This is a genomic window from Anaerobacillus alkaliphilus, from assembly GCF_004116265.1.
Classification (GTDB): domain Bacteria; phylum Bacillota; class Bacilli; order Bacillales; family Anaerobacillaceae; genus Anaerobacillus; species Anaerobacillus alkaliphilus.
In genome coordinates this window covers 57,672-115,342 of sequence record NZ_QOUX01000023.1, presented here as the reverse complement: position 1 = coordinate 115,342, position 57,671 = coordinate 57,672, and the positions used below count along the sequence as shown (strand labels likewise).

The window sequence follows — 57,671 nt, the reverse complement described above, 5'->3', positions numbered from 1 at the left end:
ATTGAAGTTGTCGTGGCTTCTGATGTAGCAGCGCGGGGACTCGATGTAGATGATGTCACACATATCATCAATATTCATCCACCTGTAGACGAAGATGCCTATGTTCATCGTGCTGGTAGGACGGGAAGAATGGGAAAAAAAGGTGTTGTCATAACGCTCGTTACACACAAAGAATTTTTTATTATTGATAAATTTCAAAAAAAGTTAGGATTTACCTTTGTGGAAAAAGAATTAACTTACGGGAAACTTAACGATAAGAAATAATCAAAAAAGCTGATCACTCAAATAGTGACAGCTTTTTTGATTATAAAAGATTCTAGCGCAGAACGATAACTAAAAAAATTGCTGTTGGAACTATGTAGCGTATCAAGAAATACCACAGCTTGAAAATTGAAAACGTTATGCTAGACCCTTGTGACATTTCGTTGTATAACTCTTCCTTGGTTAATTTGTTCGCGATAAAGATCGCTACAAATAGTGCTCCAAGCGGCAGTAAAAAGTTACTAACAAGATAATCTAGAAGATCGAAGAAGGTTCTCCCGAAAAAAGAGAATTCTGCTAGAAGACCAAAGGATAGAGCTGATGGTATACCTAGAACAAAAATGAGAAGACCGGCAGTCCATGCTTTTTTCTGACGTAGATCATTTCGTCCTTTTGTAAGTGAAGCGACAATGATCTCTAATAAAGAAATGGATGATGTAAGTGTAGCGAATAGCAATAAAGCCAAGAAAAACACAATGAAAAGAGATCCAAATGCCATTTCATTAAAGACTGCTGGCAAGACAGTAAAAATAAGACTAGGTCCTTCAGTTGGTTCAAATCCAAAAGCAAAAACGGCAGGGAAAATGGCTAGACCTGCTAGTAGTGAAATTAAGATTGTTAACCCAACAACAGATGCTACTGATCGAGGAAGACTTTCACCTTTTGGTAAGTAGGAACTATAAGTTACCATTGTTGAGATACCTAGGCTTAGGGCAAAAAATGCTTGGCCTAAAGCAAATAGAAAAGTCTTTGATGTGACGTCTGAAAAGTTTGGCATTAAAATAAATCGGACCCCTTCTAATGCTCCTTCTAATGTCAACGACCTAAATACAAGAAATATAAATAAAACAAACAAGGTAGGCATCATCACTTTTGTTGCTCGTTCAATCCCCTTCTGAACTCCACCTTGGACGATAATAATCGTTAGAAAAATAAAAATTAAATGTGCAGCTACAGCTTGAGTGGGATTAGAAATAATCGTTCCAAACAATTGTTGGTACTCCTTCAATTCCAGACCACTTAAACTACCTGTGAGACTGCGTAAAAAATAATTAACGACCCACCCACCGACCACACTATAGAACGATAAAAGGATGATTGAAGTACAGACGCCTAATTTTCCAATCCAGTGCCAGTATGTATTTGGTGCAATACTTCTATAAGCAGAAATTGCTTCTTTTTGTGTTTTTCGACCAATAATAAACTCGGAAATTAGTAAAGGTGCTCCCAAGAAAATAATGAAAACTAAATAAATGAGAAAGAAAGCACCACCGCCATTTGTACCAGCTACGTAAGGAAGTTTCCAAATAGCACCTAGTCCTATGGCAGACCCGGCTGCGGCTAGGATAAAACCGAGCTTTGATGACCATTGATTTTTTGACATGATAAAACGCCCTTCAAAAAAAGTAATGTCAATTAATATAAGCTGATTTTATGTAATTGTCAAATTGAAAATTGTGATTGTATTTGAATTTCATCTACTATAATTGTTCATTTTTGTCGATGCTATGGCTGAAAAGCAAGAAATTTGCGTTCTAAAACTGGCAAGAAATTAGATTTTATATTATTATAAGTAGTTGATGGGTTTTAATGGGCGGAAAGGGAGTTTTCACTATGAAACGGAATCAAACCAAAAAAAATAAAATAAAAAAATCACCATTGATTGGTACTCAAGAGCGTTTAAGCTCTTTTCAAAAAAAATCACCTCATAAATTTAGACAAGTATTTGAGTACCACCAACATGGTCAGCGTAAGTTAACTGAGGGGAATGTTGGTGAAGCCAAAGGTAGCTTCGAGAATGCATTATCAATTTATCCTGAGTATATACCTGCTCAAAATTACCTAGCCGTTATTTATGGTATGCTTGGTAACTTTAAAGAAGCGTTTCAGTTTGTAAAAAAGGTTATAAAACTAGATGACCGTAATGTATTTGCTCTTATTCAAGGTGCAATATTCTTATTTAGACTTCAACGCGGAAAAGAAGCTGAAAGCTATGCCCAAACAGCACTTGCTTCTTATCAAGAGCGAGAAGGAATAGATCCATATCATGATTATGACATGTTACAGAAGCTTGTGGAAATGTTCTCGGTACTCCGCTTAGATAAAGAGATCTGTGAACTATACACAAAGCGGAAACAACAACTATCAGCCATTTCACTTTATCGCTCAGCTTTAGCCATAAGTAATGAAAAGAATTATGAAGAAGCGCTGTTAGCTTTACGAAGTATTAAGGGTGACCAAGCTCTTGCTGAAAAAAGTACCTATTTAGCACAGAGCATCGAGTTATTTATGGAAGAAAGTATTCGTGTACCTTTACTCTTTGCAGAAGAAGATAGTGGTTTTGAACAATTAATGGCAGTTTATCGCCTATTTGTTGGAGAAGAAAAGCAGAAACAAGTGAGCCTTGATTACTTAAATAGCCACTCAGATAAATGGACAGTGGAGAGTAGTAAAAAGCTTTTAGTATCTAGTCGTATTGAAGATTGGCTGAAAAAAGCAATTTTATCAAATTTAGCTGACATAGGCGAAACTGAAAAACCAGTAACCGTATTGCTAGGTGGAGTAATGCAAGAGATCTCTTTAACGCCAATTGAGCTAACGTTGGATGAAGAGATGTCAGATTTATTTAGAATAGCCAAAGAGAATGTAATTGAAGGTAATATACAAGAAGCAATTGAAAAATTCACAACGATCGAACAATCGTCGCCAACGTATGTACCGGTTTACGTGGAACTAGCAAATAGTTATTTAGTCTTGAACCAATTCGATGATGCAAAAAGAAATTTAGATAAAGCATTGGAAATTGCGCCAATAACAATCGTATTACTAGCGCTAAGTAAATACTATGTCGCTGTAGCTGAATATCAAAAGTCATTTGATCAACTTACTCGTTTTGATACAAGGGAACTAGAAAATAACTCTGATGTACATGAGGCAATAGAATTAAAAACAAGAGTTACGTTGGAACTATTTGGCCTAGAGAAGGCGAAAGAGTTATTCGAATTAGAAAAACAGAAATTCCAATTGGTATTAAACGATTGGGACTCTCTTCAAAATCGAATAGACGAGTTATTTAGTAGTCAAGAATTAGTAGCAGAGACTAGAAATAAAGAAGATATAAACGAACATCTAGAGAAGCTTAAAAAAGACGAACTAGTTGCGATAGTGAAAGAGTACAATATCCGAGGTTATTCGAAATTAAATAAAAGTGGTTTAATCGAATTAATTAAAACGCATATTTATGACAAAGGTTTATGGAATAAATAAAGGCTGGTTTCGCAAAGTTTGTTGCTTTCGTAAAAATCCCAAAAGCCCGATTTTTACACAAAATACAAAGAATTGACCACTAATTAAGTAAGTATTGCTCTTTTCTTACTTAATTTATTGGGTGATATCTTCATCAATGGGTATCCCTTCGATTATTTAAGAGTGAAAAAGCAACATTATTTACGAAAGCTGTTTTCGCAAAGTTTGTTGCTTTCGTAAAAATCCCAAAAACCGGATTTTTACACAAAACACTTAGAATTCACAACTAATTTAGTAAGTATTGCTCTTTTCTTACATAATTTATTGGATGATATTTCCATTCGGGGTATTTTTTCGATTGTTTTAGGGGGAAAAAGCCACAATGTTTACGAAAAGAACCTTACGAAAAGAGCCTAAATAAAAAAACACGCATTGATTTATGGAGAAAATCAATGCGTGTTTTTTGATGTTCAGCATAATTTAGCTATATTATTATTGTATATTGTACAAAATAAAATGAGTTTTCAATCGTATACGTAAATAGAAAGTCCTCGTCTTTGTTTATTATTACGTTTTGTGCTATACTTAATAAGTTAAAAAATAGTTAGGAGTTGTTTTTATGTCAGAGCATTTAGAAGTAGGAAGTGTAGTAGAAGGAAAGGTTACCGGGATCAAGCCTTTCGGAGCGTTTGTTTCTATTGATGAAGAAAAACAAGGGTTAGTTCATATTTCTCAAGTTGCACACGGATTTGTTAAAGATATTAACGATCATCTTTCAGTTGGTGACGAAGTTAAGGTAAAGGTGATGTCTGTTGATGAAACGACTGGGAAAATTTCTCTATCAATTCGTGAAACAGTAGCTGCTCCAGAAAAACCAGCAAGACCAGCTAAGCCTCGTACTGAAAGACCAAAAAAGGTCGAAGTAAGTCAAGAGAAGAGCCAAGGCTTCAACACGCTTGAAGAAAAATTAAAAGGTTGGTTAAAACAATCAAATGAAATTCAAGCAGATCTTAACAAACGTACAAAAAAATAAATAGTAAAACAGCAATCGAGCCTTCGGTTGCTTTTTTATTTTATATAAACGTGTCGAAATAGACAAATCAACAGTATCATTTCCATTATTATGACAAATTATTCCCTAGGAAATGAGAAAAGAGGCTGACAATGTAAAAGATCGTCGCCATTCGACTAAACCTCTTACACGTCAACCTCAGTAGAAAGAAAGCTTACCTTTCAGTTTGTGGGCTTCTTTCTAATTCTTCATCAGGTTTGAAAAGGATAGAAATACAATATAAACCTGCAAGTCCGACTAAAGCATAAATAAATCTTGAAAATCCAGCAGCTTGACCACCGAAGATGGCAGCAACTAAATCAAAGCGAAAGAACCCAATTAAGCCCCAGTTAATCGCACCAATAATTGCAAGTACTAAAGCAAAGCGTTGAATTCCGCTCATTCCTCTCACCTCCTTAAAGGGGGATTAGTAAGTAATAGAAGAACCTGTCAAAATAACTTAACAAGTTTTTCTTATACTACCCATAAGTGAAAAGATAGTACAAGAAGCTACCTTCTATATTTAGAATGGTTAAGTAAGCTAAAATTTATACATTTACAAAAATCTAATTATGAATTTTGACATATTAATCTGGGTAAAAGATGCTTACAGAATTACTTCTGTAACGAATGTTTAACAGGACAATATGATAATATTGAGTCTTATTACTTTACGAAAAAAAAGGAAATCGTACATAATAGTTATAGAAAGGATGGGGTGAATGATGGAGAATTTTATATTTCAAAATCCTACAAAATTAATCTTTGGAAAAGGTCAAATTGAACAGTTGCAAAAAGAAGTACCACAATACGGAAAAAGAGTTTTACTTGTATATGGTGGTGGAAGCATTAAACGCAATGGCCTTTATGAAGAGGTTTTGGAACAATTAAAGGTTTTAGGAGTGGAAGTGTTTGAATTAGCAGGTGTTGAGCCTAACCCGCGTTTAACAACAGTACATAAAGGTGTTGAAATTTGCAAAAACGAAAACATTGAATTTATTTTAGCTGTTGGTGGAGGAAGTGTTCTCGATTGTACAAAAGCAATTGCAGCAGGGGCCTTATATGAAGGAGATACTTGGGATATTGTTACTAGAAAGCATCTTCCAACAGAAGCACTTCCGTTTGGTACAGTTCTAACATTAGCAGCAACTGGTTCTGAAATGAATTCTGGTTCTGTTATTACAAATTGGGAAACAAAAGAGAAATACGGGTGGGGTAGCCCACTTGTTTTCCCGAAATTTTCAATCTTAGATCCAGTAAATACATTCTCTGTACCTAAAGATCATACGGTTTATGGTGTTGTTGATATGATGACTCATGTGTTTGAACAATATTTTCATCCAACAACGAATACACCACTACAGGAAAGAATGTGTGAAGCTGTTTTACTGACAGTTATTGAGGCAGCCCCAAGATTATTGGAGGACCTTGAGAATTATGAATTAAGAGAGACGATCCTTTATTCAGGAACGATTGCTTTGAATGGTTTTTTACAAATGGGGGCTAGAGGTGATTGGGCCTCTCACAATATTGAACATGCTGTTTCAGCTGTTTATGATATTCCACATGCAGGTGGTTTAGCGATTATTTATCCACAATGGCTTCGTCATGTAAAAGACATTGGCTTACGCAAACTTAATCAATTAGCGATCAGAGTTTGGAATGTAGATCCGACAAATAAAACAGAGGAAGAAATTGCCGAAGAGGGTATTGAGATACTTGAGCAATTTTGGCAAAGCTTAGGTGCGCCGAGTCGTTTGAAAGATTATCAAATTGACGATACAAATATTGACCTTATGGCTGAAAAGGCAATGGCAAGAGGAGTTTTTGGTAATTTTAAAAGTTTAGAAAAGCAAGATGTAGTCGAAATCTTAACTAAATCACTATAAATGAAGCGTTCGGGACTCACAAAGTCCCGATGTTTTTGTTTTTGACAAATATTTTTAGTTGGTGACGCTTTCATCCAAAACGAGTCTTGATTTGTTTGGTTTCTTTTAATAAAGTGAATGTGAGAGTTTTTCGAAGAACATAACTAGTTTTTTCTAAGCTAACATATACTAAGGTTATGTCTAAATTAGAAGTAAAACAGAGGAGGTAATTTTTAGATGAGTAAATTACATTTTGATTACTCTAAGGCTTTATCATTTGTTCAAGAGCACGAAGTTACATACTTACAAGACGCAGTGACAGCTGCACACACAGCACTACATAACAAAACTGGTGCAGGAAGTGACTATGTTGGTTGGGTTGATCTTCCTGAAAATTATGATCGTGAAGAATTTGCTCGAATAAAGAAAGCTGCAGAAAAAATTAAAACGGACTCTGATGTGTTACTAGTTGTTGGTATTGGTGGTTCTTACTTAGGGGCACGAGCAGCGATTGAAGCATTAAATCATTCGTTTTATAACATTCTATCAAAAGATGTTCGCAAAACTCCACAGGTTATTTTTGTTGGTCACAATATTAGTTCTACATATGTTCGCGACCTTTTTGATGTACTAGAAGGTAAAGATGTATCAGTAAATGTAATTTCAAAATCAGGAACAACAACTGAACCAGCGATAGCATTCCGTATTTTCCGAGATTACCTCGAGAAAAAATATGGTGTCGAAGAAGCGCGTACAAGAATTTTTGCTACAACTGACAAGGCTCGCGGAGCATTAAAAACACTAGCAACTGAAGAAGGTTTTGAAACGTTTGTAGTACCTGATGATGTTGGCGGACGTTACTCTGTCCTTACTGCAGTTGGCCTTCTGCCAATAGCTGTTAGTGGTGTTGATATCGATGAAATGATGCAAGGTGCTAACGATGCTCGTAAAGATCTAGAAAACCCAGATTTAAAAACAAACAATGCCTATCAATACGCTGCTGTTCGAAACGCCCTTTATAATAAAGGGAAAACAATTGAGCTAATGGTTAATTATGAGCCTTCCCTTCATTTCGTATCAGAATGGTGGAAGCAATTATTTGGAGAAAGTGAAGGGAAAGATCAAAAAGGAATTTTCCCTGCTTCAGTGGACTTCTCTACGGATCTTCACTCAATGGGACAATATGTCCAAGATGGTCGCCGTGACCTATTTGAGACAATCTTGCACGTTGAGAAGGTTGAAAAAGAAATCGTTATTGAAGAAGCTTCTTCTGATTTAGATGGTCTAAATTATTTAGCAGGTCAAACAATGGACTTCGTGAACAAAAAAGCATTCCAAGGAACAATGTTAGCTCACACTGATGGTGGAGTACCAAACTTAATTGTTTCCATTCCTGAACTTACTGCTTACCACTTTGGTTATATGGTTTACTTCTTTGAGAAAGCTTGTGCGATCAGTGGCTACTTATTAGGGGTAAATCCATTTGACCAACCAGGAGTAGAAGCATACAAAACCAACATGTTTGCTCTTCTAGGAAAGCCGGGATTTGAAGAAGAAAAAGCAAAGTTAGAAGCTCGTTTATAAAAGGCTGTTTTCGCAAAGTTTGTTGCTTTCGTAAAAATCCAAAGCCGGATTTTTACACAAATTACTAAGAGTTCACCACTAATTTGTTAAGTAATGCTCTTTGCTTTTAATGGCTGATATCTTCATCTAGGGTATTTTTCCGATAATTTAGGATAGAAAAACCACAATGTTTACGAAAAGAGCCTTATAAAAATAATGTTAGAAAACCAGTCCAACTTAAGGGCTGGTTTTCTTTTTCTCACATGAAAAAATTTATTTAGGATAACCTATAACTAGCAAAGTTGTCTTAAGGAGGCTGTCTAACATGATTGAAATGCCATCGCAAATTGAAAATCAACAATATAAACTGATTGATCTTGAGAAGAAATTAAAACCACTTGGCTATGACATTGGTGGTAACTGGGATTATGATCATGGTTACTTTGATTATAAAATGGATGATGAGGTAAGCTATCTGTTTTTACGCGTACCGTTTACAGCAGTTGAAGGCGAGCTTGATCAAAGAGGTGTAGTCGTGCAACTAGGAAGACCATTTTTATTATCACATGTATATCAAAGAGGACTAGACGATCATGTTCATGATCCGAACCCGTGGGTCAACCAATTCTCAGAACCTGTGGATAAGGATGGTCAATTCCCACAGAATTGGGTGCAAACAGGGAAGGATTTAGTGAAAGAATTAGAAGCGGTTTTATTATATTCATAAGTAAATGGGCTAACTAGGGAAACTTAGTTAGCTTTAACTATGTCGAAAAATAAATCAAAAAAATTTGATTAAACGTGTTGCTAAATATTGGTTAAGGGTGTAATATCTACTTAGATCAAAAAAAGTTGATGAAACAAACCCTTTAAATCAAAATATCTTGATAAAAAAACTGGAGGAATGTTACAATGTTTACTAACCAATACTTTTTACAGGCTGAAGCAAAGTACCGTTATGAAAATCTTAAACAATCAGTGAGACAAGTGAAAAAAGAAGAGGAAGAAATAACTTTACCAAATTTACTAAATGGTATGGCACAGCAAAAGCCTTGCTGTAACACAATTTGCTGTGCTCAATAAGAGAAGGTGATTTAGATCAGAGAAATAGAGCTTTTACAGTTGAATAACACGAAATCTTTCAAAGATTACGAGCTGAAATTCAAAGCACTGGCCGACGAAAAACGGCTACAAATTCTTCATGAACTAGTTGTAAGAGGAAAAATATGTGTGTGTGATTTATGTGAAATCGTTGATATGAAACAATCAAAGCTTTCCTATCATTTAAAGATACTATTAGATGCTGGCTTTATAAAAAAAGAGACAGAAGGAACTTGGAGTTACTACGAGCTAAACGAGGCAGAAGTAAACGAGATCCTGTCCGAAAAGTTATGCTGTGTATTTACAACAAAAAGGGAGTAACTTAAGTAGTTATTCCCTTTTTTGCTTTATACATTTCATTATCTGCAAGTTTGATTATTTTTGTTATATCAGTAGTGTCTATTGGATACTGCGCCTTACCAATGCTAAAGTTAATAACTACTTCTTGCTCATTGATCAAAAAAGGTTCCTTTGAAAAATAGTCCAAACGCCTCATCATTTCTTCAATTATGTCTTTATTAGTTTCCTCAAAGATTATTACGAATTCATCGCCTGCTTGTCTATAGACGAAACCCTCGTTTTTTATGGTATTTGTTAGTCCTTTGGAAAATGAAATTAAGAACTCATCGCCGCACATATGGCCATATGTGTCGTTAATTTCCTTGAATTTATCAATGTCTATAAACAACAAGGTAAACGGTTGTTGCTTCAGTTTATAATTTTCCATTTTGTCATACAAAGCTCTACGATTAGGAAGTCCTGTCAGATCATCGTGGTAAGCCATGTAGTTTATTTGTTCAAATGCATATAGAAGTTCGTTATTTTTCTTTGAAAGTTGTTCTGTTCTTTGCTTTACTTTTACTTCTAATCCCACTTTTAAAGTTGATATCGATTGCAATAGCTGATGGATATATAAACTAGAGAGTATTTGACGGATTAAGACTAATATAATTGTCAGTACTAAGGTAATTTGAAGTACAACATTACCAGCGTATATCACAGAAAAAACTAATAAAAGAATACAAAGGCCCTGTAGTACCATTCGGTACATGCTAGATTTAAATGACAGATAAGATGGCATTTTGTCAGATGGTTCAGTTAGATTACCTACCGTTTCTTTCAAACTGTATACCCCGTAACCATATAATAAAATTGTTAAACTCCAAAGTGGATCTAGCAAACTACCTGCTGTGAAAGAAGATTGATAGTAAGAGATTGCAAATAATGTATCTCCTAAAAGCTGAATTAAAGCAGCGAGGAAAAAGATTAACATGGATTTTTTTGGTAAAATAAAATTTTTATCGTAGTAACAAATAATTATAGCTATATTTAACAGGATAATTAATGCAGGGTATAACGTTGCCATCGTAATCTCAATAGGCAAAAATCCATTGGCTTTAAATTGAGGTACGAAAAAATACACCGTTAAAAGAACGACAATTGTTTTATAGATGATTGTCACGTCTAGCAGAAAATTAATAAAATGAAGGCGTTGACTAGTTACATAAGCAAGGTATATAAATCCAATAATATACGAGATCGTATTTAGATCATAAAATATATCACTGGGGCTAGGGATAGGATAATTGTCTAATAGTAAAACTTGATAAGTCCAAGTTACTTCAGCTAACAAGTAACTACTTGTCCCAATAATAAAAAATAATATAAAAGTTTTTAACGGGGGAGATACCCTTCTAAACATTTGGATCTGAAGAAATAAAGAAATAAAGATTGCTGTTCCTGAGAAAAGAGATGTTATGTAATCTGTTAAAACACCCGTAGAAAGACTAAGACAAAAAATATATAGGGATATGAATATAGCAATTGCAAATGTATGTCTTCTATTCATTTAAAATATCCTCTCCTTATGAAGAATTATACTACAGATATTTTCTAAATTATAGATACTACAGAAGTTCAAATATGACTCTAGTATTAATTAAATGGTGGTACTTAAAGGGTGACAGTTGTAGGAGATAGAGTCTGTTAAATCCGACATTATCTAGGCTCTTGTACATCAAAAAGACGACATCTATCCTTAGATTAGTCGTCTTTTTGATTTTACAATCAACCTAGTCGTTTTATTTCAATAAAGTGATCGCCTTTTTGAAGAATTATTGTTGGCAGGGGGGTTAATTCAACCTTGTTATCTCGATACAAGCCTATAACTAGCGAATGATCGTTATTAATAATTGAAAAGCAATCTTTATATGTCTTTCCGTATAGGTGGGTAGGAACTTCTGAATACAGTAGCATATGATCATTTTGATGATCGAGCAGCTGGTGGACGACATTAATGATTCCATGGTACATAGTACTATTTATCATCGCAAGACTGGTTAATAACGAAGTTTCAATAATCTCATCAGCACCTGCCCGAAGACAATTGTTTTTTTGCTCAGGTGTTAGGATTTCAACAACGCTGTAGATTTCTGGGTTTAGCCCTTTGATCGCTAAAAGCGTAATGATACTTTTTGGATCGGCTTCTGACTCGTACGTGTGAAGGTTTGCTGTAATGACTACTGTATGTGCCTTTTTAATATTCGCTCTCTGTAATGTATCATCTTCTAAAGGGTTTCCGCGAATAAAGTGGACCATATTGCTACTTAGTGGACATTGTTTTAACGTTTGATCAATGAGCACAATCTCTAACTCGGGATTTAATTTTTGTAAATGTATAATCATATTCCTTGATCGTTCATTCCAGCCTACAATCACATAATGACCATCTTTCTTAAATGATAACTCGCCATGCTTTAAGGCATTTCTAGTAGTAATTGTCGAAGACGCGAATGTCGTAACAAAAAAAGAGACAATACCAATTCCAAACATAATAACAAAAATGGCGAGAATCCTTCCTACCGTTGTAACGGGTGTATAATCACCGTACCCAACTGTAGAAGCGGTTACAATTGCCCACCAAATGCCTTCGAACAATGTGGGGTATGACTCAGGTTCAATAAAATGAATCGCAATACCCGCTGTTACGATGAGGAACAAGACAATAATAAATAACCTTAGAACAACTGGAAAACGAGCGTATGTATGAGTAACTGCAGAAAAATTCATAAAGTTCTCTCTCCTAAATTGAAAAAGGTTTAATAAAAAACACGTATTGATTAGTATAGCCAATAATACAACTTTGTATAGTCAGTTAGATGGAAAGAGGGACAAGTCATGTGATATGATTAGTGAGAGTTGTTATAAAAGGATGTGAAATATTTGATTCAAGTACTCGTGTTTATCTTTACAATATTTGTTGGCTGGCTAATCTTTGATTTCGTAAAACATAAGAAGCTGCAAAAAGAGAATGTACTCACTGCATTGATTTCTGCTATAGTTGCAGGAGTAGCTTATTATGTATTGTATTGGGTATTTTAAGTTAGGGTAAAAATTACAGTTGAAAATTAATTTATTTTTGCTATAATCATTTTATTGATATAAATTTTGTGGGGGCTTAGCTCAGCTGGGAGAGCGTTTGGCTGGCAGCCAAAAGGTCAGCGGTTCGATCCCGCTAGTCTCCACCAACCAACTTACATAACGACTTCGTTTCTTGCTAAAGCAAGGAATGGGGTCGTTTTTTATTGTTGTTTATTATTATCAGGGATAAGAGGAAGCCTCTTTTGATTGTTCACATAAAACATCATTGATCTATTAGCAACATATATAGACTAAAATCGAAAGCGCTTTCGATTTTAGTCAGAGCCATAAAGAACTAGAGGGAGGGATTTTTCTTATGCTTAACCGAAAGCACTTTGGGAAAATTTATTATATACCATCCGATTTTTATTAGAAATGAAAGTGTCGTATCAACAATATTTGATTTAGATGAGGATGTCTCGAACACTCCTGAGGTACGTCTTATCGGCATGGAGCTTGAGGAAAAAGATTTAATAGAACCAATACTAATGGAAGGCGATTATATAGTTAGAGAAGTTACTCTTAAAAATGGAGGGACCATTAAAAGCGCTATCTGCAAATTATAAGGAGAAAGTTTTGAAAAATCCGTGCATGTTAGTTTTCAAAATGGCCACAATTATATTTGAAAGCATTCTTGACTTTCTGGGTAATTGATTATATTATTATATCGAAAGCGCTTTCGATATTGGAGGGATGACTAGTGGCTACTATATATGATATTGCAAAAAAGACTGGGTATTCCATCACAACAGTATCTAGGGCATTAAACGACTATCCTGATGTGAGTGCAAAGACCAAAAAGATTATCCTAGATGCAGTAAAAGAAATTGGTTATTACCCAAATTCAATTGCTCGTTCATTGACAACGAAGAAATCGTGGACGTTAGGAGTTATCTTTATTGAAGATTTAGGAGTGGGAATTAAGCATCCATTTTTTAGTGCAGTAATTCAGAGCTTTAAACAACGAGTGGAAAGCTCAGGTTACGATATTATTTTCTTGAGCCAAAATGTCGGTTCAGAAAAAAAGAGCTACTTAGACCATGCACTACATCGTGGTGTTGATGGGATTATTGTTGTTTGTTCAAACTATGATAACCCAGAAGTACAACATTTAATGGACTCTGACTTGCCAAGCGTTGTAATTGACTTGCATAGCAATAAGTCAAGCGTTGTATACAGCGACAGTTTTTCAGGGAGTGAGATTGCTGTCAACCACTTATATGCTCTTGGTCACCGCAAAATCGCACATATTAGCGGTCACGAAAAAACGTTTGCAGGGAATGAAAGATTAAGAGGATTTAAAAATGCAGTTGAAAAGCTTAATTTAGATATTCCAGAATCATATATTATTGAAGGAGGCTTCTTCTCTTTTGATGATGGCTATCAAGCCATGAAACGGTTACTTGAGTTAAAAGACCGTCCTACAGCAGTTTATGCTGCTAGTGATTTGATGGCAATTGGTGCAATAAGTACTATAAACGAAAACGGATTGAATGTACCTGCTGATATCTCAGTAATAGGTTTTGATGATATTGAGTTAGCAAAATACACTACTCCTAAGCTAACAACAGTTAGGCAGGATACGGATTTAATAGGAGAAAATGCAGCAAAAGTCTTGTTAAATCAAATTAATGACAATAATAAGGTGTTTTCTGCTATTACGATCCCAGTTGAATTAGTTACTAGAGAGTCAACTAGGGAGCTTTAATCGGAGAGAGGACTACATAAAAGTAGTTCTTGTCTAATCCGAAAGCGCTTTGGGTGGTTATGAGCTGTTTTCTGTATTCAAAAGAGTTTTGGAAGCGTGACAGAAAAACAATTTCTGTTAATTCCGAAAGCGCTTTGGGAAACAAAGTGTATTCAAAAGAGTTTTTGGCTGAGGTGTAAGTGATTGTTTTTTTACACTTTCCGAAAGCGCTTTGGATAATAAATGGTTTCCAATTTACAAATAAATTAGTATGTGGAAACCCAAACTAAAAAAAACGAATTGGGGGAAAGAAAAATGAAGAAATTATTTTTGTTTTTGTTAGTATCAGTTCTAAGTTTTGCTCTAATCGCTTGTAATTCGGGTGACAGCTCGAGTAATCCAGGTGGTAAACAAAAACTTACTGTATGGTCGTTCACGGATGAACTTCAAGAACCAATTGATGTTTTCATGGAAAGACATGATGTTGAGATTGAGTTAACAATTATTCCAATTGCAGACTATCCAACACGTTTAAGACCAGTACTTGAAAGTGGTTCAGGTGCACCTGATATTTTTACTGGTGAATTAGCTTTTATTAAGGATTGGGTTGAACAAGGGTATTGGGAAAATCTTTCTCAAGCACCTTACAATGTTGAAGAGTTAAAGGGCGACTTTGTTGACTATGTTTTTGATTTAGGTCGTGGCTCTGACGGTAACATTAAAGCGCTGTCATGGCAAACGACACCAGGTGGTATTTTCTATAGAAGAAGTATTGCTAATGAAGTATTAGGTACAGATGACCCTCAAGTAATTGGTGAAAAGTTTAGTACAATGGACGGTTTATTTGCAGTAGGAGAAGAGCTAAAAGCTAAGGGCTATCGCTTATTCCCTGATGAAGGAGCAGTTCGTTGGTTTGCACAAGGAAACAATCCGCAAGCGTGGGTAAATGAAAATAATGAACTTGTTATGTCAGAAGGCCGTATCAATCACTTTGATTATGCAAAGCAATTACGTGAAATGGATTTAACAGCATTTGCACCAGAATGGTCTCCTGCTTGGTTTGCTGCAATGGATGGCCCAATCAACTATAATGCAGGTTGGGACGCAGTAGATACAAATGCTTCGAATGAAGTTGAGGTATTCGCTTATGCTTTACCAACTTGGGGGCTTCATAGTGTTCTTAAGATGAATACAGATGTAACTTCTGGGGATTGGGCAGTTACAAACGGACCGAACCCGTACTTCTGGGGTGGAACATGGTTAGGAATTTACAGTGGTTCAAAAAATAAGGACTTAGCTTGGGAATTCGTAAAAATGATGACACATGATGAAGAATTTTTAACTAACTGGGCTCTAGAAAGCGGAGATGTACTATCTTATCTTCCAGTTACAGAAAAAATTAAAGGTGACTTTAGTGAACCTTTCCTAGGTGGACAAAATAACTACACATTCTTCTTAAATCAAGCTGAAAGTATTAATCCTGGTCTTGTAACAAGATACGATCAACAAATTGATAATTTCTTTGGGAATATGGTTTCAGAATATGTAGATGGTGTGAAAACGAAAGAGGAAGCTATTCAAGAATTTTATAACTTAGTAAGAAACGCTTACCCGCAAATTAAAACACCAGATCAAAAATAAAAAGATGAAAGGGGATAGCAGTTGTTACTATCCCCTTTTATATAAGATCGAAGAAGGAAGGCGCTTATCATGAAAAATAAAAACTATTATGGATATCTGTTTATATTACCTTTCTTTATCGTCTTTGCTACGTTTAGCATATATCCTATTTTACTAACCTTCTATTACAGTTTTACAAATTATTCAGGAATGGGTACACCAGAATTTATTGGTTTAGCTAATTATAAAAGATTAGTCACAGATACCTACTTTCTTCAAGCATTTATCAATACCTGGTATATCTGGGGAATAAACTTTATTTTTCAAATTGGAATTGCGCTTGGATTAGCGGTTTTATTTTCAGACATTCGTTTAAAAATGAAAGGGTTAGGATTTTTTAGAGCGATGTTTTATTTACCTAATTTAATTACGATTGCTTCTGTAGCTTTATTATTCGGAATTTTATTAGGGTGGCATCACGGTACGTTAAATCATCTCTTGTTAGACCTTGGAATTATCTCTAAACCAATCAATTGGTTGAATGATCCTACTACTGCCAGATGGTCAGTTGCTTTAATTGGTGCATGGATGTGGTTTGGTCATACATTTATCGTATTAATGGCAGGTATATCAGGGATTTCTAATGATTATTATGAATCAGCTTTAATAGATGGAGCAAATCGCTTTCAGACGTTTATTAGTATCACGCTGCCATTATTGAAGCCGATCATGTTATACGTATTAATTACTTCTTTAATTGGTGGATTGCAAATTTTTGACTTACCGATGTTAATCACTAATGGTTTAGGTGCTCCACAAGGATCGTTAAACACAATGGTATTGTACTTGTACAACCAAGCATTCCGCTTTAACAATTACGGATATGCTGCAGCGGTGGCATATGGTTTGTTTATTATCACCGTGGTATTCTCATTAATTACTTTCAAAGCAATGTATCGCAAAAGTGTGAACTAGGGGTGAACAACAGTGAGTAAAAGAGGCATCGTAAAAGGTATTCTTTATGCCCTATTAATTATTCTATTAATTATTAGCTTCATACCGTTTTATATGATGATTATTAATGCAACGCGCTCAACAGCGGAAATTCTTCGAAATGGTTTTACGCTGTTGCCAAGCAGATCATTACTTGATAACTATAACGTGCTATTAAGTTATATGGATGTTTGGAAAGGTTTTAGAAATAGTTTATTTATTGCTATCAGTGTTACAGTGTTAAGTTCATATTTTTCTGCATTAACAGCATATGGTTTTGCAGTATATAAGTTTAAAGGCAGTAACGCCTTATTTGTTTCAGTATTAGTACTAATGATGGTGCCAGGTCAATTGGGTTTAATTGGGTTTTATGATTTAGCGAAAACACTAGGAATTCTTGATAGCTATATTCCATTAATTGTTCCTTCTATTGCAGCTCCGTTTACAGTGTTCTTTTTACGGCAGTTTGTAGTATCAACCTTACACCCATCATTACTTGAAGCAGCAAGGATTGATGGAGCAGGTGAGCTTAGAATTTTCCACCAAATTGGTATTCCAATTATGATGCCGGCGATTGCGACAATGGGGATTTTTACTTTCATTGGTTCATGGAATAATTACATTCTCCCACTTGTTGTTCTATTTACACCAAGTAAATATACTTTGCCAGTTATGATGGGGGCTTTAAGAGGTTCACAGGTAGAGTCAAATATTGGCGCTATGTATCTTGGTATTGCCATTTCAGTAGTACCAATTATGATTATGTTTTTATTCTTATCTAAGTACATTATCAGCAGTATTTCAGCAGGATCAGTAAAAGAATAACGACTTATAGAAGAGGTGTCAATTATGTCACAGTTTAAGAAAGAATTTATTTTTGGGACAGCAACTTCGTCCTATCAAATAGAAGGAGCTTATAATGAAGGAGAGCGTTCCCTATCAATTTGGGATACATTTGCTAGAACTCCTGGAAAGGTGATCAATGGTGATACTGGTGATGTTGCTTGTGATCACTACCACCGTTATGTAGACGATGTTCAGCTTATTAAAGAGTTAGGTGTTGATTCTTACCGTCTTTCAATTGCATGGCCAAGAATTTTCCCTCAAGAAGGTGTATATAACGAAGAAGGAATGAATTTTTATAAGTCGTTAATTTCTGAGTTGTTGAAAGCCGGAATAAAGCCAATGGTAACTCTTTATCACTGGGATTTACCGATGTGGGCACATGAGAAAGGTGGCTGGGTGAGTAGAGATTCTGTTTCATGGTTTATTGAATTTGCAGAAAAATGCTTTGAGGAGCTAGATGAATACGTTTATTCATGGATCACTCATAACGAGCCGTGGTGCGCTAGCTTCTTAAGTTATATTCAAGGACATCATGCCCCAGGTCATAAAAACGTTGAAGAGGGTTTAAAAGCAGCACATCACATCCTCTTATCTCATGGAAAAGCGGTGAAACTTTTAAAAGAGAAGTTTCAATCTAATACTCCGGTTGGTATTACATTAAATCTATCGCCAACGTATCCAGCAACTGACTCATTTAATGATCAAGTAGCTAGTAATAACATAGATGGTTATACAAATCGCTGGTTTTTAGATCCGATTTTTAAAGGAAGCTATCCATTAGATATGGTCAACCTTTTCTCAAACTCGGTTCATGATTTTAGCTTTATTAAGACAGGCGATTTGGAGACAATCTCAGTTGAGTGTGATTTCTTTGGAATTAACTACTATAATCGTGCACTTGTTGAATATGACGGAACAAGTAATTTCCTCTTTACTTCTGCTTATTCCGATTATCCTAAAACTGGAATGGGTTGGGATGTTTCTCCAAAAGAGTTTAAAGAATTAATTCACCGTCTAAGACGTGAATATACAGATCTGCCAATTTACATCACTGAAAATGGAGCGGCGTATGACGATGTTTTAGAGGCAGATGGAAGTGTCCACGATAAAGAGAGAACAGACTATGTTGAGAAACACATAAATGCAGTTCGTGAGCTAGATGAAGAAGGCATGAACATGGCCGGCTATTTTCTCTGGTCGCTTTTCGATAATTTTGAGTGGGCATTTGGCTATGAAAAACGATTTGGAATTATTTATGTTGATTTCGAGACACAACAAAGGTATTGGAAAGACAGTGCGAAACGTTACCAACAAATTGTAAAGCAAAGAAGTCTCTAGTTTCCAAAGCGCTTTCGGTGTGGAAAAGTAATGAGGATTAGCGATTTCTGTGATGTTCCGATCCTCGCAGACACACAAACGGACACTTTCTATTATTTAGTCATTTCATTATATTTATTAAGCTAAAGGTACGAAAAGAGCCTTTAAATATCGCAATTTGGAGGACTAACATGTATTCACTTAATGAAAATCAAAGTTTTCAAATACAACAATTTCAACAACGCCCAACATTTTCTAGTTTTTTACCTGGGATTGCTGGTGTAGACGGCATCCCGATGTGGGTATTTTATGTTAATCGTGGTCAAGGGATTGCAAGCTTTGGTGTTCAAGATAAAGATCATGCAATTATGGAGTTTTTACCTGCAGATAAATCGTATCAACTTGTTCAGGTTCAAGGATTTCGAACGTTTATCAAAATCATTGAGGGCAACCAATCGACGTTTTTAGAACCATTCTCGACACATCAAGGGAATCAACTAGAAGTTATGGAGATCTCAGAGAATAAACTTGCCTTAGAATATTTGAATGAAATACATGAAGTAAAAATGAAGGTTGAGTATTTTACTCTTCCACAATCACCAGTAGCAGGTCTCGTTCGTCATGTGACATTTATAAACACTTCTAATAAAGAGAGACGTTTTGAGTTGTTAGATGGATTACCTAGTGTATTCCCGAGTGGCGTACCGAATGCAGCATATAAAGAATTAGGGAATACAATCAAGAGCTGGTTTGATGTCTATAATTTGGAAAACAACATTCCATTCTATAGGTTAAGAGGGAGTATGGAAGACACGGCAGAAGTAAAAGAAGTCCACAAAGGAAACTTCTTTATGAGCCTTATTTCTTACCGTGGCGAGGAAACCTTAGGCAAACCAATTGTTGATCGTGATATCATTTTTGGAACAGATACAACTCTCCAAGCGCCGATAAACTTCCTCAATGAAAGCATTGAAAAGTTAGTTGCAAAAGAAGAACAGACAACAAATAAAGTTTCCGGTGGTTTTACAGCTGTAAACGTTAACCTCGCGCCAAATGAAGAGTTGGAAATATATACAGTCGTAGGTCATGCTAGTAACCTTGCAACGGTCAATTCGTATGTAAAGGAGAAAATAACAATTCCTCGCTTACGAGAAATGCAAGAAATTGCAGCAACGATTACTGACCAAATTACGGCACCGATTAAAGCTAAAACAGGGCAACCGCTTTTTGATGCTTATAGTCGTCAAAGTTATTTAGACAATGGCTTACGTGGGGGATTCCCGTTCGTGTTCGAAAAAGAAGATAAACAAAATTTATACTATCTTTATTCACGTAAGCATGGTGACTTAGAAAGAGATTATAACTTCTTTTCACTTAGTCCTACTTATTATTCTCAAGGAAACGGTAACTACCGCGATATCAACCAGAATCGACGTTGTGATGTCTTTTTTGAGCCAAGAGTAAAGGACTACAATGTAAAAATGTTTATGAACTTAATTCAACTGGATGGATATAATCCACTTGGAGTTAAAGGTGTTAGATTTTCAATTGATCATATATCGTTTGATTTTAGCCCTTATGTAACAAAGGAATTTGAAGAAAAGGTAAGGGAGTTTTTCCATTCTTCTTACACTCCAGGAGAACTTAAACACTTCTTAGAGGGTGAAAAAGTATTGTTGTTGACGTCCTTTGATGAGTTTTTAACGGCTGTATTGAGTGTATCAGATCATTTATTCCAAGCTGAATTTGGCGAAGGATACTGGATGGATCACTGGACATATAACCTTGATTTAATTGAAAGTTATTTAGCAATTTATCCAGATAAAATGGAAGAATTATATTTTAACAAAGATTATCAATACTTTGAAAGCCCAGCTAGAGTTAAGGAACGTGAGGAAAAATACGTTATTAACAATGGGAAATTACGTCAGTACGGTGCCATCTATGAAGATAAACAGAAAGAGCATGAAGCTGCACAAAATAATGGTGTATTGTGGGTGAAAGATAAGCGAGGGCAAGGTGAAGTTTATAAAACGACACTTTATTCTAAGTTATTCCTTCTTGGTCTTGTAAAAACCGCCACATTAGCCCCAATGGGATTAGGCGTTGAGATGGAAGCAGATAAACCTGGTTGGAACGATTCTTTAAATGGTTTACCAGGTATGATTGGTGCTAGTACATCAGAATTATTCGAAGTAAAACGTCTATTTGACATACTTTTAGATGTAGATAGTAAAGAGAAAGTAGCACTTCCGATTGAAGCAGCTGATTTCTTAAACGGCGTCGTAAACGCAATTAAGAAAGTCGAAACTTTAGCGATTAATGAAGACGAGTATTGGCATGAGGTTTCTACACTTAGAGAGAACTACCGTGAGACGATTTATCAAGGCATTAGTGGTGAAGAGTCTATATACACGGTAGATGAAGTGAAAGAAATGAGTCAAATTCTTAAGGCGAGAGTAGAGAAAGGAATTGAGCGAGTTCGTTCTTATAATGGAGAGCTTGTTCCTACGTACTTCTACTTTGAACCAAAGAACCGTTTAGACCAGGGCGTGCCAGCGATCTCAGAGCTAGAGTGGACACCGAAAGCAGTAACGCCGTTTCTTGAGGGCGTCGTTAAATCATTAAAATTGACAGAAGATCAACAAGAAGCGAAAAAGATTTATGAAGCTGTTCGTGCATCTGATATATATGATAACAAGTTAGGTATGTACAAAACGTCAATGTCAATTCAAGAAGAGCCAAATGAACTTGGACGCGCAAACGCCTTTACACCTGGATGGTTAGAAAACGAATCGGTCTTCTTGCATATGGAATATAAGTATTTGTTAGCAACACTTAAGTCAGGATTAGCCAAGGAATTTTACGATGATATGAAAACAGCGTTAATCCCATTCCTAGATCCGAAAGTATATGGAAGAAGTACACTTGAGAATAGCTCGTTCATTGCAAGTAGTGCAAATCCTAATCCTAAGCTACACGGACGTGGCTTTGTATCAAGGTTAAGTGGTTCAACGATTGAATTTATGAATATGTGGTTCGTCATGATGACTGGTGGAAAACCATTTACGTTTGAAAACGAAGAACTTACTGTTCAACTATCTCCAATATTACCAAGCTGGATGTTCACAGAAAATGGTGAAGTTTCATTTACGTTCCTTGGATCTTGCGATATTACGTATGTAAATAGTAAGAAGCTAGACACTTACGGAAGTGACAAAGTCTCACCTACAGAATACGTATTAACCTATAGCAATGGAGAGACCATTATTGTTGAAGGAAGCACAATAAGAGGGGTCCATGCTGAAGATATCAGAAATGGGAAAGTAAGAAAAATGGTTGTTACGTTAAATTAAGTTGCATTAGGTAGGTAGTTATTTTACCTACCTACTACTCTTACATATTTCCGAAAGCGCTTTCGTTCTTTGTTTAAGGCTGTTTTCGCAAAGTTTGTTGCTTTAAAAATACTAAGAATTCACAACTATGTAAGTCAGTATTGCTCTTTTCTTACATAATTTATTGGCTGATATCTTCATCTAGGGTATTTTTCCGATTATTTTAGGGTAAAAAGCCACAATGTTTACGAAAAGAGCCTTGTTTAAACAGCTATGATCCACACTCATATAAGGATTTAGGTAGTTAAGGAGGTGATTTTGTTCGTTATTCTTAACATTGATCTAAAAATTTATTTTTAAATTGGAGGGAAGTCAATTTATGTTGAAGAGGTCAATTAATATTCTATTAGTTTTTCTATTAATTCTTTCTAATTTTAGTATGGTTGTTAATGCGGAGGGTACTTCTGGAGTGAATGAAGATTGGACATTAGTTTGGGAAGATAACTTTGAAGGAGACCAGCTAAATTTAGATAAATGGACAATAGACACTGGTAATGGATTTTATGATGGTGAAACATTTATCCCAGGGTGGGGAAATGAAGAACTACAGTATTACCATGAAGATAATGTGCGTGTGGAAGATGGTAAATTAATTTTAGAGGGTCTAAAGAAATCTCATACAGATCCACGACAAGGCACATTTAATTATACGTCAGGAAAAGTTCACACCCAAGGTAAGTTTAGTCAAAAATACGGTCGGTTTGAAGCGAGAATGTCCCTTCCAGAAGGTCAAGGATATTGGCCAGCATTTTGGATGATGCCGGAAGACGATGTATACGGTGGGTGGGCAGCTTCTGGTGAAATCGATATTATGGAAGCCGCTGGTGGAAGACCAGACCATATTGGTGGAGCAATTCATTATGGTGGACAGTGGCCAAATAATACTTACACTGCAAAAGATTATTACTTCCCTGAAGGTCGTGACATTACTGATATGAATGTTTACGCGGTTGAGTGGGAGCCAGGTGAAATCCGTTGGTATGTCAATGATGTGTTATTTCAAACGTTAAACAATTGGTCAACAACGAGTACTGGGAACCCTGCAAAATACGCATATCCTGCACCTTTTGATCAGGAATTCTACTTAATCTTAAATCTTGCCATTGGTGGTTGGTATGGTGGGAATCCTGATGAAACAACACCATTCCCAGGAGAAATGGTTGTTGATTATGTGAGAGTCTATGAATTAACAGGTAGGGATTACAAAGAACCAGTAGAGCCAGTGTTTGAGCCAGAAGAATTACCTGCTGATGCTAAAGTAGCAGTGGATGGAAATTATGTGTATGACAATAACTATGAAAAGAATTTTACAGTTTTAAGAACGAACGATGATGTCGTAAATAATTGGAACAGTACTTACTGGAACTTCTTAAACTTAGAAGAGTTTAACGGTCTAGGTTCAGTTTCAATTGATACGTTAAACAGCGATAGATTTGCAAAAGTAGAAATCGCCAATGGTGGGAATCAAACGTATTCAATCCAGTTAATTCAGAATGTTACGATAGGTAAAGGTAGATGGTACAAGTTAAGTTTTGATGCAAAGTCGAATACTAACCGAAGTATCAATGTGAAAATTGGTGGTGGGGCAGATCGTGGGTGGACAGCGTATTCCCCAAATATGGATTATCAGCTATCCAACGATATTCAATCGTATGAAATGATCTTCCAAATGCAACATGATACAGATCCACGTGCACGTCTTGAGTTTAACTTAGGTTTGAGTTCAAATCCTGTGTGGATTGGTAATGTAGTAGTTGAAGAGGTAGATGCATTAGATCCTTATAATGAAGAAGCGCCAAAGAAACCTCTAAGAAATGGGAACCATGTTTACAATGGGACATTTGATCAAGGTAGAATGGACCGTATGACGTACTGGAACTTTGAGCTAGACGGTGCAGAAGCAACAGCTTCTGTTGGTCCAGATGCTAGAGAGCTGACTGTTTCAATTATCGACGGTGGTTCTATTGTTAAATCTATTAAACTAGTACAAAAAGGAATAAATCTTCTTCCTACTGATGAATATAAGTTAACGTTTGATGCTAAAGCAGCAGCCGCTAGAAATATTGAAGTAGCATTGCTAAGTAAAGATGGTAGCGTTAATTACTCTAGCAATCTAGTAGTCTCCTTGAATGAGGCTATGGAGTCAAAAGAAGTATCTTTTGTAATGCCAAGTGTAGAAGACACAGAAGGACAACTAGTCTTTTTCTTAGGTGGAAATGATATTGATGTAGTAATTGATAACGTAAAAATGGTTCGCACAACGAATAACAATGCAGGTGTTACAGTTGAGCAAGCATTTCCATTAAAGAACGGTGATTTCTCAAACAAATTAAATCATTGGGATACACACATTCATGGGCTTTATGAGCCATCTTCTGAGGCAACAGTCGATGTTGTAGACGGTGCTTTTAAAGCTAGTATTATTAATACAGGTTGGGAGCCTTGGCATGTCCTATTAATGCAAAATGGGTTGAAAGCTTTAGGAAACCAAACGTATGTAGTAGAGTTTGAAGCTAAATCTACAGTCGATAGAGTTGTAGAAGTAGTATTAGAAAATTCAAGTTATCATCGTTATTTTGCCCAAAAAGTAGAATTAACGAATTCTAAGCAAACATATACGTTTGAATTTGTAATGAATACTGATGATACAGTAGACATGAAATTTCTATTGGGAAAAATTGTCGGTTCTGATGAAATTGGCAGTCATGAAGTCATAATCGATAACGTAAAGTTCGAGGTTATAGGTGAAAGAGAACGATATTTTCCGTTAACGAATGGTGATTTCTCTAATGGAATAGATGGATGGAACAATCACGTTCAAGGTGTTTGGGAAGGACAATCAAAGGCATCTTTTGGTGAAGAAGATGGGAAAGCAAAAATAACTGTTGATCACACTGGAAATGATACTTGGCATGTACAATTTTTCCAAGATAACATTACCCTAGAAGAAGGACTAACATACCTCATTCAATTTGATGGAAGTGCTTCGATGGATAGAAAAATTGAGCTTATTGTTGAAAATGCTAGTTACCACCGTCATTTCTCAGAAGAAATTGCATTAACAACTGAGACAAAAACCTATAAATATCAATTCGATATGAATTCAACTGACGTAACGGCATTAAAATTCTTACTAGGTTCGGTTGGTGGCGTCATAACTGATAGTCACGATATCTTTATTGATAACGTAAGATTAGAAGTTAAAGGTGCTCGTGAAGTTCTAAATGGTAGTCAAGTTGGAGAAGATCCAACTGCCCCAATAGACCCTTTTGATCCAACTGGTAAAGTATGGAGAGAAATTGGAGATAACTTAATCGTTGATGGTACGTTTGAAACGACAACTGAGTTTGGTAACCCAGAAAGCGGTCAACCTTGGTACGTTCACAACCAAGGTGTTTATGAAGATTGGGCAGGTCTTGCTGACTTCTCTGTTGTTGACGGAGTGTTAAATGCAGAAATTAAACAAGTTGGTTGGGCATGGTGGCAAATACAATTATTCCAAGAAGTTCAAGTACCAGCTGGAATTTACAAAATGGCATTTGATATGAAATCAGATCATGAACGTATTGCGAGAGTTGAATTACAAGGAACCGGTATACAAGAATTTACTGTAGGTAGTACGATGAAGACATATGAATCTATCGTTGAAGTTACGAATTCTGGTAAATTAAAATTCATGTTCGGTTTAGGTAGAGAAGGTGCAGATGCAGAATTACCTGTTCCATACACAATCCTAATTGACAACGTAAGATTAGTAGAGGTTGAAGAAGTTGATGTAACAGAACCAGAACCGACGCAACCAGTTCAACCGATAAACCCACCACAACCGGTTCAGCCTACGAAACCGACACTACCAGTTCAACCAGAAAAACCAGCTCCGAAGTTTTTAGACCTTGCTGGTTATGAATGGGCTAAGGAACAAATTCACTTGTTAGTAGCTAAGGGTGTGATAAAGGGAATGGACGATAATACCTTTGGTCCAGCGTCACAATTGACAAGAGCACAATTCACAGCTCTTATTGCCCGTGGATTAGAGCTTCCATTAGAAGACTATAAGGGTGATTTTTCTGATGTTAGTTCGCAATTTTGGGGTGTGAAGGAAATTGAGGCAGCAAAAAAAGCCGGACTAGTCTTTGGACATACCACTGGTAAATTTAATCCAAATGAAAATATTACGAGAGAACAAATGGCGACAATACTAATTCGAACAATTGAGTTAGTTAAGCCAGAATTACTAGAAGGCGTTTCGGGTAGTTTTCCTTATAAGGACTCACAATCTATTTCAGGTTTTGCGATGGAGTATGTGGGCATTGCTACAGCGATTGAGTTACTAAATGGATATGAAGATGTAAAAACTGGGCAAAGAACCTTCAAACCTAAACAAGAGACTAGACGAGTTGAAGGGGCGGTAGTACTGTATCGTTTACTAGAAAAGCTAGAATTAATTAAGTAATCAAATTCTTCATCAAATAGGAGCGACTTTCAATCTTGAAATGAAGGCTCGCTCCTAAATGTGTTATTAGAAATAGTTTCTATCCTAGTTGTAAATATTATCAAGTAGATCGTTTTGAAAAGGATGGTAAAAATGAAGCCGGATGGAATGACAGGAAAGATATATCAGGTCCTGGAATTGTTTATGAAAATAGCTTACCTTAATTTGTTATGGATGTTATTTACACTATTGGGGTTTGGGATCTTTGGAGTTGTACCAGCGTCAGTTGCCTTATTAGCAGTAGTGAGAAAATGGCTGATGAAAGATACTGATATACCAATTTTCACTCTTTACTTTCGTACGTATAAAAATCAATTTATTCAATCGAATATTTTTGGACTGATTTTTGCATTTGCATTTATCATCCTTTATATAAATTATAGCTATCTTTTCGTAGAAAGTGGGCTTTTACAAGTCATTCTTACGATAGGTTTGATTTTGAATAGTATTATTTTTCTGGTTACATTTATTTACTTTTTTCCAGTATACGTTCATTACAATTTAAGATTTCTCGAATATCTTAAGCATTCCTTTCTTATGGGAATGATTAATATTCATTTTGTATTATTACTAAGTTTCATTTTTGTCATTATCTATCATCTCTTTATTTACTTCCCTGTCTACGTAGGGCTATTCTTACCAAGTATGATTGGATTGACGCTTATGTCAATCACGTTAATTTCATTTAATATATTTGAAAAGAAACGAGTCAGATTAGGAAAGTAGTAAAAGTGCTTGGGAAATTTCCGGAAGAGCAAGGAACAGAAGTGTATTCAAATTTTAGGAGGATTAAAATGGTATATAAACCAAACGAACAACGGTACGAATCAATGATTTACAATCGATGTGGTAAGTCTGGGCTTAAACTACCTGCTTTGTCATTAGGATTGTGGCACAACTTTGGTGGAGAAGATGTCTTTGAAAATGGACGTTCTCTTATTAGAAGGGCCTTTGATTTAGGCATTACTCACTTTGATCTAGCAAATAATTACGGTCCACCACCTGGATCAGCAGAAGAAAATTTCGGTAAAATTCTACGTCAAGATTTTGCTGGATTTAGAGATGAAATGATTATTTCCACAAAAGCAGGGTACGGAATGTGGCAAGGGCCATATGGTGAATGGGGATCAAGGAAGTACTTAGTTTCGAGTCTCGATCAAAGTTTAAACAGAATGGGATTGGATTACGTCGATATATTCTATCATCACAGGCCAGATCCCGATACACCTCTTGAAGAAACAATGATGGCGCTAGACCATGTCGTCAAACAAGGGAAAGCTCTTTATGTTGGAATATCTAACTATGGGGTTGAGGAAACGAAACAGGCAATTGATATCTTAAGAAAATTAGGCACACCACTGCTAATTCACCAACCAGCATATTCGATGTTCAATCGCTGGATTGAGGAAGGGTTAACATCACTCCTGCAAGAAGAAGGGACAGGATGTATCGCCTTTGTTCCCCTTGCCCAAGGATTGTTAACAAACCGCTATTTAAATGGTGTTCCAACAGACTCTCGAGCCTCTAAGGCTAGTGTTTTTCTAAATAGGGAAGATATCACCGAAGAAGTCATTCAAAAAGTACAGAAATTAAACGTATTAGCACAACAACGTGATCAGTCTCTTGCGCAAATGGCGATCGCATGGGTGCTCCGTGAGCAAAAGGTTACTTCATGTTTAATTGGAGCTAGTAAAGTCAGCCAACTTGAAGAGAATGTAACTGCCCTTAATAACCTTGATTTCAGTTCAGAAGAGCTAAATATAATTGATCAAATATTAATAGGTGCAGATAGATTAGCTGATTAATCAACTATCGATTAAAAATGGGAGGTAAGTGTAATGGAAAAGAAGACATACGGGATTCCTTTAAAAGGATTTGCAGAGTTTAGTAGAAAAGTTGCTGCTGATGGTACTGTTTTATTAAAAAATGAAGGACAAGCTCTTCCTATTAAAGAAGGAGAAAGTATTTCAATTTTTGGAAGAAGTCAAATTGACTACTATAGAAGCGGAACGGGATCAGGTGGTAGTGTAAATGTTGAGTACACTACCAATTTATTGGGAGGACTTAGAAATAAGAAAACAGTCAATGTCAATGAAGATTTAGCGACTACATATGAGAAGTGGTTAGAAGAAAATCCTTTTGATAATGGTGGTGGTGGCTGGGCTGCCGAGCCATGGTTTCAAAAGGAAATGCCATTAACAGAACAGATCGTTTCCGAGGCAAGGAATAAGTCCGATAAAGCTATCGTTGTGATTGGAAGAACCGCTGGTGAAGATAAAGATAATGCAGATGAGCCAGGAAGCTATCAGTTGACAACTGAAGAAAAGAACATGATTAGACTAGTAACTAAGAATTTTGAGCAAGTCATTATTGTCATGAATGTATCGAACATTATAGATATGGCTTGGCTGAATGATGAAGATTATCTACATTCGATTCAATCAGTCCTCTACGTGTGGCAAGGTGGAATGGAAGGAGGAAATGCCGCTGCTGATGTTATCGTTGGCGATGTTACTCCGAGTGGTAAATTAACGGATACAATTGCCTATTCAATTGATGATTATCCGTCTACCCGTAATTATGGCGATGAACTTAAAAACTATTATCAAGAAGATATCTTTGTGGGCTATCGCTACTTTGAGACGTTTTGCCCTGAGAAAGTTCAGTTTGAATTTGGCTATGGCTTATCTTATACCGAGTTTACGGTAGATACTGACAGTGCTAAACTCGTGACAAAAGATGGTGAAAAGCATGTTGAGATTGTGGTGACAGTTAAAAACACCGGAGAAACATTTGCAGGGAAAGAAGTTGTTCAAGTTTACTATGAAGCACCACAAGGAAAATTAGGCAAACCAATAAAAGTGCTAGCTGGATTTACGAAAACAAGATTACTTGAGCCTGGAGAGTCTCAATCCGTCGCAGTTAATTTTCCAGTGAGTAGTATGGCCTCATATGACGACGCTGGCGTCACTGGCCATCCTTCTGCTTACGTAATAGAAAGCGGATTGTACAACTTTTATGTAGGTACGAGTGTTAAGAAGGTTGAAAAAATTGAGATTGATGGGGAAAGTGGTTACTTCGTTGAAGAACTTCAAGTAATCGAGCAATTAGAAGAAGCGTTAGCACCTGTAGAGAGTTTTACGAGAATCAAACCAGGTGTACAAAAAGAAGACGGGTCTTATGAATTAACGTATGAAGATGTTCCGAAACGTAAGATTTGTTTAGCAGATCGAATTGAAAAGAACCTTCCTCAAACGCTGGAACAGACGGGTGATCAAGGCTATAAATTAAGAGATGTCTTTGATAAAAAAGTTGGTATGGAAGATTTTATCGCTCAGTTAACAGATGAAGAACTTGCGACGATTGTTAGAGGGGAAGGAATGAGTAGTCCATTGGTTACACCTGGAACGGCTTCAGCCTTTGGTGGCCTAAGTGATCGACTATTCGCCTTAGGTATTCCAATTGCTTGTACAGCTGATGGCCCATCAGGAATTCGAATGGAAAGTGGAGCGTTGTCGACGCAGGTGCCAATTGGGACATTACTTGCTGCGACTTGGGATATTAACTTAGTTGAAGAACTTTATGAAATGGAAGGAAAAGAATTAGTCTCTAATAACATTGATGTTTTACTTGGACCTGGGATGAATATTAGACGTAGTCCACTAAATGGACGTAATTTCGAATACTTTTCAGAAGATCCGCTGATTACAGGAGTTTTCGCGACAGCTGTTACCCGTGGAATTATGAAAGGTGGATCAAATGCAACGCTGAAACACTTTGCTTGCAATAACCAAGAGAAAGCCCGACACAATGTAGACGCCGTTGTTTCAGAACGTGCGGTTAGGGAAATTTATTTAAAAGGGTTTGAACTGGCAGTAAAACAAGGTGGTGCCAATTCTATTATGACGGCATATAATCCAATCAATGGTCATTGGACCGCTTCCAATTACGATTTAGCGACGACTATACTTCGCAAAGAGTGGGGCTTTAAAGGAATCGTGATGACGGATTGGTGGGCAAAAATGAATGATGTGGTAACTGGAGGAGAAGCAGCTACTGAATATACGAACTATATGGTTCGTTCCCAAAATGATCTATACATGGTTGTTAATAACTATGGAGCAGAAATCAATTCTGGAAATGACAATACGATTGAAGCGTTAGAGGATGGATCTTTAACACGTGGGGAGTTACAACGTGCTGCAATGAATATATGTGATTTCTTGATGCATGCACCTGTATTTTCACGCAAACAAGAGATTGAAGAAACGGTAACGAAGTTTGAAGCGAATCCGTCTCTTTCACCAGATAAAATGCAAAATCTATCTGAAAATCCTAAGATAACGCCATCACGCTCAGTAGCCACGTTTATGGAAGTAGAACATGCTGGCATGTATCGTATTATTGTAAAGATTATGTCACCAAAAACGAATTTAGCCCAAACAGCTTGTAATCTTAAACTGAATGATGAATTTGTGACGACGATTCAGACCAATGGTACGGACGGTAAATGGATTAGACAAAAACTTGTGAAAATTGAGCTCGAAGAAGGACTTTATAAATTAAATCTAGAGTCTTTAAAATCAGATTTGGAAATTGAATGGATAGAATTTAAGTGTCTATAGTTTAATGAGTAAGTACACCTTCTAGTTTTAGGGGGCGTACATTTCTAATTCCTAAAGCAGCTTTCTACGTTTTATTAAATTTGTACAGGAGAAATTTAAATAAATGGACATAGTTTTTCTTGATAGAAAGTGCGGAGAACTGAATTGGTAGTTTATGTAGGAATGTTGTGTAAACAGCGGAATATGTAGTATTCCGTTGTTTATACTTATGTACGATTAAGCAATTTGGAGGACGACTATGAATTGGAAAGAACAGTATACAAGATGGTGTAAGGAAGTACATTTAGATGTGGAATTAAAGGAGCAAATAATGTTGATGGAAAATGATCTCACGCACGTTGAGGATTGCTTTTATCAATATTTGCAATTTGGTACAGGTGGAATGCGAGGAGAAATTGGTCCAGGACCAAATCGGATGAATATCTATACGGTGCGAAGAGCCTGCCAAGGTTTAGCAGAATATATAGTAGAAACAGGGGAGAAAGAAATCGATCAAGGAGTTGTCATTGCTTATGACAACCGCCACAAATCCAAGGAATTTGCATTAGAAGCAGCTAAAACTCTTGGTGCTAATGGAATAAAAACCTATGTTTTTAGCGATATTCGTCCAACACCTGAACTGTCATTTGCTGTTCGTCATTTACATGCTTTCGCGGGAATTGTTATTACCGCTAGCCATAACCCCCCTGAATACAATGGTTTTAAACTATATGGCTATGATGGAGGACAAGTAACATCTGAAGTTGCAGAGAATATTACAAGCAAAATAACAAAACTTCAGGATGAATTAAAGTTACAGGTTATAGAAATTAAGCAATTATCTGAAAAGGGATTACTACAATTCGTTGATGAAGAGATTGATAGAGTATACCTAGAACAAATGGAACATATTAGAGTCAATAAACAACTATCTCAATCTAGTAAGGATGATTTGAAGATTGTATATACTCCATTGCATGGTACAGGGGCTTATCTTGTTCAGAGAGGTTTGAAAAAGCATGGATTTAACAATGTTACTATTGTCAAAGAGCAGGAAAATCCAGACCCTAGTTTTTCTACTGTTGTCTCTCCAAACCCAGAAGAAAAAGCTTCTTTTCAACTGGCGATAGAGTACGGCCACAGACTAGATGGTGATATTTTGCTAGCAACAGATCCAGATGGAGATCGTCTTGGTGTTGCAGTCAAAAACTTAGATGGTGACTATGTAGTATTAACAGGAAATCAACTAGGGGCACTAATTTTGGATTATATTTTATCTCAAAAAGAGAGTTTACCTAAAGACGGTGTCCTACTTAAAACAATAGTTACCTCAGAAATGGGACGAGCCATTGCTCGTAAATACGGGTTAGAAACAATTGATACACTAACTGGCTTTAAATATATTGCCGAAAAAATAAAAGAGTTCGAGTCAAATAAGGATCATACGTTTATTTTTGGATACGAAGAAAGCTTTGGGTTTTTGATTGGTGATTTTGTACGCGATAAAGATGCTATTCAAGCATGCCTTGTGGCAGCTGAAATGGCCGCTTATCATAAATCAAAGGGGAAATCGCTATTTGAAGCTCTGATAGATCTTTATTGTCAAGTTGGGTATTATCAAGAGGATTTAGCTTCGTTAACATTAAAAGGTAAGCATGGTACAGAGAAAATTCAACATATTATGAATGAGTTTCGGAGCAAGAAGCTTGATAGCATTGCTAATGGGTCAATCGAAGTAATTGAAGACTATCAAAATGGTGTTCGTTATTTTTCAGTAAGTCAAAAGGAAGAAAAAATAAATCTTCCAGCTTCGAATGTATTAAAGTTTCATTTAGAAGTTGGTTCTTGGTTTTGCTTACGCCCATCAGGTACAGAGCCGAAACTTAAAATCTATTTTGGGGTTAGAGGGGAAGATTTAAAATCAAGTGATATTATGCTTACAAGATTGAAAGAAGCTGTTATGGATAATATAGAGGGTTTCACAAAAGATGAGTAGGCTTGGTTTTCAATTTTTGACTACCTAGTTAGTATAGTATTAGAGAAGAAGTTTTATATTATTACCAGCAGTGAAAAAAGACTCAACCTTTTGCATCACACAAAAGTTGAGTCTTTCTAATACTAGTTAATGAAATTTGCTTCTTTTAAAAATCTTACTAACAATGCAGCTGTTTCTGCACGTTGGTTTACTTCTTTTCCTTCGAACTTGCCATTAGATCTTCCTGTCATAATTCCCGCTTGAAGAAGGAATTCAACATCACCTTTTGCCCAATTTGAGATACTGTTAGCATCTTGGTAGATTGAGATTTTCTTTGTTGTATCTAGGTTGGCTTGATCGTATTGAACATAGCGTAACGCACGTGCAAACATTGCTGCTGCTTCTTCACGAGTGATCTCATCGTGTGGACGGAATTGTCCGTTAGATCCTCTAATAATTCCTGTTTCAATTGCAGGCATTACTTCTTTTACAAACCACTCTGATCCTTTCACATCTGAAAATTGCCCATTATAAGCAGTATCAGTAGAAAGACCTAAGCTTCTTGTAATAAGAAGTGCTACTTGAACTCGTGTAGTTGCGTTTCTAGGCTTAAATTGACCATCTTCATAACCTCTAAATATATACTTAGATGCTAATGTTTCAATTGGAGCCTTTGCCCAGTAATTTGAAGTGATATCTGGGAATGTTACTGTATTTTCTACGATGGTGTATTTGCTGTTTGATTGGCTTTTAAAGATTGCGCGGTTCCCAACGAATAACGTTGGAACTGGGCGGAATGAGCCATCATCCATTAATTGAACAGCAGTAGATTTACCAGCATTAAAGGGCTTTTCTCCAATAATTTCTCTTTCAACGAACGAGTTGAACTGTTTTAATTCTACTTGTTTATCATTTGCAGATACATAAACCTTGAATTCTACGATATTTGCTACAACATTTAGTTTACCTTTTGTAACTGCGCCTGAAGTATCTGTTGTTTCATGCATAACAATTGAAACTTCTAGATCTTCAACAGTAACACCTAATTGTTGTGCAAGTTTATCTACATTGATTTCCATAACTGGTAGACGATAAGTGCTTCCAGTAGTAACAACTTCAACTAGTGCATTAGCATTTTTATCACTTAATGCTTTTACAGCTTGAGCAGGAAGGCGAACTTCTACATTCGTAGCAGACTCAACTGCAATAGTTACTTTATTTATTTTTTCACTTTGGTTAGCCCATTGTGTAAACTTACCATTGTCAATTTTAACAACAGATACATTTTTGCCGTTTCTGTTTTCAACGATAATCTCGTACACATTCTTTGGTAGTTTTGTTCCTAAATCCTCATTGCTTGGAGGCACAGGAGTAGGTTGACCTGGGCTAGGTTGGCCTGGATTTGGTTGTCCTGGATCAGGCTGTTCCTCCAGTACTTTTACAAGCTCTAAGTTTCCAAATACAGATGGGTCGTTCCAGCCACCACCTGACGTATCATTCCAAGTTGCAACACTTTGACGAGCTCCATTTTTAGCGTCATTAACTTGAAGATCAAAGCCAATCACAGCATTTTCTTCTGGAGTTACCTCAGTCAATGGGATTTTTAATTCAACAGTGTACCCATTACCTGATGGATGTACATGAGTAACTGATTCAAACCCAGCTGAAATGCTTCCTGGATTAAAACTAGTTTCGTTTGCAAAGTTGACTCTATATTGTCCATGTCCAACTCCGTAAGATGTTGCTTTAGTATTGAGTTGGTCTAGGAATACTTCTATTGAGTCTTGTTCATGAGCAGCAGCTGCCGTTTTATCAAGCTCTGAGTCGTTAACTTCAATTAAAACATACAAGTTATCGTTATCCCACATAACTCTTCCTACACCAGTTGCACCTTCCCAAGCGGCTTGGTAACGGTTGATAGGAAGTTTTGGAGCATTTTTCCAAACATCATCAATTGTACCATCAATTACAGGGGTGCCAAAGACAGCTTTTCCTTGTCTAGCTGTATTTTCGTCTTCTGCAGGTGCTTCATATTTTGCAATATAACCCTCTGGATCGATGATCGCATAATATGCTTCTTTTGCTTGTAAGTTTCGATCAAACACTAACGGATTACGATCGGCTCTCCAGCTCGTAGCATCATTTAATCCCCATAATGTTACACGGGAGATACGCTCATGGTGTTCTTTGTATAACTTAAATAATTGAGCAAACAAGTATGCTTGTGCTTTCTCTTCTGCTTCAGTAAGCACGCCATTTGCTCCTGCAGTGATATCAAGCTCAGTTATTCCAACTTCAATTCCTGGAATACTTAGAAATCTTGTTAATGATTGCTCTACTCTCTCGGCAGTATTTCTTTCGTGTAAATGATAATGCGCTTGCATACCGATACCGTCGATTAGAAGTTCACCATTATTTTCCTTTGCATATGCCTCGTTTAATTCCTTAACCATATGATACATAACTGTCGACTTATTCTCAAAATGATCGTTGTAGTCATTATAATAAAGTTTGATATCAAGATCGTTAGCATTAATGACCTCTTTTGCTTTGCGGAAAGCTAAATCTACATAGTCATCGCCAATTGCACGTAACCAACCAGATTGACGTAAATGTTGTTTCCAGTTTGCTAGATTTGAGTTGCCGTTGACAACAATTGCTTCGTTAACAACATCCCATGAAATTACGTCATCACCAAAATTAAGAATAGTAGCTTCAATATGTCTATTCATATTTTCAATTGCAACTTCACGACTTAAAGCTGTTCCAGTTGCATCTTGGAATAACCATTCCGGTGTTTGTTGATGCCATACAAGTACGTGACCGTGAACATCAAATCCAGCTTCTAAAGCTCTTTCTACAAGTGAATTCTGAGCAGTGAAATCAAATTCTCTATTGTTGTTATAAGCATAACCAGGTTTCATTGCATTTTCAGCTGAAACAAGGTTATGATGCATTTCCAATAGATCAAATCTGAGACCTTCAAATTCTGAAAATGAAACTGCATTTCCAATCATGAAATAATTTTTATACACGTCTTTGATTGGAGTTAAATCTCTCTGAATATCAACAGTCCCTGACCCAGTTGGTTTAAAGGTTACATCGTCAATATAGAAAGATGCAGTAGAATTATTTGAACTTTCAACATAAATCGATACAAATTCACCACCAACACTGTTATAACGGAAAGTTCCTTCAAGCAGAACCCAACCGTCTGCAGCATTGATTGTTTTTCCTTGAATGTTGTTGTAACTAGCTGTGTCACCACTTCCAACTTGAGTAGATAATTGAAGCTGTGAACTCGATGGAGAAATCAATTTAACCATTGCCGATACATGATATTCATGACCTAAGTCAATATACTCCTCAACTCGTAGTGAAGGACCATTCCAATTTTGAGTACGACCTTCAACTTTTAACGATTTAGAGCCTCCCTCAGTATGGTTAGCTTCATTGGTAATTGTCAGTATTTCATTACCGCCTCTAGCTACAAATCCGCCTGTTGTTCCATCTTCGAAATCAATCGTTGTGAATTCTAAAGCAGGTTCTCTAGGAGGAGCTGGCGGTTGTTCGCCACCACCAGAAGTTACTTTTTCAGTGATGATAATTTCGCCGATGTAAAACGGGACTGTCTTACCGTCGCCGTTAGATTGAACTCTAAGTTTAGAGTCTTTACTAGTGTCAACCGTAAATTCCTTTGACAGTGTAAATGCTTGGCCTGCTACATAATTGACATTTGATAACCAAGTATAGCTATCAACTGTAGAAAGAACAGCTTGTGCCCCTGATGGTACAGTTACGTCATTATCAACAAATCCTTTAACAGTTACCGTATATGCTTTTCCATTTTTCAAGCCAATATTTTCGAAACTAAAATCAACTGCATCGTAGTCATTGTTTCGATTAGTTACATGTAATGCAGCTCCGTCAGGATTGCCTTCAAAAACTTTACCTGTTACAGGAGTCAGGGTAGCACTTCCAGAACGAGTTGCAAAGCCTTCACCATCAGTAAAAGTTTCCTTGTAAACTACTTTTTCAACTGGTGTTTCTTTTTTAGCAGTAATGATTATTTCACCAATATAAAAAGGAACCGTTTTTCCGTCCCCATTTGATTGAAGGCGAAGTTTTGAGTTTCTACTAGTATCAACAGTAAATTCTCTTGTTAATGTAAATGCTTGGCCTGCTACATAATTGACGTTTGATAACCACGTATAGCTATCAACTGTAGAAAGAACAGCTTGTGCCCCTGCTGGTATCGTTACGTCACTGTCAACAAACCCTTTTACAGTGACAGTATATGTTTTACCGTTCTCTAGCCCAATGTCAGTAAAACTAAAGTCTGCTGCATCGTAGTCGTTATTTCTATTACTTACATATAAAGCTTTTCCGTTTGAATTTCCATCAAAATTTTTATCTGTTACGTGTGTCAGACTAGCACCACCTGATTGTGTTGCTTTTCCTAAACCGCTTTCAAAATTCTCATGATAAACAGTTTCCGTCTCTGTTTGTTCGGCAGCTGCTGTAGCTGGCGGAACTAAACCTGAAGGGAGTAATAAAAGAACGATAAGAAATAAGGAAACAAATTTTTTAAACTTCATACGCATTTTCAGCATTCCCCCAAAATTATTTTTTGTACTAAAAGGTAAAGCGCTTACAAATTAATATTGATATTAAAATCGGCTTATCCTCCTTCCATATAACTCTAATCATAGCTTCTGAACTAAAGTAATTAACTACAAAAACTATAGATTGTACTGTCGAAACTAAATGTTTAATAATTGGCAATTTAATTTCTCCGTTTTAGCCACTAATCTCTTTCATCAGACTTTAGATAATCTGGAATAATAATGTACCTTTTGCGGAAAATAACTCTTGATGAATATTCCTTGGATTACTGATCTTGGGTAAATGTCTATTAAAAATAATTAGGAGGTTATTTTAGTGAGGAAAATGAAATCTTCGTTGCTTGTATTTTTAGCAATTTTACTTGGTCTTGTTGGATGCGGAAGTCCAGCTCAACCGGAGGGAGGTGGCGGTACTACCACTGGAGCTGATGAAGTTACAATCAATTTCATGCACTTATGGCCAGCAGGAAGTTCTGCCCAACATAATAGGATTGTGGAATCAATCATTAGTGAGTACGAGGAGAACAATCCAGGTGTAAATATTAATGTTGATGTACTATCTAATGATCAATACAAAGAAACAATGACGGTATTGGCTTCGTCTAGGCAACTTCCAGATGTTGGGTTAACTTGGGCAGCGGGCTATATGACACCATTTATTCAAGGGAATATGTTTACACCACTTGATGATATTTTGGAAGGTGGTTTAGGGGAGTCGTTTATCCCAGGTACGACAGAAGCATTCGCTGCCAATGATACGACATATGGATTACCACTTGAGTTAAACATTGCACCTATCTACTACAACAAAAACATTTTTGCTGAGTATGACTTAGATGTACCAGAGACGTATGAGGAATTTAAAAATGTGGTTCAAACTCTTCAGGCTAATGGAGTCATTCCAATCACTGTTGGTAATAGAGAACCTTGGACAGGCTCTATGTGGTATATGTATTTAGCGGATCGATTTGGTGGTCCTGAGACACTGACTAACGCTATCAATCGTACTGGTACATTTGAAGACCCAGCTTTAATTCAAGCTGCTGAAGAAATTCAAAACCTGGTTGATATGAATGCATTTGTCAGAGGATTTAATGGAATTGGTAATGAAGAAGCAAAAGGTCCTTTTATGAACGAGCAAGCTGCAATGTACTTAATGGGAACTTGGGAATTACCTAACTACACAACGAATGAAGATGTTCCTCAAGAATTTAGAGAGTCAATTGGCTTCTTTAAATTCCCAGTTGTTGAAGGTGGCGCAGGTGATATCGACAGCTTTGTTGGTGGGCCAGGAGTTGGTTTATTTGTCTCAGAAAACTCACAGGTGAAAGAGCAGTCGAAAGAATTTGTTCGGTTCTTTGTTGAAAGATGGGGAGAGAGAGCAGTTACTGATGCTGGTGTTATTCCGGCAACTAGAGTTGAAACTGGCGAATTAGATCTACCTGATATGTATATTGAGGTTTTGGAGGAATTAGCCAATGCAAGTAACATTACTCTGTATGCTGATGTTCAAATGAGTGCAGCAGTGGCGCAAACTCATTTAGACTTAATCCAATCGCTTTACGGTGGAGATATTACACCTGAAGAATTTGCAAGAAGGCATGAAGAGGCTCTTGCTGCTGAGCAATAAAAATGGTGGTTTGAAAAAAGGGCATAGCTAGAAAAAAGGATATGCCCTTTTTTATCTTAATGCTCAATCAAGATATTTCAATTAGAAAAGGGGGATAAAAATGAATAGAGTAATGTCGAATAAATTCATTATTTCCTTGTATATTCTCCCAGCACTTCTATTAATATTGGTATTAATTTATATTCCAATCGTGCTTACAGGTTACTATGGGTTAATGAAATGGGACGGAATTGGAGATATGACATTTATTGGGTTAGATAATTACATTAGGCTTTTAAGTGATAATCAGTTTTGGAGAAGCTCCTATCATTCCCTACTATTAGCGATATTTTCAACAGTAAGTTTGTTGGGATACCTAACAATTTCACTAATACTTGCGACAAAAATTAAAGGTGCAAACTTTCTACGAAAGATATACTTAATTCCAATGTTATTATCTTCAGTTGCGATCGCACAGCTATGGTTGAAAATATACCATCCGACAAATGGTCTGTTAAATAGTATCCTTATTGCCATTGGTGTCAATAATCCACCTGCTTGGTTAGCGGATCGAAATTTAGTACTAATAGCAATTTTTATTGCGATTATCTGGCAATATGCAGGGTTTTATATCCTTATCTACTACGCTGCACTTAAAAATATCCCGGAGTCAATTATTGAGGCTGCACGAATTGATGGAGCTACGCCAGTACAAATCGCTTATAGAATAAAGCTTCCGCTCATTTCAGGAGTGTTCAAAGTTACAATCATCTTGGCAATCATCGGATCGTTAAAATACTTTGACTTAATTTGGATCATGACCGGTGGTGGCCCTGCAGGTGCAAGTGAAGTTATTGCATCGTATATGTACAAAAATGCGTTTACTATGTACAATTTCGGCTACGGTAGCGCCGTCGGTTTCTATTTATTACTGTTTTGTTTACTAGGAACCTGGTTAATTCGAAAACTAACGAGTACGAAAGATGAAATCCAATATTAGGGGAGGTAGCTATGGAAAAAACGCATAACCCCAGTAATGTTAGTGGGAAAATAGGGTATGCGCTATTATACCTAGTATTAGGTATCATAGCCGTGTTTCAAGTATATCCACTCATTTGGTTAGTCCTTTTCTCATTAAAGAGTAATCGAGAAGTTTTTAACGCATCTCCATTTGCACTGCCGGCTGAGCCAAGATGGGAGAATTATGTGAATGCATGGACTCAAGGAAATATTGGTTTATATTTCTTTAATAGTGTGTGGATCACGATCGTATCAGTTGTACTAACTGTCATTCTCGCTAGCCTAGTTACTTTTGCCATAACGAGAATGGTTTGGAAGTTAAATAAACTGGTTTTGGGGTTATTTATGATTGGTTTAATGATCCCAGTTCATTCAACACTAATCCCGCTCTTTAGCTTTTTCTTAAGCATCAATTTAATTGATAACCCGTTAGCGATTATACTGACTTACACAGCATTTAATTTACCATTAACAATCATGATACTCTTAGGATTTTACTACACATTGCCACGTGAGGTTGAGGAAGCTGCGGTAATCGATGGATGTTCAATTCATCGTATCTTCTTTCAAATAACTTTACCTATGACAATGCCGGTTATATCCACAACTGGTATTATCAACATGATCTATAATTGGAATGAATTTGTGTTTATTAACACGTTTATTAGATCCGACCATTACCGCACGTTAACTGTCGGGATCCAAAGCTTTATTGGGCAGTACGCTACAGATTGGGGAGCAATTGGGGCTACACTTGTCATCAGTATCTTACCAATTCTTATTGCGTTTTTTATCCTAAGCAACAAGATTGTCGAAGGAATTGCTGCAGGGGCTGTAAAAGGATAAGAATAAATTAAACCTTCGTGTTGAAGGTTTAATTATCCACAGATGTACTTAGTTTATCTTTCCTTGCTTGAACATTTAAAAATGCTTGGTAGCAACACCACATTATAAAGTAGGCACTTGCGCTTCCACCAAAAAAAAGTAGCAAAGGTGGCAGAATTTTTACTAGTAAGTAAATGAGAGCTAAGCCTAAGACCATGACAATTGTAAAAAAGGGATTAATTAAGCTAACGAGTAACGAGTTTTTAAACACCTGATATAGCCGTACTCGATAATGAACATATGTTGGGAACCCATACAATAATAGTACACAAAAGAGTAGAAATAACAGGAATAATGGATATTTACTTACTTGTAATAGGAGGTCGTTTGTATCTTTTATAACAGTGAATTCAAGATAAATAATTCCACCTAATCCTAGGATGATAATCCCGAATAGGTTGCTTCTAAGCCATTCACTTTTATAGCTAGTAAAAAACGTTTTCCAAATTGCAATATCACTTTGCTTCATAATCCATTTTCGAACAACCGTAAACATGGCTACTGTAGCAGGAAAAAATCCAAGCACGATAAATCCAAGTAGTGTAAAGCTAATCCATAAAAAATTTAGAAGAGCAAATCGCATGATCCATTCGCAAATCCTGTAAAAGAAGGAGTTCACCATACTTTTGTAAGCCTCCTTAAAAGGGAATTTTTACTATTATTGGCACGGATCTGCTGTTCAATACTATCATGAATGGAAGTAATTTAAGTCGATAGGAGTGTTTATAGTGGAAACATACAACCAAAATGCTTTTCCGCCATTAGGGATTTATAATCATGATTCGCTTGAATTAAAAAATGCCCACGAAGCGTATGATATTTATGTCAACGATGAATATATTGGGAAAAAGCTAGTATTAACACAATCTGAAGAAATTGATGATGTTGTTGATTTCTTGAAGGTACAAGGTGTGGAGAATGTCTCGACTACTTTAGATGGAGATCATTACGTGATCAAAACTGAGAATGAACAACATGTAAAGGATATTATCGAAGCTTATTTAAAAAATCGTTAAGCTAATTTTGGAGGAAAAAAGATATGGCCTATTTTAATAATATCAGCAAAGTAACTTATGAAGGCGCAAACTCTACAAATCCTTTTGCATTTAAGTATTATAATCCGGAGGAAATGATCAACGGTAGGAGAATGGAAGAATTTATGCGCTTCGCCGTTTCCTACTGGCATACGTTTACCGGAGAAGGAACAGATCCATTTGGACAAGCAACAATGGTTCGTCCGTACAATAACTTTTCTGGAGTTGACTTAGCGAAAGCTCGTGTGGAAGCTTCGTTTGAATTCTTCGAAAAACTAGATGTACCTTTCTTCTGTTTTCATGACTATGATATCTCACCAGAAACAGAATCATTAAGTGAGACGTTTAAAAACATTGATACCATCGTTGCTATGATTAAAGACTACATGAAAACAAGCAAAACAAAATTATTATGGAATACAGCAAACATGTTCTCTCACCCACGTTGGTTACACGGTGCTGCTACTGCTCCAAACGCAGATGTATATGCTTATGCTGCAGCAAAAGTTAAAAAGGGCTTAGAGGTTGGTAAAGAATTAGGTTCTGAAAACTATGTATTCTGGGGTGGTCGTGAAGGATACGAAACATTACTTAATACAAACATGAAGCTTGAATTAGACAACTTAGCTCGTTTTTTCCACATGGCAAAAGACTATGCGAACGAAATCGGCTTTGATGCACAATTCCTAATTGAGCCAAAACCAAAAGAGCCAACGAAGCATCAATATGACTTCGATGTAGCAACTGGCATGGCATTCTTACAACAATACGGTTTACAAGATGTATTTAAATTTAACATCGAAGCAAACCATGCAACATTAGCTGGTCATACGTTCGAGCACGAATTACATGTGGCTCGTATCAACGGCATGTTAGGTTCTGTTGACGCAAACCAAGGTGATCCATTACTAGGCTGGGATACAGATGAATTCCCAACTGACCTTTATTCAACAACATTAGCAATGTATGAAATCATCAAAAACGATGGATTAGGAACTGGTGGATTAAACTTTGACGCAAAAGTACGTCGTGGTTCATTTGATCCAGAAGATTTATTCCATGCTCATATTGCTGGAATGGATGCCTTTGCGATCGGTACAAAAATAGCGCAACGTTTACTTGAAGATAAAGTATTAGAAGACTTTATTGCAGATCGTTACAGCAGTTTCACAAGTGGTATTGGTCTTGAGATCGTAGAAGGAAAAGCTAATTTCCACGCATTAGAAAAACATGCATTGGGTCTGGGCGAAATCAGTAATAAGTCAGGAAGACAGGAATATTTAAAATCAATTTTAAACAAATATATCCTTGAAGCAGTTAAATAGAGAGGGAAACATGCTGGAAATTTCAGCATGTTTTTTACGGTAGGAGGACTTATCCAAAGGAGATTGAAGAGAGGAAGTGTTGGATTCCTAAGTATTTTAGCAAAGAAAAGGTCACGGGAAAGAGGCAATGTGCCAGGTTATAGAGATGCTTAAAAAGAATGATGACTTTCAGTATATTGGCCTATCTACGGAACCTGACAATTATACGGCTTACAATTCTATGAGTCACTTGGATTTGTTAATACTGGAGAGTTATTAGAGGAAAGTGAAGTTTTTTTACTACTATGATTGTAGACGCTACCCCTTTGCGGACTCACAGGTCGCTATTTTCAAAAAAAAAAGCATATTTCCATTTTCGCGGACACAGGAGACGCTATTTGCCAGAAAACCGTGAGGAAGTGGGGTTTTTTAGTAGGATAAGGGTCACTGTGACCGCGAAAGTCTAAAATCAGCGAAAAATATGAAAATAGCGGCTTCTCAGACCGCACAGCATGTTATCAAATATCAAAACAGAAAAGCCGCTTTACTCATCAGTAAAGCGGCTCAGACTACTACTTTAATTCCTAATCAGATAATCAAAAGCACCTAATGCGGCGTTTGCACCTGATCCCATTGAAATAATAATTTGTTTATATGGACTGTTTGTACAATCTCCTGCAGCAAATAATCCAGGAACGTTTGTCGCACCATGCTTGTCTACAACAATCTCTCCGAAGCGAGTACGCTCAACCGTTTCGCCTAACCAATCCGTATTTGGTACAAGTCCGATTTGAACAAACACACCTTGTAGCTCAATATGATGAACTTTTTCAGTATCGCGATCAATGTAAGAAATACCGTTTACTTTGTCAGTACCTGTAATTTCTTTTGTTTGAACGTTCTTTAGAACCGATACGTTAGGAAGGCTGTATAGACGTTTTTGAAGTACATCATCAGCTTTAAGCTCTGGCATGAACTCAAGAACTGTTACATGATTAACAATACCAGCTAGGTCAATGGCTGCTTCAACACCTGAGTTACCACCACCAATAACTGCTACGTCTTTTCCTTCGAACAATGGTCCATCACAGTGAGGGCAGTAAGCTACACCTTTGTTTTTGAACTCTTGTTCACCAGGAACGCCAACATTACGCCAGCGGGCACCAGTTGAAATGATGACACTTTTACTTTTTAGAACCGCACCATTTTCAAGTTCAAGCTCGAAAAGGTCTTTCTTCTCTATGCGTTTTGCACGCTGTAGGTTCATCACATCAATATTGTACTCTTTGACATGCTCTTCAAGACTAGCAACAAGCTTTGGTCCTTCTGTATATTTCATGCTAATAAAGTTTTCAATGCTCATTGTGTCGAGGACTTGTCCACCAAAGCGTTCGGCAACAATTCCAGTACGGATTCCTTTACGCGCAGCATAAATTGCTGCACTTGAACCAGCTGGACCTCCACCCACAACAAGAACATCAAAAGGTTCTTTATCAGCAAACTCAGATGCATCTGGACCGCTACCCAATTTAGCAAGGATTTCTTCAATCGTCATACGACCGCCACCAAAGAATTCGCCATTAACGAAAATCGAAGGGACGTTCATAACATTTCTAGCTTCAACTTCATGCTTGAACGCTGCTCCGTCAATCATTGTGTGCGTAATGCCAGGGTTAAGAACACTCATCATGTTTAAAGCTTGGACAACATCAGGGCAGTTGTGACAACTTAAACTAACATACGTTTCAAAGTCATATTCACCCTTAATGTTTTTCACTTGGTCAATGATTTTTTGATCAACCTTTGGAGCTCGTCCACTAACTTGCAACAAAGCTAACACTAAGGAAGTGAATTCGTGACCTAAAGGTATACCTGCAAAGACAACGCCAGTATCTTCCCCGACTCGATTTACACTAAAGCTAGGTGTACGATATAACTCAGTATGTTCAACTGAAATTCTAGGTGACATAGAAGCAATCTCATCGACAAGTGCGACCATTTTAGTAGAAGTCTCATCAGATCCAGCGCTCACTTTAAGGACGATATCACCTTCCAAGAGTTGAAGGTATTGATTTAATTGCGCTTTAATATCAGATTCTAAGATCATGAAATTTGCTCCTTAAATCTTTCCTACTAGATCTAAGCTTGGTTTTAATGTTTCAGAACCTTCTTGCCATTTAGCTGGGCAAACTTCACCTGGATTGTTACGAACATATTGTGCTGCCTTAACTTTGCTCACTAGAATACTAGCGTCACGACCAATACCACCAGCATTAATTTCAACAGTTTGGATAACACCATCTGGATCAATGATGAAAGTACCACGATCAGCTAGACCACTTTCTTCGTTTAAAACTTCGAAGTTACGAGAAATTTTTTGAGATGGGTCACCAATCATTCCGTATGTAATTTTACCGATTGTTGGTGAGCTGTCATGCCAACCTTTATGTGTGAAATGAGTATCAGTAGAAACTGAATAAACCTCAACTCCAAGCTCTTGAAGTGTAGCATACTCGTTTTGTAAATCTTCAAGTTCTGTAGGGCAAACAAATGTGAAGTCAGCTGGATAGAAACAGAAAATGCTCCATTGACCTTTTAGGCTTTGTTCAGTTACATCAATGAACTCACCGTTTTTAAAAGCTTTTGCTGAGAATGGTAATACTTCTTTTCCGATTAAAGACATAATTATTTTTCCTCCTAAGATATAGTTTTTAAGAATTCTATTATAGTATAGACAAAAAACTTGCTTTCTATAATAATTCTAATTCAATATATATTATTATATAGTCGTGATTTGACTGTCAAGAAAAACGACTTAATAGTTTACTATTCTATTAAATTCGAGCTATTATTCTCCCTTCCTTGTAGATATTTATCCTCTTTTGCAAGCGGAAAGCAGTAAATGTGCAGGTTAACCTACATTTAAAATTCCCTAAAAAATCTAATGTTAGTTATTAAATCACAATGAAGGTGGTGAAGTTAGTTATGAAAATGCCAAAGGAATAAAGAAAGCGCTGGAATTATGATTTACATTTGTTGTTGAGTAAGGGAAATATTTTCAGTTTGCTCGTGTGCATTCCTTCGGTTGGAATTAAATGTCCTTATTTGATTAAATGTTGCGAAACGCCTAATCCTTGCTGGGGTTGGAGTTGCAATAGGAGGAAGCAGAAATAAAAGAAACAGCTGATTTTATTACAAGGCTCTTTTCGTATACATTGTGGCTTTTCTATCCTAAAATTATCGAAAAAATACCCTAGATGAAGATATCAGCCAATAAATTATGTGAGAAAAGAGCATTCCTTACTAAATTAGTGGTGAATTCATAGTAATTTGTGTAAAAATCCGGCTTTTGGGATTTTTACGAAAGCAACAAACTTTGCGAAAACAGCCTATTACAAAAACAAACACAGTTTATGGTGTAGCATTTGCAATAGAGGAAATGCTAAAAAAAGAATATAAAACATACATCTAGGAGGAATTTATCATGGTAGAACAAACATTTACAATTACAGATGCAACTGGAATTCATGCAAGACCAGCAACACTTTTAGTGAATAAAGCAAGTCAATTTAGCTCAGAAATTTCTTTAGTATATAAGGAAAAGTCAGTAAATCTAAAGTCCATAATGGGGGTTATGTCACTAGGTGTTGGTCAAGGTGCCCAAATTACGATTAAAGCAGATGGTGCTGATGAAGAAGCAGCTTTAGCTAGTCTTGCAGAAGTGATTAAAGGCGGGTTAGGTGAATAATGTCAATTGCTATTAAAGGGATTGGGGCTTCCTCTGGAATTGCTATTGCCAAGGCTTTTAAATTGGAACATGTGGAATTATCCATTGAAAAGAAGCAAGTTACTTCCGCTGAACAAGAAGTGGAGAGATTTAATCAAGCGCTAGCAACATCAAAAGAAGAGCTTGAGGTAATCCGTGATAAAGCTTTAGTTGATTTAGGTGAAGATAAAGCTGCGATTTTTTCAGCACATTTATTAGTCCTAAGTGATCCTGAGCTCATTGATGTGGTGAAAGATAAAATCAAAAACGAAAACGTCAACGCTGATTTTGCTTTGGACGAAGTTGCTCAAATGTTCATTTCAATGTTTGAAAGTATGGATAATGAGTATATGCGTGAACGTGCAGCTGATATTCGTGATGTAACAAAACGAGTGCTTAATCACTTATTAGGGGTAACTACGGTTTCCCTAACAAGCATTAACGAGGAAGTTATCATCATTGCTGAGGATTTAACCCCCTCAGATACAGCGCAGTTAAACCGCCAATTTGTAAAAGGTTTTGCCACTGATATCGGTGGTAGAACCTCACATTCAGCAATTATGGCTCGATCACTTGAAATCCCGTCAGTTGTTGGAACTAAAGATATCACAAGCAAAGTTGATGCTGGTATGATGGTGATTGTGGATGGGATCGGTGGGGATGTTATCATTAATCCAACTGAGGAAGAGATAACTACGTACCGAGAAAAACGAGATGCACACGAAGCGCAAAAAGCTGAATGGGAGAAACTTGTCAAAGAAGCAACGGTATCAAAAGATGGACAACATGTCGAACTAGCTGCGAATATTGGTACTCCAAATGATTTAGAGGGAGTCACCAAAAATGGGGCTGAAGGTATCGGTCTTTATCGTACAGAGTTCTTGTATATGGGAAGAGATCAATTGCCAACAGAAGATGAGCAATTTGAAGCTTACAAAGCGGTTGTTGAGGGAATGGAAGGCAAGCCAGTAGTTATTCGTACCCTTGATATCGGCGGCGATAAAGAACTACCATATTTACAGTTACCGAAAGAACTTAACCCATTTTTAGGGTTTCGTGCAATTCGACTTTGTTTAGAAAGAGAAGATATCTTCCGTCCGCAACTTCGTGCGTTGCTACGTGCTAGTGCCTTTGGAAATCTTAAAATTATGTTCCCAATGATTGCAACATTAGAGGAGTATCGTCAAGCGAAAGCAATTTTAGCAGATGAAAAAGAAAAGCTTACAAGCGAAGGTACCAAAGTATCTGATGATATCGAGATTGGTATCATGGTCGAAATTCCTTCCACAGCAGTGTCTGCAGATATTTTTGCAAAAGAGGTTGATTTCTTCAGTATTGGTACGAATGATTTAATACAGTATACAATGGCTGCTGATCGCATGAACGAACAGGTTTCTTATCTATATCAACCATATCACCCCGCTATTTTACGCCTAGTGAAATTAGTCATTAATGCAGCACATAAAGAAGGAAAATGGGTTGGAATGTGCGGAGAAATGGCTGGTGACCCAATCGCAATACCGATTTTATTAGGGTTAGGGTTGGATGAGTTCAGTATGAGTGCTAGCTCAATTTTACCAGCCAGAAGTCAAATCTCGAAGCTCTCCAAACAGGAAATTGAAGCAGTTATTGAACAACTTTTACAGTTGAGTACTGCTGACGAAGTTGAGAATTACTTAAAAAGTAATATACTATAAGTAAAAGTCTCCTACCATCCATCGTAGGAGATTTTTATCTAATGAGGTGAAAATCATGGTACGTTTTGGCCTAGTAGGAACCAACTGGATTACAGAGCAGTTTATTGAGGCAGCAAGTCTCGTTGAGGGATTTGAATTAACAGCAGTCTATTCAAGAACAAGTGAAAAAGGAGAACAATTTGCCAGTAAATATCAATTGAAGCACACGTTTACATCACTTGAGGAAATGGCCAGTAGCGATCAACTTGATGCGATCTACATAGCAAGCCCTAACTCGTTGCATGCAGAACAAGCCTGTCTGTTCATGAATTATGGCAAACATGTCCTTGTGGAGAAACCGATGGCGTCAAATTCAAGTGAGGTTCAATTCATGATTGAAACGGCAAAGCAGAACAATGTGCTACTAATGGAAGCTGTTAAATCCAGCTTTGTTCCGAGTTTTCAAGTTATTAAAGATCACTTGCACAAACTTGGGCCAGTACGTCGATTTGTCGCTTCGTATTGCCAATATTCGTCTCGCTATGATGCTTTTAAAAATGGCACCTTACTAAATGCCTTTGATCCGACTTTTTCTAACGGTTCACTTATGGACATCGGAATTTACTGTATTTACCCTTCTGTTATATTGTTTGGCAAACCAAATCAAGTAAAAGCTAATGGGTATTTGCTATCTTCTGGAGTGGATGGAGAAGGCAGTCTACTATTAAGCTATGATCAAATGGAAACAGTTATCTTTCATTCAAAAATTACAAACTCATACCTTCCATCAGAGATACAAGGTGAGAATGGGACAATGATTATCGATAAACTAAACGTTCCGGAACATGTGGAAATCAGATATCGTGATGGTAGTAGTGAAGTGTTTTCGAAAGAACAAGTAAGCAACTCAATGTACTATGAGGTAAAAGAATTCATCTATTTAATTAATAACAATAGGAGAGAGTCAGAAATGAATTCCTACGAAAACTCTTACCTAACAGCATTAATCATGGAGGACGCTAGAAAACAAATGGGGTTAGTGTTTCCTGCTGATAAGAAAAACTAAAGTAAGCGATCAACTGATTATAGGTTGATCGCTATTGTTTCGGAAAATTATTTATTCCAAAGACTATCATGGAACGTTTCTTATATTTTAATGAGTCAATTGATCTAGGTTTTGTTCTTCTTTTTTTAGGTTCAGGTTGACTGGTATCTAAGCTATACCAGTTACTAATAATATGGTAAGAAATCTTTTTTTTCATATATTATAGTCCTCTTCGAATGGTAGTAGTTACACCTATCATACTTGAGATTACATCATCATAAATTCCTCGAAAATACGGGAAATTTGGTGAAAAAAGAGGACTTTCAAAGAATTTTCTCTTCTTTTTCACTATTTTTATAAATATATTGATAAAATTGAAGTATACGATTTTTTCGGAGGTCTACTATGAATGATATTGGCAAGAAAGTTAAAGATTTAAGAAAATATTGGAAAATGACTCAGGAAGAACTTTCTGAAGGTATATGTTCTCAAGCCATGATAAGTACGATAGAAAAAAATGAAAATGTTTATATATCGGCGCAGCTTCTATACGAAATTAGTGAGCGCTTAGGGGTAACAATCGATTACTTTTTTCAAGATGATACAAAGACACCGACCTACAACTATGTACAGGAAACCTGCAACCAAATAAATGAACTTATTCGTAAAAGATGTTACAGTGAGGCTTATGATATAGTGAAAATCGAAAAAAATAATCCTCAGTTTACTAACGTTAAGCACTTAAAACAATACATTTTATGGAGAGAAGCTATCTGCGTCAATTATCTTAAAAATGATAAAGAAACAGCGGAAAAACTGTATGATCAAGCTCTTTCACTATCAAAGACAAGTGCAAAAAACTATTCAGTACGAGAAATTGAAATTTTGATTTCAAAGGCGATCTTGTTTAACGAGCAAGGAAGATACGTTGAAGCCGATGAGCTCTATTCGAAAATTATTGAATACGCTAAAAAATCTCCAGCTTTAACAAACAATGTTATTTTTATAAATATCTATTATAATGCTGCTAGAAATGCTAGCTTGATGAAGGCTTTTAAGAAAGCATATACACTATGTGAGCAAGGAATTTTGACGTGTAACAAAGATCAATCGTTGTTTATGCTCGGGTATTTATATTACTTAAAAGGACAGGTAAAGTTTAAATTGGATGGGAAATTCTCAGAGGAAATGTTGAGACTTTATCGCGAAGCTCTTTGGGTATTCGAAAAAAACGGGGACGAGAAAAGTTTTAAGTATGTATCAAGGAAAATTAAGAAAGTAAGCTATAAAATATAATGAAGTGGACACTCACCGAATTAGGATGAGTGTCCATTTTTTATATGATACGAATTTTTTGGATAAACATTAGCATAGATAACAGAATGCCGATTACCAATCCATAAAAAATATCGATCATTAAGGTGGAGAAAAACGTAATAAAGAATAGGATTGTTGCTTTAGAACGTGCCTTGATTAAGTCTACCATCTCTCTTAAGTTTATAAGATGGGAAACGGCAATAATAATAATCGAGGCTAAAGCAGCCATTGGTAAATAATAAAAAAGTGGCGTCAAAAATTGTAAGCTTATTAATACTAAAATAGCAGTTAGTAGTAACGAAAGGTTACTTTTCGCCCCTGAATTGTAGTTAACTGCTGTTCTTGAAAGTGCTCCTCCGACTGGTATTGCACCAATGAATGAACTTGAGATATTGGCTAACCCTAGGCCTACTAACTCCTGATTGCTATTAATCTTTTCTTTCTTTTTACTTGCTAGAGTCTTAACAACCGCATAGGACTCGAGAAAAGAAATAATTGCTATCATAAAAGCTATCGGAAATAATAGCTGAAAGATCTCTAGAGTTGGAAGGTTTACTGAGAATTGTGGTAGCCCCTTGGGAATAGAACCAATTGTAGCAACTCCCTTTAAGTGTAAGTCAAAAAATCTAACTAGTAGAGTTGAAGCGACCACCAAAAATAAAGGGCCTAAAAAGGTTATTTTGGGAATTCTTTTTAATAAGAGTAAGAATAGGAAGCTTCCTATTCCGATGCTCAATGTGAAAAAATTAATGTCAGGCAGCTTGTGATAAATATTGCTACTATAAATGAGTAAGTTCTCGTACTTAGGAAGCGATACTCCCATGAGTGACTTTATTTGATTAAGTGCAATAATTATGGCTACAGCTGATGTAAACCCTTGCACTACTAGTGGGGAAATATAGTCGAAGATTTTCCCTGTTTTCATTAATCCCATAGTTAGTTGTAGAAAACCTATAATAAACGCTAGCACAATTATTAGCTCTAAAAAGGTATTGGTGTTAGGCTTGGCTATGCTTGAAACACCGGAAAATGCTAGTAGCGAAACAATTGAGATTGGACCAACAGACAAATAGTTTGAACTTCCAAATAATGCATAGATAATCAGCGGGATCGTTGCTGCATATAATCCCATGACAATTGGCACACCTGCGATGACAGCGTACGCCATACTCTGTGGTATAAATAATATTGAGACAATGATGGCAGCACTAAGATCTCCTTTAAGATTAGAAGATTGGTAATAGATAAGCTGCTTTAATCCTGGAAACACTTTATAAAACAATTGGTAACCTCCGATTTCTTGGAATAAACAAGCCTATTAGAACTATATAAGTGAAAACATTGTTTTAGTACATTCGTTTTTGTTCAGAATAAGACCTATAGTTACTTCTAAGGAAAGGCACACAGGTTTTTATTTCAAATTTCGGTAAATTAAGTAAAGTGATAACAAAATATAGAGGTGAGTGAATGATGTTACATCAAGAACTAATAGATAAAGCAAATAAAAATATAGAAGTATTAAAGAAGCAAGTAGCAGAAAACCACTGGAGATTACACTATCATGTCGCTTCCCGAGCTAATTGGATTAATGATCCGAATGGCTTCGTCTACTATGATGGTGAGTATCATCTGTTCTATCAGCACCATCCGTATTCGGCAGAGTGGGGTCCAATGTATTGGGGACATGTAAAAAGTAAAGATTTGGCTAATTGGGAGCACTTACCGATAGCTCTAGCGCCAAGTGAGGACTATGACCAAGACGGTTGTTTTTCAGGAAGTGCGATTGAGAAAGATGGGAAACTGTATCTAATGTATACAGGTAATACTTGGACTGGAGAAAACCGTGATACAGACCTTAAACAAGTGCAGTGCTTGGCAGTAAGTGAGGACGGAATTCGGTTCAGAAAACTGGAACAAAATCCGGTTATATCAGGTGTTCCTGTAGGAAATGTAAATCCTAACCATATCCGTGATCCGAAAGTATGGAAACATGGCGAATATTATTATTGTGTCTTGGGTTCAAAGACAAATGAAGAAGCTGGTCAAATTCTTCTGTATCGGTCTACTAATTTAACTGATTGGGATTTTCTTAGTATGGCTGCAAAAGGAGAAGGCAATTTCGGATTTATGTGGGAATGTCCAGATCTTTTCCACTTGGACGGCAAAGATATACTCGTGATGTCGCCACAAGGTGTTAAGCCTGAAGGGGATCTTTATCATAATTTACACCAATCTGGTTATGTAATTGGATCATTAAATTATGAAACTGGAATTTTTGAACATGGCCCATTTACGATGCTTGATTATGGGTTTGATTTTTACGCACCGCAAACTACCCTTGATGCTAAGGGACGTCGTGTGATGGTATCTTGGATGGCCATGTGGGAAAGTGACATGCCAGAAAGAGAGTTTGATTGGGCTGGAGCGATGACATTACCACGGGAGTTAACACTAGCAAATGGAAAAGTCATTTCTAAACCAGTACCTGAGCTAAAGGCTCTACGAGGTGAGTTTATAGAGTACCGCAACATCAAGATGAAAGGTGAAGCAAAGCTCCCAGGTATTTCGGGAGATTGCATAGAGTTAGAAGTTGTCGTGGATGCGAAAACTTCAGCTGAATTCGGATTAAAACTTCGAGTAGATGAAGAAAGACAACAAGAAACAGTACTAGTTTATCATGCGAGAGAAGAAACCCTCACGTTTGACCGAAAAAAAGCAGGAGTTGGTCCAAGAGGAATACGTAAAGCACCTGCGGTATTAAAAAATGGTCAGTTACACTTACATATTTATATTGATAAGTCATCTATTGAAGTGTTTATCAATGGAGGTGAACAGGTGATGACTGGGCGAGTGTACCCGAGTGAACAAGCAACTGGAATTTGCTTTTTTGCTGAGGATGAATTGGAAATAGTCTCCTTAAAGAAGTGGGATATAGGTAAGAGTATATAATAATGAAAGACATAATTGTTATTTTATTACTGTAGTGGCACTCGTTTGCACCAAGATTGGGAATTTCCTACCTAGGTAGAAGAGGTTGAGGAAGTTTTAAGTTAATCTATACGAAAAAGAGGAGAATACTAAGTATCTCCTCTTTTTTGATAGTTTATGGAATTTTTTAAAAGTGTAACTTTTTTCATTATCAACCGTTGATAAAGTAAAAATATATCGTTTAGAAAGGAAAGGAACCTTTTGGAGAATTCAATTATTAAGGAGCAAGTCAATCAATGGTACCTTGACTATAGCAATGACATTTACCAGTATGTGTTATTTATGATTGGTGATCATGAACGGGCAAAGGACTTTATGCAAGAGACCTTCTTACTTGCTTTTGACAAATACACGTCATTTCAAGGTGGGAGTGCAAAGGGGTGGCTTTTTCGAATTGCTAGAAACCTAACGATAGACTTTATTAGAAAGGATAGACCGATAGCGTACTTATTCAATCGGACTCCCTACATTGCATCTGAGATCAACACTCCTGAAAAAATTGCAACATTAAATGAAACAGAAAAAGAACTATACTGTGCACTCCATAAGTTAAGAAGGGCACACCGAGATGTCATTATTTTAAGAAAAATAAAGGATTTTTCGATTCAAGAAACAGCCAATATTCTTGAATGGAGCGAAAGTAAGGTAAAGACTACTTTATTAAGGGGTCTAAAAGCTTTAAAGGAGCAATTGGAAAAGGAGGGCTTTTCGCAATGAGAAAATTTGACGATTTAGACAAATGGGATAAAGAGTTTGATGGTATACAAGAAAAAATAACGATCTCAGAAGATGAAAAGTCTAAAATATTCAATCAAATGAATGTAATGTTTGATAAAAGAACCTCGAAAACGACTGGAAAGAAAAGGTCCTACCAATATAAGTACTATCTATCATTCGCTGCCGTTGCGCTCATTTTAAGCATTCTATTAGCTCCTATGTTGCAAAAAGTGGTTGAGGACAACGAATATCAGGCGCTACCTTCAGAAGAAAAACTCCTATTTGGTGATGTAACTAACATGGGTGTTGTTGAATTTATTAAAGTAAGCTGGAATGAAGAAGATATTTACTTTTATTTGAATGATGCAGATATGGTTAAAGTATCCGATGAGTTGCAGAAGTTGAAAATTACCGAAAATGAATTTGCTGAGACGCTAGAGTCGGCGCAACCTAACCAGTTTTTACTAACAATTTCTTTTAATTCAAGTGAAGAAATTTATAGTACGGTAATGGTCGATGTGAATGGAACGGTTTATATTAGGAATAGTTTTACGACAGGAGAGATACCGACTTCTTTCATTAGTGAAGGAAATAAAGCCTTTTACGAATTAGTAGGTGGCATTGTAGAAAAACAGATCCAAGACGAGGAAGAAATGGGATTAGAGGGACTACCTCCGACAGCGTTAGAAGCGGCAACAACAATAATCAGGGCACTTAAAAATGAGGATATGGCAACAGTTGCAGTATGGGCACACTACGAAAAAGGGGTTCGTTTTTCTCCTTATGCTAATGTTGATATGGAGACTGACATCGTTTTGACCAGAAATCAGTTGGAAGGTTTCATGAAAGATTCTACTAAACGAGTTTGGCGAACCTCATCTAGCTTACATCAGCAGATTGAGTTAACAAATGAAGAATATTATAAAAACTATGTATACGGTGTAGACTTCATGAATGCAGAAGTTGCATTAAATCAGATACTTGGGCAAGATAGCTCACTAGAGAACTTGACTGCAGTCTATCCTAGAGAGAGCCATGACTTCGTTGATTATCATATTGAAGCAGGCCCTAATGGAATGGGTTGGCGTAGTCTTCGACTTGTATTTGAGAAAATAGGTGAAGATCGTGCGCTCGTAGGCATTATTCATGACCAACCTGAGACCAATATAAAAGAAGACTATCTAACAAAACTTAATGATATTGAAAATAGCTTAACTGAAAACTCACAAGCTGTAACTCAATTAGAAATGATCCAGGCTCAAAGTGAGGAGTTCACTCAATGGGATGATGCTTTAAATGAAATCTATAGCGCACTTGAAATCGATTACCTCAGAGTGAAATGACAAAGCTAAGGGAAGAACAACGAGGGTGGATAAAATATAGAGATGAAGAGGCAAAGAAAAGATCAAAGGTTTTTGAAGGAGGAACGATGGAGTCATTAGAATATATTAGTACACAAGCCCGAATTACGAAAGAAAGATGCTTTGAATTAGTTGAAGAGTATATGTAGTCTCTTATTGCAGATAGGGGAGGAGTTTTCAGATGAAGATCGTTATTGCACCTGATTCCTTTAAAGAAAGCTTAACAGCATTAGAAGTAGCTAATGCAATTGAAGAGGGTTTAAAAGAAGTGTTACCCAATAGCCATTTAGTAAAAATACCAATGGCTGATGGCGGGGAGGGCACTGTTCAATCATTAGTAGATGCAACAGGGGGGACAATTGAAACCACCACTGTTACTGGCCCGTTAGGAAATACAGTTCAAGCCTCGTATGGCTTACTAGGTGATGGCAAAACAGTAGTAATTGAAATGGCTGCTGCATCAGGTATTCACTTAGTACCTTTTGATAGAAGAAACCCAATGCATACAACGACTTGGGGAACAGGAGAATTAATTAAGGTTGCGTTGGATAAGGGTGTAGAGAAAATGATCATTGGTATCGGAGGAAGCGCCACTAATGACGGGGGAGCTGGGATGTTACAAGCTCTTGGAACCAATCTCCTTGATGAAAAAGGAAATCAAATTCCTCTTGGAGGTATGGGTTTAGAAAAGTTAGCCAAAATTGATGCCTTCTCCCTCGATCCCCGTTTACAAGAAGTAAAGATTGTCGTCGCTTGTGATGTCAATAATCCGTTAACAGGCCCAAAAGGAGCTTCGGCAATTTTTGGACCGCAAAAAGGGGCTACACCTGAACAAATTCTTCAGTTGGATTACAACTTAGCTCACTATGCTGCTATTATTCGACG

At 36.6% G+C, this 57,671-nt stretch carries 43 protein-coding genes and 1 tRNA gene (2 of these 44 cut by a window edge); 35 read left to right on the top strand and 9 right to left on the bottom strand.

Translation table 11 applies throughout. From position 1 onward, the window contains the following. Positions 1–264, top strand: the end of a protein-coding gene (locus DS745_RS06350; RefSeq protein ID WP_129077438.1) for a DEAD/DEAH box helicase. The gene continues 879 nt to the left of window position 1, outside the view; 264 of the gene's 1,143 nt are visible here — the last part of the coding sequence; its start codon lies off the left edge, out of view; its stop codon occupies positions 262–264. 52 nt (positions 265–316) lie between these two features. Here DS745_RS06350 and DS745_RS06345 read toward each other — a convergent pair whose 3' ends face one another. Further along, the gene (locus DS745_RS06345) at positions 317–1,645 is read right to left on the bottom strand and encodes a sodium-dependent transporter (protein ID WP_129077437.1); all 1,329 of its coding nucleotides are present in this window, start codon (positions 1,643–1,645) and stop codon (positions 317–319) included. A gap of 230 nt (positions 1,646–1,875) precedes the next feature. Here DS745_RS06345 and DS745_RS06340 point away from each other — a divergent pair, with 230 nt between their 5' ends. Together DS745_RS06340 and yugI are read left to right on the top strand one after the other, a co-directional pair. Next, positions 1,876–3,528, top strand: a complete 1,653-nt coding sequence (locus tag DS745_RS06340; RefSeq protein ID WP_161568191.1) for a tetratricopeptide repeat protein — start codon at positions 1,876–1,878, stop codon at positions 3,526–3,528. Positions 3,529–4,126: 598 nt separating this feature from the next. Further along, the gene (yugI, locus tag DS745_RS06335) at positions 4,127–4,540 is read left to right on the top strand and encodes a S1 domain-containing post-transcriptional regulator GSP13 (protein WP_129077435.1); all 414 of its coding nucleotides are present in this window, start codon (positions 4,127–4,129) and stop codon (positions 4,538–4,540) included. Positions 4,541–4,733: 193 nt separating this feature from the next. On the opposite strand, the gene DS745_RS06330 is transcribed toward yugI, so the two are convergent. Continuing rightward, on the bottom strand, positions 4,734–4,961 hold the full coding sequence (locus tag DS745_RS06330; RefSeq protein WP_071317845.1) for a DUF378 domain-containing protein: 228 nt from the start codon (positions 4,959–4,961) through the stop codon (positions 4,734–4,736). Positions 4,962–5,283: 322 nt separating this feature from the next. Here DS745_RS06330 and DS745_RS06325 point away from each other — a divergent pair, with 322 nt between their 5' ends. The 5 genes from DS745_RS06325 (at position 5,284) to DS745_RS06310 (ending at position 9,411) form a co-directional block, all read left to right on the top strand. Beyond that, entirely contained in the window at positions 5,284–6,447 is a 1,164-nt protein-coding gene (locus DS745_RS06325; RefSeq protein ID WP_129077460.1) for an iron-containing alcohol dehydrogenase, read from the top strand. 216 nt (positions 6,448–6,663) lie between these two features. Continuing rightward, complete coding sequence (locus DS745_RS06320) at positions 6,664–8,010, top strand: glucose-6-phosphate isomerase (protein WP_129077434.1); 1,347 nt, start codon at positions 6,664–6,666, stop codon at positions 8,008–8,010. A 304-nt stretch (positions 8,011–8,314) separates the two neighbouring features. Continuing rightward, positions 8,315–8,716: a YugN-like family protein gene (locus DS745_RS06315; RefSeq protein WP_129077433.1), complete on the top strand. Its 402-nt coding sequence runs from the start codon at positions 8,315–8,317 to the stop codon at positions 8,714–8,716. A gap of 185 nt (positions 8,717–8,901) precedes the next feature. Then, entirely contained in the window at positions 8,902–9,072 is a 171-nt protein-coding gene (locus DS745_RS24520) for a hypothetical protein (RefSeq protein ID WP_161568190.1), read from the top strand. Between the two features lie 39 nt (positions 9,073–9,111). Beyond that, positions 9,112–9,411 carry an ArsR/SmtB family transcription factor gene (locus DS745_RS06310; protein ID WP_129077432.1) on the top strand — a complete coding sequence of 100 codons (300 nt, stop codon included), beginning with the start codon at positions 9,112–9,114 and terminating at the stop codon, positions 9,409–9,411. 1 nt (position 9,412) lies between these two features. On the opposite strand, the gene DS745_RS06305 is transcribed toward DS745_RS06310, so the two are convergent. Further along, positions 9,413–10,939, bottom strand: coding sequence for a GGDEF domain-containing protein (locus DS745_RS06305; protein WP_129077431.1), 1,527 nt, complete (start codon positions 10,937–10,939; stop codon positions 9,413–9,415). A gap of 218 nt (positions 10,940–11,157) precedes the next feature. Beyond that, positions 11,158–12,159, bottom strand: coding sequence for a potassium channel family protein (locus DS745_RS06300; RefSeq protein WP_129077430.1), 1,002 nt, complete (start codon positions 12,157–12,159; stop codon positions 11,158–11,160). A 153-nt stretch (positions 12,160–12,312) separates the two neighbouring features. Here DS745_RS06300 and DS745_RS24855 point away from each other — a divergent pair, with 153 nt between their 5' ends. From DS745_RS24855 to DS745_RS06240, 13 genes are all read left to right on the top strand, one after another. Beyond that, positions 12,313–12,471 (top strand): hypothetical protein, encoded by a 159-nt coding sequence (locus DS745_RS24855; protein WP_196121204.1) that lies wholly within the window; start codon positions 12,313–12,315, stop codon positions 12,469–12,471. Positions 12,472–12,541: 70 nt separating this feature from the next. Beyond that, positions 12,542–12,617 (top strand) — tRNA-Ala (locus tag DS745_RS06295). Between the two features lie 593 nt (positions 12,618–13,210). Then, positions 13,211–14,218, top strand: a complete 1,008-nt coding sequence (locus tag DS745_RS06290) for a LacI family DNA-binding transcriptional regulator (protein WP_129077429.1) — start codon at positions 13,211–13,213, stop codon at positions 14,216–14,218. 294 nt (positions 14,219–14,512) lie between these two features. Next, entirely contained in the window at positions 14,513–15,838 is a 1,326-nt protein-coding gene (locus DS745_RS06285; RefSeq protein WP_129077428.1) for an ABC transporter substrate-binding protein, read from the top strand. A gap of 69 nt (positions 15,839–15,907) precedes the next feature. Further along, positions 15,908–16,792, top strand: coding sequence for a carbohydrate ABC transporter permease (locus DS745_RS06280; RefSeq protein WP_129077427.1), 885 nt, complete (start codon positions 15,908–15,910; stop codon positions 16,790–16,792). A 12-nt stretch (positions 16,793–16,804) separates the two neighbouring features. Continuing rightward, a complete protein-coding gene (locus DS745_RS06275) occupies positions 16,805–17,635 on the top strand; it encodes a carbohydrate ABC transporter permease (RefSeq protein ID WP_196121202.1) in 831 nt (276 codons plus the stop codon). Positions 17,636–17,659: 24 nt separating this feature from the next. Further along, entirely contained in the window at positions 17,660–18,994 is a 1,335-nt protein-coding gene (locus DS745_RS06270) for a GH1 family beta-glucosidase (protein WP_129077426.1), read from the top strand. A gap of 170 nt (positions 18,995–19,164) precedes the next feature. Continuing rightward, positions 19,165–22,329 carry a hypothetical protein gene (locus tag DS745_RS06265; RefSeq protein WP_129077425.1) on the top strand — a complete coding sequence of 1,055 codons (3,165 nt, stop codon included), beginning with the start codon at positions 19,165–19,167 and terminating at the stop codon, positions 22,327–22,329. 358 nt (positions 22,330–22,687) lie between these two features. Beyond that, positions 22,688–26,821: a carbohydrate binding domain-containing protein gene (locus tag DS745_RS06260; RefSeq protein ID WP_129077424.1), complete on the top strand. Its 4,134-nt coding sequence runs from the start codon at positions 22,688–22,690 to the stop codon at positions 26,819–26,821. A gap of 132 nt (positions 26,822–26,953) precedes the next feature. After that, on the top strand, positions 26,954–27,586 hold the full coding sequence (locus tag DS745_RS06255) for a YesL family protein (protein WP_161568189.1): 633 nt from the start codon (positions 26,954–26,956) through the stop codon (positions 27,584–27,586). 68 nt (positions 27,587–27,654) lie between these two features. Next, positions 27,655–28,665, top strand: a complete 1,011-nt coding sequence (gene mgrA / locus DS745_RS06250; protein ID WP_129077422.1) for an L-glyceraldehyde 3-phosphate reductase — start codon at positions 27,655–27,657, stop codon at positions 28,663–28,665. Positions 28,666–28,698: 33 nt separating this feature from the next. Further along, positions 28,699–31,485, top strand: coding sequence for a glycoside hydrolase family 3 protein (locus DS745_RS06245; RefSeq protein WP_129077421.1), 2,787 nt, complete (start codon positions 28,699–28,701; stop codon positions 31,483–31,485). Between the two features lie 238 nt (positions 31,486–31,723). Then, positions 31,724–33,460, top strand: a complete 1,737-nt coding sequence (locus tag DS745_RS06240; protein WP_129077420.1) for a phospho-sugar mutase — start codon at positions 31,724–31,726, stop codon at positions 33,458–33,460. A 122-nt stretch (positions 33,461–33,582) separates the two neighbouring features. On the opposite strand, the gene DS745_RS06235 is transcribed toward DS745_RS06240, so the two are convergent. Then, on the bottom strand, positions 33,583–38,043 hold the full coding sequence (locus DS745_RS06235) for an endo-1,4-beta-xylanase (protein WP_161568188.1): 4,461 nt from the start codon (positions 38,041–38,043) through the stop codon (positions 33,583–33,585). 337 nt (positions 38,044–38,380) lie between these two features. On the opposite strand from DS745_RS06235, the gene DS745_RS06230 reads away from it, so the two are divergent. The 3 genes from DS745_RS06230 to DS745_RS06220 all read left to right on the top strand — a co-directional run bounded on the left by DS745_RS06230 (position 38,381) and on the right by DS745_RS06220 (position 41,539). Continuing rightward, positions 38,381–39,694, top strand: coding sequence for an extracellular solute-binding protein (locus tag DS745_RS06230; protein WP_421721803.1), 1,314 nt, complete (start codon positions 38,381–38,383; stop codon positions 39,692–39,694). A 100-nt stretch (positions 39,695–39,794) separates the two neighbouring features. Further along, positions 39,795–40,673: a carbohydrate ABC transporter permease gene (locus DS745_RS06225; RefSeq protein WP_129077418.1), complete on the top strand. Its 879-nt coding sequence runs from the start codon at positions 39,795–39,797 to the stop codon at positions 40,671–40,673. 11 nt (positions 40,674–40,684) lie between these two features. Further along, positions 40,685–41,539, top strand: coding sequence for a carbohydrate ABC transporter permease (locus DS745_RS06220; protein WP_129077417.1), 855 nt, complete (start codon positions 40,685–40,687; stop codon positions 41,537–41,539). Positions 41,540–41,567: 28 nt separating this feature from the next. Here the strand turns inward: DS745_RS06220 and DS745_RS06215 are convergent, their stop codons facing one another. Beyond that, on the bottom strand, positions 41,568–42,200 hold the full coding sequence (locus tag DS745_RS06215; protein ID WP_129077416.1) for a YesL family protein: 633 nt from the start codon (positions 42,198–42,200) through the stop codon (positions 41,568–41,570). Between the two features lie 106 nt (positions 42,201–42,306). On the opposite strand from DS745_RS06215, the gene DS745_RS06210 reads away from it, so the two are divergent. Together DS745_RS06210 and xylA are read left to right on the top strand one after the other, a co-directional pair. Beyond that, positions 42,307–42,594 (top strand): hypothetical protein, encoded by a 288-nt coding sequence (locus DS745_RS06210; RefSeq protein WP_129077415.1) that lies wholly within the window; start codon positions 42,307–42,309, stop codon positions 42,592–42,594. A 23-nt stretch (positions 42,595–42,617) separates the two neighbouring features. Further along, the gene (gene xylA / locus DS745_RS06205; RefSeq protein ID WP_129077414.1) at positions 42,618–43,937 is read left to right on the top strand and encodes a xylose isomerase; all 1,320 of its coding nucleotides are present in this window, start codon (positions 42,618–42,620) and stop codon (positions 43,935–43,937) included. Between the two features lie 556 nt (positions 43,938–44,493). On the opposite strand, the gene ahpF is transcribed toward xylA, so the two are convergent. Both ahpF and ahpC read right to left on the bottom strand, forming a co-directional pair. Then, on the bottom strand, positions 44,494–46,023 hold the full coding sequence (ahpF, locus tag DS745_RS06200) for an alkyl hydroperoxide reductase subunit F (RefSeq protein ID WP_129077413.1): 1,530 nt from the start codon (positions 46,021–46,023) through the stop codon (positions 44,494–44,496). A 12-nt stretch (positions 46,024–46,035) separates the two neighbouring features. After that, on the bottom strand, positions 46,036–46,599 hold the full coding sequence (ahpC, locus tag DS745_RS06195) for an alkyl hydroperoxide reductase subunit C (protein ID WP_129077412.1): 564 nt from the start codon (positions 46,597–46,599) through the stop codon (positions 46,036–46,038). Between the two features lie 801 nt (positions 46,600–47,400). Here ahpC and DS745_RS06190 point away from each other — a divergent pair. The 4 genes from DS745_RS06190 (at position 47,401) to DS745_RS06175 (ending at position 51,699) form a co-directional block, all read left to right on the top strand. Next, positions 47,401–47,664, top strand: a complete 264-nt coding sequence (locus DS745_RS06190; RefSeq protein WP_129077411.1) for a phosphocarrier protein HPr — start codon at positions 47,401–47,403, stop codon at positions 47,662–47,664. After that, positions 47,664–49,379 carry a phosphoenolpyruvate--protein phosphotransferase gene (ptsP, locus tag DS745_RS06185; RefSeq protein ID WP_129077410.1) on the top strand — a complete coding sequence of 572 codons (1,716 nt, stop codon included), beginning with the start codon at positions 47,664–47,666 and terminating at the stop codon, positions 49,377–49,379. Before DS745_RS06190 ends, ptsP begins: the two co-directional genes overlap by 1 nt. 55 nt (positions 49,380–49,434) lie before the next feature. Continuing rightward, positions 49,435–50,424: a Gfo/Idh/MocA family protein gene (locus tag DS745_RS06180; RefSeq protein ID WP_129077409.1), complete on the top strand. Its 990-nt coding sequence runs from the start codon at positions 49,435–49,437 to the stop codon at positions 50,422–50,424. Positions 50,425–50,808: 384 nt separating this feature from the next. Next, complete coding sequence (locus tag DS745_RS06175; protein ID WP_129077408.1) at positions 50,809–51,699, top strand: helix-turn-helix domain-containing protein; 891 nt, start codon at positions 50,809–50,811, stop codon at positions 51,697–51,699. A gap of 40 nt (positions 51,700–51,739) precedes the next feature. Here the strand turns inward: DS745_RS06175 and DS745_RS06170 are convergent, their stop codons facing one another. Then, positions 51,740–53,002: a SulP family inorganic anion transporter gene (locus DS745_RS06170; RefSeq protein ID WP_161568187.1), complete on the bottom strand. Its 1,263-nt coding sequence runs from the start codon at positions 53,000–53,002 to the stop codon at positions 51,740–51,742. A gap of 185 nt (positions 53,003–53,187) precedes the next feature. On the opposite strand from DS745_RS06170, the gene DS745_RS06165 reads away from it, so the two are divergent. From DS745_RS06165 to DS745_RS06145, 5 genes are all read left to right on the top strand, one after another. Further along, the gene (locus tag DS745_RS06165; protein ID WP_206662919.1) at positions 53,188–54,669 is read left to right on the top strand and encodes a glycoside hydrolase family 32 protein; all 1,482 of its coding nucleotides are present in this window, start codon (positions 53,188–53,190) and stop codon (positions 54,667–54,669) included. Between the two features lie 240 nt (positions 54,670–54,909). Then, positions 54,910–55,425: an RNA polymerase sigma factor gene (locus tag DS745_RS06160; RefSeq protein WP_129077406.1), complete on the top strand. Its 516-nt coding sequence runs from the start codon at positions 54,910–54,912 to the stop codon at positions 55,423–55,425. Next, on the top strand, positions 55,422–56,768 hold the full coding sequence (locus DS745_RS06155; protein ID WP_129077405.1) for a lysozyme inhibitor LprI family protein: 1,347 nt from the start codon (positions 55,422–55,424) through the stop codon (positions 56,766–56,768). Before DS745_RS06160 ends, DS745_RS06155 begins: the two co-directional genes overlap by 4 nt. Next, complete coding sequence (locus DS745_RS06150; RefSeq protein ID WP_129077404.1) at positions 56,765–56,935, top strand: lysozyme inhibitor LprI family protein; 171 nt, start codon at positions 56,765–56,767, stop codon at positions 56,933–56,935. The genes DS745_RS06155 and DS745_RS06150 overlap by 4 nt, the downstream gene beginning before the upstream one ends. A gap of 32 nt (positions 56,936–56,967) precedes the next feature. Then, a protein-coding gene (locus tag DS745_RS06145; protein ID WP_129077403.1) for a glycerate kinase crosses the window boundary here: on the top strand, positions 56,968–57,671 show its 5' portion. It continues 463 nt past the right edge of the window; 704 of the gene's 1,167 nt are visible here — the first part of the coding sequence; the start codon lies at positions 56,968–56,970; the stop codon falls past the right edge of the window.

Coding starts and splice junctions, on each gene's coding strand:
- DS745_RS06345 (WP_129077437.1), bottom strand. CDS start 1,645: ATGTCAAAAAATCAATGGTCATCAAAGCTCGGTTTTATCCTAGCCGCA.
- DS745_RS06340 (WP_161568191.1), top strand. CDS start 1,876: ATGAAACGGAATCAAACCAAAAAAAATAAAATAAAAAAATCACCATTG.
- yugI (WP_129077435.1), top strand. CDS start 4,127: ATGTCAGAGCATTTAGAAGTAGGAAGTGTAGTAGAAGGAAAGGTTACC.
- DS745_RS06330 (WP_071317845.1), bottom strand. CDS start 4,961: ATGAGCGGAATTCAACGCTTTGCTTTAGTACTTGCAATTATTGGTGCG.
- DS745_RS06325 (WP_129077460.1), top strand. CDS start 5,284: ATGGAGAATTTTATATTTCAAAATCCTACAAAATTAATCTTTGGAAAA.
- DS745_RS06320 (WP_129077434.1), top strand. CDS start 6,664: ATGAGTAAATTACATTTTGATTACTCTAAGGCTTTATCATTTGTTCAA.
- DS745_RS06315 (WP_129077433.1), top strand. CDS start 8,315: ATGATTGAAATGCCATCGCAAATTGAAAATCAACAATATAAACTGATT.
- DS745_RS24520 (WP_161568190.1), top strand. CDS start 8,902: ATGTTTACTAACCAATACTTTTTACAGGCTGAAGCAAAGTACCGTTAT.
- DS745_RS06305 (WP_129077431.1), bottom strand. CDS start 10,939: ATGAATAGAAGACATACATTTGCAATTGCTATATTCATATCCCTATAT.
- DS745_RS06300 (WP_129077430.1), bottom strand. CDS start 12,159: ATGAATTTTTCTGCAGTTACTCATACATACGCTCGTTTTCCAGTTGTT.
- DS745_RS06285 (WP_129077428.1), top strand. CDS start 14,513: ATGAAGAAATTATTTTTGTTTTTGTTAGTATCAGTTCTAAGTTTTGCT.
- DS745_RS06280 (WP_129077427.1), top strand. CDS start 15,908: ATGAAAAATAAAAACTATTATGGATATCTGTTTATATTACCTTTCTTT.
- DS745_RS06270 (WP_129077426.1), top strand. CDS start 17,660: ATGTCACAGTTTAAGAAAGAATTTATTTTTGGGACAGCAACTTCGTCC.
- DS745_RS06265 (WP_129077425.1), top strand. CDS start 19,165: ATGTATTCACTTAATGAAAATCAAAGTTTTCAAATACAACAATTTCAA.
- DS745_RS06260 (WP_129077424.1), top strand. CDS start 22,688: ATGTTGAAGAGGTCAATTAATATTCTATTAGTTTTTCTATTAATTCTT.
- DS745_RS06255 (WP_161568189.1), top strand. CDS start 26,954: ATGAAGCCGGATGGAATGACAGGAAAGATATATCAGGTCCTGGAATTG.
- mgrA (WP_129077422.1), top strand. CDS start 27,655: ATGGTATATAAACCAAACGAACAACGGTACGAATCAATGATTTACAAT.
- DS745_RS06245 (WP_129077421.1), top strand. CDS start 28,699: ATGGAAAAGAAGACATACGGGATTCCTTTAAAAGGATTTGCAGAGTTT.
- DS745_RS06240 (WP_129077420.1), top strand. CDS start 31,724: ATGAATTGGAAAGAACAGTATACAAGATGGTGTAAGGAAGTACATTTA.
- DS745_RS06235 (WP_161568188.1), bottom strand. CDS start 38,043: ATGCGTATGAAGTTTAAAAAATTTGTTTCCTTATTTCTTATCGTTCTT.
- DS745_RS06225 (WP_129077418.1), top strand. CDS start 39,795: ATGAATAGAGTAATGTCGAATAAATTCATTATTTCCTTGTATATTCTC.
- DS745_RS06220 (WP_129077417.1), top strand. CDS start 40,685: ATGGAAAAAACGCATAACCCCAGTAATGTTAGTGGGAAAATAGGGTAT.
- DS745_RS06215 (WP_129077416.1), bottom strand. CDS start 42,200: ATGGTGAACTCCTTCTTTTACAGGATTTGCGAATGGATCATGCGATTT.
- xylA (WP_129077414.1), top strand. CDS start 42,618: ATGGCCTATTTTAATAATATCAGCAAAGTAACTTATGAAGGCGCAAAC.
- ahpF (WP_129077413.1), bottom strand. CDS start 46,023: ATGATCTTAGAATCTGATATTAAAGCGCAATTAAATCAATACCTTCAA.
- ahpC (WP_129077412.1), bottom strand. CDS start 46,599: ATGTCTTTAATCGGAAAAGAAGTATTACCATTCTCAGCAAAAGCTTTT.
- DS745_RS06190 (WP_129077411.1), top strand. CDS start 47,401: ATGGTAGAACAAACATTTACAATTACAGATGCAACTGGAATTCATGCA.
- ptsP (WP_129077410.1), top strand. CDS start 47,664: ATGTCAATTGCTATTAAAGGGATTGGGGCTTCCTCTGGAATTGCTATT.
- DS745_RS06180 (WP_129077409.1), top strand. CDS start 49,435: ATGGTACGTTTTGGCCTAGTAGGAACCAACTGGATTACAGAGCAGTTT.
- DS745_RS06175 (WP_129077408.1), top strand. CDS start 50,809: ATGAATGATATTGGCAAGAAAGTTAAAGATTTAAGAAAATATTGGAAA.
- DS745_RS06165 (WP_206662919.1), top strand. CDS start 53,188: ATGATGTTACATCAAGAACTAATAGATAAAGCAAATAAAAATATAGAA.
- DS745_RS06155 (WP_129077405.1), top strand. CDS start 55,422: ATGAGAAAATTTGACGATTTAGACAAATGGGATAAAGAGTTTGATGGT.
- DS745_RS06150 (WP_129077404.1), top strand. CDS start 56,765: ATGACAAAGCTAAGGGAAGAACAACGAGGGTGGATAAAATATAGAGAT.